Origin of the sequence: Psychrobacter cibarius (assembly GCA_030686115.1) — a bacterium.
Lineage (GTDB): Bacteria > Pseudomonadota > Gammaproteobacteria > Pseudomonadales > Moraxellaceae > Psychrobacter > Psychrobacter cibarius_C.
Genome location: CP131612.1, coordinates 3,343,975 through 3,401,645, shown reverse-complemented (window position 1 = coordinate 3,401,645; position 57,671 = coordinate 3,343,975). Strand labels below are relative to the sequence as shown.

48 protein-coding genes, 1 tRNA gene and 2 pseudogenes (2 of these 51 only partly in view) are annotated in these 57,671 nt (G+C 41.4%); 25 read left to right on the top strand and 26 right to left on the bottom strand.

Annotated features, from left to right (window positions below):
• The 5 genes from Q6344_14480 to Q6344_14460 all read left to right on the top strand — a co-directional run.
• Positions 1-340 carry the 3' portion of a hypothetical protein gene (locus Q6344_14480; GenBank protein WLG13757.1) on the top strand. Its footprint begins 116 nt before the window's first position, so only the last 340 of its 456 coding nucleotides appear in the window; the start codon falls outside the window, past its left edge; its stop codon occupies positions 338-340.
• A 115-nt stretch (positions 341-455) separates the two neighbouring features.
• Positions 456-1,313, top strand: coding sequence for a fatty acid desaturase (locus Q6344_14475; protein ID WLG13756.1), 858 nt, complete (start codon positions 456-458; stop codon positions 1,311-1,313).
• A 131-nt stretch (positions 1,314-1,444) separates the two neighbouring features.
• On the top strand, positions 1,445-1,906 hold the full coding sequence (locus Q6344_14470) for a DUF393 domain-containing protein (protein ID WLG13755.1): 462 nt from the start codon (positions 1,445-1,447) through the stop codon (positions 1,904-1,906).
• 148 nt (positions 1,907-2,054) lie between these two features.
• Positions 2,055-3,137 (top strand): metallophosphoesterase, encoded by a 1,083-nt coding sequence (locus Q6344_14465; protein ID WLG13754.1) that lies wholly within the window; start codon positions 2,055-2,057, stop codon positions 3,135-3,137.
• A gap of 147 nt (positions 3,138-3,284) precedes the next feature.
• The gene (locus tag Q6344_14460) at positions 3,285-4,427 is read left to right on the top strand and encodes a metallophosphoesterase (GenBank protein WLG13753.1); all 1,143 of its coding nucleotides are present in this window, start codon (positions 3,285-3,287) and stop codon (positions 4,425-4,427) included.
• Between the two features lie 109 nt (positions 4,428-4,536).
• Here Q6344_14460 and Q6344_14455 read toward each other — a convergent pair whose 3' ends face one another.
• The gene (locus tag Q6344_14455) at positions 4,537-5,940 is read right to left on the bottom strand and encodes an alpha/beta hydrolase (protein WLG13752.1); all 1,404 of its coding nucleotides are present in this window, start codon (positions 5,938-5,940) and stop codon (positions 4,537-4,539) included.
• A 454-nt stretch (positions 5,941-6,394) separates the two neighbouring features.
• Here Q6344_14455 and grpE point away from each other — a divergent pair, with 454 nt between their 5' ends.
• Together grpE and dnaK are read left to right on the top strand one after the other, a co-directional pair.
• The gene (gene grpE / locus Q6344_14450) at positions 6,395-6,994 is read left to right on the top strand and encodes a nucleotide exchange factor GrpE (GenBank protein WLG13751.1); all 600 of its coding nucleotides are present in this window, start codon (positions 6,395-6,397) and stop codon (positions 6,992-6,994) included.
• 192 nt (positions 6,995-7,186) lie between these two features.
• Positions 7,187-9,130 (top strand): molecular chaperone DnaK, encoded by a 1,944-nt coding sequence (dnaK, locus tag Q6344_14445; GenBank protein ID WLG13750.1) that lies wholly within the window; start codon positions 7,187-7,189, stop codon positions 9,128-9,130.
• A gap of 106 nt (positions 9,131-9,236) precedes the next feature.
• On the opposite strand, the gene Q6344_14440 is transcribed toward dnaK, so the two are convergent.
• Positions 9,237-10,046: a methyltransferase domain-containing protein gene (locus Q6344_14440; protein ID WLG13749.1), complete on the bottom strand. Its 810-nt coding sequence runs from the start codon at positions 10,044-10,046 to the stop codon at positions 9,237-9,239.
• A 74-nt stretch (positions 10,047-10,120) separates the two neighbouring features.
• Positions 10,121-11,353 (bottom strand): 8-amino-7-oxononanoate synthase, encoded by a 1,233-nt coding sequence (locus Q6344_14435; protein WLG13748.1) that lies wholly within the window; start codon positions 11,351-11,353, stop codon positions 10,121-10,123.
• A gap of 307 nt (positions 11,354-11,660) precedes the next feature.
• On the opposite strand from Q6344_14435, the gene Q6344_14430 reads away from it, so the two are divergent.
• From Q6344_14430 to Q6344_14405, 6 genes are all read left to right on the top strand, one after another.
• The gene (locus Q6344_14430; GenBank protein WLG13747.1) at positions 11,661-12,206 is read left to right on the top strand and encodes a porin family protein; all 546 of its coding nucleotides are present in this window, start codon (positions 11,661-11,663) and stop codon (positions 12,204-12,206) included.
• Between the two features lie 111 nt (positions 12,207-12,317).
• Positions 12,318-12,860, top strand: a complete 543-nt coding sequence (locus tag Q6344_14425) for a porin family protein (GenBank protein WLG13746.1) — start codon at positions 12,318-12,320, stop codon at positions 12,858-12,860.
• Between the two features lie 209 nt (positions 12,861-13,069).
• Positions 13,070-13,618, top strand: a complete 549-nt coding sequence (locus Q6344_14420) for a porin family protein (GenBank protein ID WLG13745.1) — start codon at positions 13,070-13,072, stop codon at positions 13,616-13,618.
• 184 nt (positions 13,619-13,802) lie between these two features.
• A complete protein-coding gene (locus Q6344_14415) occupies positions 13,803-14,300 on the top strand; it encodes an NfeD family protein (protein WLG13744.1) in 498 nt (165 codons plus the stop codon).
• Positions 14,301-14,315: 15 nt separating this feature from the next.
• Positions 14,316-15,176, top strand: coding sequence for an SPFH domain-containing protein (locus Q6344_14410; protein WLG13743.1), 861 nt, complete (start codon positions 14,316-14,318; stop codon positions 15,174-15,176).
• A gap of 163 nt (positions 15,177-15,339) precedes the next feature.
• The gene (locus Q6344_14405; protein ID WLG13742.1) at positions 15,340-16,731 is read left to right on the top strand and encodes an esterase-like activity of phytase family protein; all 1,392 of its coding nucleotides are present in this window, start codon (positions 15,340-15,342) and stop codon (positions 16,729-16,731) included.
• A 279-nt stretch (positions 16,732-17,010) separates the two neighbouring features.
• On the opposite strand, the gene hemN is transcribed toward Q6344_14405, so the two are convergent.
• The gene (hemN, locus tag Q6344_14400) at positions 17,011-18,435 is read right to left on the bottom strand and encodes an oxygen-independent coproporphyrinogen III oxidase (GenBank protein WLG15229.1); all 1,425 of its coding nucleotides are present in this window, start codon (positions 18,433-18,435) and stop codon (positions 17,011-17,013) included.
• Positions 18,436-18,958: 523 nt separating this feature from the next.
• Entirely contained in the window at positions 18,959-21,442 is a 2,484-nt protein-coding gene (locus Q6344_14395; protein ID WLG13741.1) for a penicillin acylase family protein, read from the bottom strand.
• 370 nt (positions 21,443-21,812) lie between these two features.
• On the opposite strand from Q6344_14395, the pseudogene Q6344_14390 reads away from it, so the two are divergent.
• From Q6344_14390 to Q6344_14375, 4 genes and pseudogenes are all read left to right on the top strand, one after another.
• Positions 21,813-22,748 (top strand): annotated as a pseudogene (locus Q6344_14390) (magnesium chelatase domain-containing protein).
• A gap of 168 nt (positions 22,749-22,916) precedes the next feature.
• Complete coding sequence (locus Q6344_14385) at positions 22,917-24,683, top strand: hypothetical protein (protein ID WLG13740.1); 1,767 nt, start codon at positions 22,917-22,919, stop codon at positions 24,681-24,683.
• Between the two features lie 57 nt (positions 24,684-24,740).
• Complete coding sequence (locus tag Q6344_14380) at positions 24,741-25,145, top strand: hypothetical protein (protein ID WLG13739.1); 405 nt, start codon at positions 24,741-24,743, stop codon at positions 25,143-25,145.
• Positions 25,146-25,291: 146 nt separating this feature from the next.
• Entirely contained in the window at positions 25,292-26,152 is an 861-nt protein-coding gene (locus tag Q6344_14375; GenBank protein ID WLG13738.1) for a hypothetical protein, read from the top strand.
• 414 nt (positions 26,153-26,566) lie between these two features.
• Here the strand turns inward: Q6344_14375 and Q6344_14370 are convergent, their stop codons facing one another.
• The 8 genes from Q6344_14370 to Q6344_14335 all read right to left on the bottom strand — a co-directional run bounded on the left by Q6344_14370 (position 26,567) and on the right by Q6344_14335 (position 38,037).
• Positions 26,567-27,544 carry an Eco57I restriction-modification methylase domain-containing protein gene (locus Q6344_14370; GenBank protein WLG13737.1) on the bottom strand — a complete coding sequence of 326 codons (978 nt, stop codon included), beginning with the start codon at positions 27,542-27,544 and terminating at the stop codon, positions 26,567-26,569.
• Complete coding sequence (locus Q6344_14365; GenBank protein ID WLG13736.1) at positions 27,544-30,816, bottom strand: DEAD/DEAH box helicase family protein; 3,273 nt, start codon at positions 30,814-30,816, stop codon at positions 27,544-27,546. The genes Q6344_14370 and Q6344_14365 overlap by 1 nt, the downstream gene beginning before the upstream one ends.
• Before the next feature lie 2 nt (positions 30,817-30,818).
• Positions 30,819-31,829, bottom strand: a complete 1,011-nt coding sequence (locus Q6344_14360; GenBank protein ID WLG13735.1) for a restriction endonuclease — start codon at positions 31,827-31,829, stop codon at positions 30,819-30,821.
• A gap of 151 nt (positions 31,830-31,980) precedes the next feature.
• Entirely contained in the window at positions 31,981-33,417 is a 1,437-nt protein-coding gene (locus Q6344_14355) for a hypothetical protein (GenBank protein ID WLG13734.1), read from the bottom strand.
• Positions 33,386-34,558 carry a TniQ family protein gene (locus Q6344_14350; protein ID WLG13733.1) on the bottom strand — a complete coding sequence of 391 codons (1,173 nt, stop codon included), beginning with the start codon at positions 34,556-34,558 and terminating at the stop codon, positions 33,386-33,388. Before Q6344_14350 ends, Q6344_14355 begins: the two co-directional genes overlap by 32 nt.
• Positions 34,522-35,415, bottom strand: coding sequence for a TniB family NTP-binding protein (locus Q6344_14345; GenBank protein WLG13732.1), 894 nt, complete (start codon positions 35,413-35,415; stop codon positions 34,522-34,524). Before Q6344_14345 ends, Q6344_14350 begins: the two co-directional genes overlap by 37 nt.
• Entirely contained in the window at positions 35,415-37,391 is a 1,977-nt protein-coding gene (locus Q6344_14340) for a DDE-type integrase/transposase/recombinase (GenBank protein WLG13731.1), read from the bottom strand. Before Q6344_14340 ends, Q6344_14345 begins: the two co-directional genes overlap by 1 nt.
• Positions 37,384-38,037: a Tn7 transposase TnsA N-terminal domain-containing protein gene (locus Q6344_14335; protein WLG13730.1), complete on the bottom strand. Its 654-nt coding sequence runs from the start codon at positions 38,035-38,037 to the stop codon at positions 37,384-37,386. The genes Q6344_14340 and Q6344_14335 overlap by 8 nt, the downstream gene beginning before the upstream one ends.
• A 139-nt stretch (positions 38,038-38,176) precedes the next feature.
• Here Q6344_14335 and Q6344_14330 point away from each other — a divergent pair.
• A pseudogene (locus Q6344_14330) lies at positions 38,177-38,821 on the top strand (ATP-binding protein).
• 45 nt (positions 38,822-38,866) lie between these two features.
• Here Q6344_14330 and Q6344_14325 read toward each other — a convergent pair.
• Together Q6344_14325 and Q6344_14320 are read right to left on the bottom strand one after the other, a co-directional pair.
• Positions 38,867-39,568 carry a phosphoglycolate phosphatase gene (locus Q6344_14325; protein WLG13729.1) on the bottom strand — a complete coding sequence of 234 codons (702 nt, stop codon included), beginning with the start codon at positions 39,566-39,568 and terminating at the stop codon, positions 38,867-38,869.
• 165 nt (positions 39,569-39,733) lie between these two features.
• Positions 39,734-40,234 carry a DUF4385 domain-containing protein gene (locus Q6344_14320; protein WLG13728.1) on the bottom strand — a complete coding sequence of 167 codons (501 nt, stop codon included), beginning with the start codon at positions 40,232-40,234 and terminating at the stop codon, positions 39,734-39,736.
• Between the two features lie 176 nt (positions 40,235-40,410).
• On the opposite strand from Q6344_14320, the gene Q6344_14315 reads away from it, so the two are divergent.
• Positions 40,411-40,779, top strand: a complete 369-nt coding sequence (locus Q6344_14315; protein WLG13727.1) for a hypothetical protein — start codon at positions 40,411-40,413, stop codon at positions 40,777-40,779.
• 87 nt (positions 40,780-40,866) lie between these two features.
• Here the strand turns inward: Q6344_14315 and Q6344_14310 are convergent.
• Both Q6344_14310 and Q6344_14305 read right to left on the bottom strand, forming a co-directional pair.
• Positions 40,867-40,942 (bottom strand) — tRNA-Phe (locus Q6344_14310).
• Between the two features lie 122 nt (positions 40,943-41,064).
• Positions 41,065-41,487 (bottom strand): hypothetical protein, encoded by a 423-nt coding sequence (locus tag Q6344_14305; protein WLG13726.1) that lies wholly within the window; start codon positions 41,485-41,487, stop codon positions 41,065-41,067.
• A 402-nt stretch (positions 41,488-41,889) separates the two neighbouring features.
• On the opposite strand from Q6344_14305, the gene hisB reads away from it, so the two are divergent.
• The 4 genes from hisB to Q6344_14285 all read left to right on the top strand — a co-directional run bounded on the left by hisB (position 41,890) and on the right by Q6344_14285 (position 44,977).
• Positions 41,890-42,555: an imidazoleglycerol-phosphate dehydratase HisB gene (gene hisB, locus Q6344_14300; GenBank protein WLG13725.1), complete on the top strand. Its 666-nt coding sequence runs from the start codon at positions 41,890-41,892 to the stop codon at positions 42,553-42,555.
• A complete protein-coding gene (gene hisH, locus Q6344_14295; protein WLG13724.1) occupies positions 42,555-43,199 on the top strand; it encodes an imidazole glycerol phosphate synthase subunit HisH in 645 nt (214 codons plus the stop codon). The genes hisB and hisH overlap by 1 nt, the downstream gene beginning before the upstream one ends.
• Before the next feature lie 183 nt (positions 43,200-43,382).
• Positions 43,383-43,757: a hypothetical protein gene (locus Q6344_14290; protein ID WLG13723.1), complete on the top strand. Its 375-nt coding sequence runs from the start codon at positions 43,383-43,385 to the stop codon at positions 43,755-43,757.
• Positions 43,758-43,855: 98 nt separating this feature from the next.
• Positions 43,856-44,977, top strand: coding sequence for a hypothetical protein (locus tag Q6344_14285; GenBank protein ID WLG13722.1), 1,122 nt, complete (start codon positions 43,856-43,858; stop codon positions 44,975-44,977).
• Positions 44,978-45,007: 30 nt separating this feature from the next.
• Here the strand turns inward: Q6344_14285 and Q6344_14280 are convergent, their stop codons facing one another.
• Both Q6344_14280 and Q6344_14275 read right to left on the bottom strand, forming a co-directional pair.
• Positions 45,008-45,415 carry a hypothetical protein gene (locus Q6344_14280; GenBank protein WLG13721.1) on the bottom strand — a complete coding sequence of 136 codons (408 nt, stop codon included), beginning with the start codon at positions 45,413-45,415 and terminating at the stop codon, positions 45,008-45,010.
• A gap of 109 nt (positions 45,416-45,524) precedes the next feature.
• Positions 45,525-46,841, bottom strand: coding sequence for a valine--pyruvate transaminase (locus tag Q6344_14275; protein WLG13720.1), 1,317 nt, complete (start codon positions 46,839-46,841; stop codon positions 45,525-45,527).
• A 256-nt stretch (positions 46,842-47,097) separates the two neighbouring features.
• Here Q6344_14275 and Q6344_14270 point away from each other — a divergent pair, with 256 nt between their 5' ends.
• Both Q6344_14270 and Q6344_14265 read left to right on the top strand, forming a co-directional pair.
• Complete coding sequence (locus tag Q6344_14270; protein WLG13719.1) at positions 47,098-48,690, top strand: RNA-directed DNA polymerase; 1,593 nt, start codon at positions 47,098-47,100, stop codon at positions 48,688-48,690.
• Positions 48,687-49,418 carry a hypothetical protein gene (locus Q6344_14265; GenBank protein WLG13718.1) on the top strand — a complete coding sequence of 244 codons (732 nt, stop codon included), beginning with the start codon at positions 48,687-48,689 and terminating at the stop codon, positions 49,416-49,418. Before Q6344_14270 ends, Q6344_14265 begins: the two co-directional genes overlap by 4 nt.
• Positions 49,419-49,552: 134 nt before the next feature.
• Here the strand turns inward: Q6344_14265 and Q6344_14260 are convergent, their stop codons facing one another.
• The 7 genes from Q6344_14260 to Q6344_14230 all read right to left on the bottom strand — a co-directional run.
• Complete coding sequence (locus tag Q6344_14260) at positions 49,553-52,195, bottom strand: ABC transporter substrate-binding protein (GenBank protein WLG13717.1); 2,643 nt, start codon at positions 52,193-52,195, stop codon at positions 49,553-49,555.
• A 19-nt stretch (positions 52,196-52,214) separates the two neighbouring features.
• Positions 52,215-52,934: an ABC transporter ATP-binding protein gene (locus tag Q6344_14255; protein WLG13716.1), complete on the bottom strand. Its 720-nt coding sequence runs from the start codon at positions 52,932-52,934 to the stop codon at positions 52,215-52,217.
• Between the two features lie 12 nt (positions 52,935-52,946).
• Positions 52,947-53,771 (bottom strand): arylesterase, encoded by an 825-nt coding sequence (locus tag Q6344_14250; GenBank protein WLG13715.1) that lies wholly within the window; start codon positions 53,769-53,771, stop codon positions 52,947-52,949.
• Positions 53,772-53,858: 87 nt separating this feature from the next.
• Complete coding sequence (locus Q6344_14245) at positions 53,859-55,127, bottom strand: MFS transporter (protein WLG13714.1); 1,269 nt, start codon at positions 55,125-55,127, stop codon at positions 53,859-53,861.
• A 433-nt stretch (positions 55,128-55,560) separates the two neighbouring features.
• Entirely contained in the window at positions 55,561-55,806 is a 246-nt protein-coding gene (gene nqrM / locus Q6344_14240) for a (Na+)-NQR maturation NqrM (protein ID WLG13713.1), read from the bottom strand.
• A gap of 153 nt (positions 55,807-55,959) precedes the next feature.
• Positions 55,960-57,090 carry an FAD:protein FMN transferase gene (locus Q6344_14235; protein WLG13712.1) on the bottom strand — a complete coding sequence of 377 codons (1,131 nt, stop codon included), beginning with the start codon at positions 57,088-57,090 and terminating at the stop codon, positions 55,960-55,962.
• A 142-nt stretch (positions 57,091-57,232) separates the two neighbouring features.
• Positions 57,233-57,671, bottom strand: the 3' portion of a protein-coding gene (locus tag Q6344_14230) for an SDR family NAD(P)-dependent oxidoreductase (protein WLG13711.1). It continues 362 nt past the right edge of the window; 439 of the gene's 801 nt are visible here — the last part of the coding sequence; its start codon lies beyond the right edge, outside the window — the gene reads right to left on this strand; its stop codon occupies positions 57,233-57,235.

The following is a 57,671-nucleotide window of genomic DNA, read 5'->3' as shown; positions in this document are numbered from 1 at the left end:
TATGATTGTGATGCTTGTAATTGACGGTAATATTTTTAGGCAAGAGTTAACAGATATTTTCAAAATGCTATTAGCTTCTATTGTAGGCGGATTCTTTTTTGGTTTGCTCCCTACGTTAGTAGCTGGATTAACTATATGTAAGTTGAAGATAGTCTTTGACTCCATACTAAAAATAGTACCGTTATTCTTCATTGGATTCTTTAGTACTTTTATATTTTCAGTTTGGATTATAGCAACAGATGTTTTTTTAGAGAAAATAATATTTGGATTGGTTCTTAGCTTGATAGGTGGAGCCAGCGCTGTGATTACAGGTCTTATCGCATTACCTAAACACAAATAAAATTTAACTTTAAATTTCATTATTGACAGAAATAAAGTAAATTAAAACAGCCGATTAAATTAAGTGGTCGCGCCAGCAAGACAGCTACTGCTTATCACCAAGTAAGGAGAACATCATGCGTCATCCTTCGTTAGACAGTGTTGAATGGCAAGATTTGCGACAGCTTAGTCTTGGCGAGACTGTTTATAATATTTTCTTATCTTTGCCTTTTTTATTATTGTCATGGTGGAGCGCGTGGCAAGGGTGGTGGTTACTTGCACTTGTGGCGACTTTTTTCTTTTTTACCGCCGCGCTTAGACAAGCCCATGATTGTTATCATCGAACGTTAGGAGTAGGGAAGCTTGCCACTGAGCTCATGCTGTTTTTTCTCAGTATCACGATGCTCTGTAGCACGCATGCTATTCGGCACACACATCTCAATCATCATAGAGATCCACTTGGAGACAGCGATGTCGAGGGTAATTGGGCTCGTCTGCCTTGGTATCAGGCGATATTGGGCGGCGGACTTTTCTCGATTGCGATTCAGTGGTTTGGCTTGACGCATGGTAGCCGCCGCAATCGTATGCTCGTTGCCTTTGATATGCTGCTTATTTTCGCAGTGATTGCCGCTGCTTTTATCACGATGCATCCAATATTGATATATCACGTATTGGTGATGATATTGGCCAACACAATGGTGGGCTTCTTTGCGGTATGGAGCGTCCATCATGGTTGCGATGAGGTGGTATATGCCCGTAGTGAGCGCCATCCATTGATTAATCTGTTGACTTTCAACTTGCTGTATCACATCGAGCACCATCTGTTTCCAGCAGTACCAACCAATCATCTACCAATATTGGCGAAGCGCTTAGATGTTGCCGCACCGCAATGGACGCAGCAGCCAGTCATCCCTCTTTTAGCCGCAGCCAATCAGCACCAACAATCTAGCGTGACTCAAAAATCCAGTCCCCATTCGCATCACTTTGATATTTAGCTATAGTCGGTTCAATATAATTTGGATACAAGGAAGGCGAGAGAAGGTACTACAAATAGTAGACTAAGCGAGCCTGACACCGTATCTGATTCATATAGGATTGACTATATCACTCATAAAGGAGTCGTAAGATGATTATCCAAAACCATATCAACAGCTATAGAGAGCAAGCGAATTTATCCATTACCATATACTACGATGATGCGTGCGTGATATGCAGCACCGAGGCGCATAATATGAAAAAACGTCAACCGGAAAAGATACACTTAGTTCCTGTAGACGAGGGGGTTGATGAGTTGGTAGTCGCAGGATTTAGCCGTAAGGATGCGATGACTTATATGTGTATGCAAGACAGCTACGGCAATTGGTATACGCACATGGATGCCGTACGACTGCTCTACAGAACGGGCGGCGTGAAATGGTCAACGTTGTTATTTTTGCCAGTGGTCAAGCAACTTGGCGACTTCGCTTATCCGTATGTCGCGCGCAATCGATATAGAATCCCGAATTGGGTGACCAAGTTGCTCTATGGCAAAGCGCTGATGCAGGTTTGTGACAATGGCGTCTGTAAAATAGCACCAGATAAACGTTAAAGTACGTTTATTGGCAACCATTTAGTTTTGTGGCAACAACACTCTAGACATAAAACATATGAAGTTTTCGTGGAAAAAAGGAGGCTATATCCAGAGCATCAAATTTTTCACGTAAGATAGCTTTATCTTTATCTAAGCAGACTTGATTATGTGGTTCTTCATTGTTTTCACTCAGTTGCTAGCTGTTATGACCAGCGTGCTTCTCTGCTGGTTTGTAAAGCCAAAAACGACTGCTGCAAAAGCTGTACTGATAGCTGCTGTCTTTATTATTAATAATAGTGCTCTCATTTATGGTTTGACTGAGTTTTGGGGTGAGCGCTTTCACGTCTATTTGGTTGTCAGTATTTTACAAGGTTTTATGCTTTATGCCGCTTTACTAACGGCTGTGCTTGCAGGGGTTTATGCTGTAATTCTTAAACAAAAGCTACGACCAAGAGCCATCCGTACGCTTGCAATGCTGGTTTATGTTGGTATTGTTAGTTTAGCTATATTCAATGCTTACTCACCTGAAGTACATCGATTGACGGTCACGACTGCCAAACCTCTGGATAAGCCAATGAAAATAGCACTCGTTTCTGATACGCATTTAGGTAGATGGTTTGGCAATCGGCAGATAAAGAAAATGGTGAGTCTCATCGATGCGCAACATCCCGATGTCGTGGTTATCGCTGGTGACATTATGAATGACAATACCATTGCTTACGATAATACGAATATGCATGAGCAGCTATCAAAGCTAAAGGCACCGCTTGGCGTCTATGCGACTTTAGGCAATCACGATTATTTCGGCTATGACCAGCAGATCACACAGGCGGTGGAAGAGGCTGGCATCAAAGCGCTTGATAATGAGAGTGTGCTATTAGATGATTCAGTATGGCTGGTGGGGCGTTCTGATGACATCGATCGTACCAGACTGTCAGCAGATGAGTTATTGACACAAGTAGACACAGACAAACCGGTGATATTTTTGGAACATCGTCCTAGCGCGATGGATGAGGTCAGCGCCCTGCCAGTCGATTTGCATCTGGCTGGGCATACCCATGGTGGGCAGATATTTCCACTAACGCTATTGATGGATTGGTTGACACCACTAAACTATGGCAGCAAAAAAATAGCCGATACGCAGTTTTTGGTGACCTCTGGTTATGGCATCGGTCCCGTACCATTTAGACTGGGTACGCGTTCTGAGATTTGGATAATCACGTTGCAGTCTGGTGTATTAGCCATTTAAATAAACAGTGTTACCCTAATGATAAAGCCTCTACTATATCTAAATGGTAGAGGCTTTTATTTGCTGTTAGGCTGGCTGATAGCTACTTTTCTCGTATTGTCAGCTAAAAACATACTGCATCGACGACATCATAATCAAGGATTTTTCATGCGCTACGCATTTTTCATCACCATTTTTGTGCTATTACAGCTCTTTAGTGTCGGTGCAGCTCTAAGCGTGCAATGGTGGTTACAGCCTTGGCAGACAGCAGGTTTGCAAACTTCGGTATGGGTTATTGTATTCGTTATTACCAACGGTTTGCTTCTACTCAGTGTCAATAGAGCATTTAAAAATAGCTATCGCTGGATCAGTGGTTGGATGTTAGTTATGCATTTCATGCTATTGACGGCTTTAGTTACCAGCCTATTTTATGGTGGCTATTGGTTAATCACATCGCTAACTGGTGATGCGCTCGCTACACCGGCTACTGTCGATTTTGGGTTGCGCATATTGGCATTGGCAATATTTATCGGGTTGTTTTTCTATGCCCTATACAGTGCTTATGCGCCTGTGGTACGTGAGTTATCTGTTAATATTGATAAACCTTTGGCTAAGCCTTTACGTATTGTGGTCGCTAGCGATTTGCATATCGGGAGACTGTTTGGCAGTGGTGCAATAGATAGACTGCATCATCTTATGGTAAAAAATACAGCCGATATATTGCTAATGCCGGGCGATATCATGGATGATAATACGCAAGCATTTACTGATTATAATATGGCGAAAAACTTTGCGGAGTTATGCAAAAGCTTGCCGTATGGTGTTTATGCGACATTGGGCAATCATGATTTATACGGGCATGAGCAGCCGATTGTCCAAGCGTTGCGTGCTGCTGGCGTGCAGTTGTTAAATGATGAAGTAATCGGCATCGAGCATGAAGGTCAACCAGTCTGGCTGATAGGGCGTTTTGATAACCATAAAAGACAGCGGGTAGCCACAACCGATCTACTGGCTCAAGTTGATACTACACAGCCAGTGATACTGCTAGATCATAGACCAAGTGATATTGCTGAGCACAGCCAAATGCCGATTGATTTACAGCTCTCAGGGCATACCCATAACGGTCAAATATTCCCCGCCAACTTTATTGTCAGTGCCATCAACCGCTTGGGTTATGGCTATGAAGCCATTGGCAAAGGACACTTTGTGGTGTCATCTGGTTACGGCTTTTGGGGCATTCCATTTCGCTTGGGTTCGCGCTCAGAGATTTGGCTGATCACTTTGAATGGTCAGGTTGGAGATAACGTTTAAGCAAGTCATATTTAAGAAAACAATGCTTAAAAAAGTAACGTTTAAATAGTGGCAGTGCCATTCTATTTTATAAGTAAACAGGCACTCTCTTGTACAACTGTATTGATAACTATGCCGCTAATTGTGACTGGGTATTGATAACGTCACGCACAAAACTCGCAAACCCTTTAATAATATCGCCTGTTTCTTGTCCGATACCTTGATGAATACTCATAAAATGAATAAAACCATGCGGCGCACCTAGAATGGTATGAGTCTCGACTGCTACACCATGCACCTTTAATTGCTTTGCATAAGCAAATGCTTCATCACGTAATACGTCTAATTCTGCGGCGACAATATAAGTCGGGCATACTTTACTATTATCACCAAGCATCGGACAGTTAAGGATATGCTGGCGTGGCAAGGGGCTGTTATCTAAACAAGCAGCATCAAATACAGCCACATCGGCATGATCCAATAATAATCCCTCGCCATATAACTCCCAACTTGGATAATCCGTTTCGATATCCGTCACAGGATACAAAGGCATTTGTGCAAGCGGCTTTGGTAAGCGCTCTAATAAATCGAACATTTTTTGACCTGCAATGCCCAGATCTGACCATGCGACTTGCGAGGGCGCAGTAAGTTGTTGGGCAATTAAGGTGGACAATCCGCCGCCAGCACTATCGCCTGCTAGCACGATTCGCGAGGGTAAAGCACCTAAGGTATGGCAATGCTCAGCCAGCCAAGCGTAGGCAGTGATACAGTCTTTTAATGCGGCTGGTGCTGGATGCTCAGGTGCTAAGCGATAATCAACACTGACTATCAGCCAGCCCGTTTGCTCACAAACCGCGTGGCAAAACTCATGATGGGTGCTGACATCACCAATACAAAATCCACCCCCATGAAAATATAACAACACTGTTTCATCAGAATTATGAGTATCCGCTTTTTTGAACCCTAAGCCATGAGAGCTCGCGTCTGATTGATAACAGCGAATGGTCATATCGCCATCATCAGCGTTGGCAATCACTTTGTCTTCCCAATGCACAAGCTTCTGATTTTTTTTCGTAAATCGCTTCATGTTGCCGATGATATTGTCACTTGCTTGCTGCCATACCTGCGGTGCTTGCATCGCCACGGCGTCAGCGGCGAACCTTTCGCGCAGCTCATGCATTGGTGTCAGCTCAAGAGGCGTTTTAAGCTTACTATTCACCGCGAGAATCAAACGCAGGTGAGCATCGGCGTGCAGATATTGTTTTGAGCTAGGTCCTTTCAAATAACCAACCAAGCTCTCTAATAGTGGCGTTGGCAGATAGCCGACTCCTTTCATGGCATAGTGCAAGGTATGCGGCTGGCAAGTCGTCAACGGGTTATAGCTAAGCACTTTTTGTTTGACGGTCAAACGATTCTCTTGAGTGCCATTTTCTTCTCTTATACCATTATCTATACGATCTGTTGATGCGAGCTTTATCGTCATCAGCGCTTTATTTAATAGCGCATTGATTGATAACACGGTTGATTTAGACATAACACTTCTCGTTGATGATTGTCAGTATGCGTTGTCATATATGAGTGTTCACTTTGACATGAGCTATACTATTTGTAGCAATAATAGAGTAATCAAAAATAAAGTTGAGTATTGTTTGGTAATGGCTTATGTACCAACGGTAAGTTTTTTGGAATAAGTACTGCTTTCTTGTAGCTTGTGTTAACGAACATGGATAGCCATTTACCACCTATGAAATTCTGTTTTGAGCACTTTAATCCAGATTTAGGCAATATTTGTTGTAAATTAGAAAAATTCCCTTGGCTTAGGCTTGAAATTTACCTTCATCACCTTTATCAAACAGCTAGTAGAAGGTACTCATAACAACAATGTGTAAGACGGGTTAATTATTTAATAAGAGCACAGTATCCCTAGCAAATAGTGAGCTTGTTGCCTCTTATATAAATTGTCATTATTAAAATTCTAAGGAGCTATCATGAGCGAGCAAAATACCAACCACGAATCGCCTGAGCAAAATGTGGCGCATGACAATATTGAACACAGTGACAGTATTTTAGAAGAAACTATGAAAGAGTTTGATCCAAAGCATAACTCAGGTGAAGAGATGACCATCGAAAATGAAATCGATCTCGACACCTTTAAAGCGCGTATCGCTGAGCTAGAAGGTGAAGTGAAGCAAGCTAAAGAAGTCACCGCCCGTGCCAATGCTGAAGCTTACAATGCACAAAAACGCATGGAGCAAGAGGCGGATAAGAGCAAGCGTTTTGCCTTGCAGAAATTTGCCAAAGAGCTATTAGAAGTGGTCGATAACTTAGAACGCGCCATCGAAAGCGCCCATGCCGATGACCCTGTTACAGAAGGGGTGAGACTGACGCACAAAGCGTTATTGGACGTATTAAATAAGAACGGCGTCGAAATGGTTGACCCACAAGGCGAGAAATTCAACGCGGATCTTCATGAAGCTGTTGGTATCGATGAAGAAGCCGAGGCTGATACTGTCGGTACTGTATTACAAAAAGGTTATAGCTTGAACGGTCGTTTATTACGCCCAGCCATGGTACGTGTTGGACAGTAGTACTAAAAATTGGATTTTTAGTGTGCTAAACCCTACTATTATTAAGGGTTTTCACAAAAAGTCACACGAAAGACAAATTTTGCATGATGATTGACTTGAAAAAATCCATAAGTAAACCGATATATATAGCAACAAGAGATCAACCACGGTCTGAATAGATAAATACTTAAAACAAATTAGGAGCAAATAATTATGGGTAAAGTAATTGGTATTGATTTAGGTACGACTAACTCGTGTGTCGCAGTGATGGAAGGTGACAAAGTCAAAGTCATCGAAAATGCTGAAGGTACTCGTACAACGCCATCTATCGTTGCTTATAAAAACGATGAAATTTTGGTGGGTCAGTCAGCCAAACGTCAAGCGGTCACCAATCCAAACAACACGTTGTTTGCGATTAAGCGTTTGATTGGTCGTCGTTTTGATGACAAAGTCGTGCAAAAAGACATCGGCATGGTACCTTACAAAATCGCCAAAGCGGATAACGGTGATGCATGGGTAGAAATTAACGGTAAAAAATTAGCACCACCACAGGTTTCTGCTGAAATCTTGAAAAAAATGAAAAAAACAGCAGAAGACTATCTTGGTGAAACTGTTACTGAAGCGGTTGTAACCGTACCAGCTTATTTTAATGACTCACAACGTCAAGCAACAAAAGACGCGGGTAAAATTGCAGGTCTTGATGTAAAACGTATCATCAACGAACCAACAGCTGCGGCTCTTGCGTACGGTATGGACAAGAAGCAAGGCGATAGCACGGTTGCTGTTTATGACTTGGGTGGTGGTACTTTTGACGTATCAATCATCGAAATCGCTGACGTTGATGGCGAGCAGCAGTTTGAAGTTTTAGCAACCAATGGTGATACATTCCTTGGTGGTGAAGACTTTGACTCAGCATTGATTGATTATTTGGTTGATGAGTTCAAAAAAGACCAAGATGTCAATTTGAAAGGTGACTCATTGGCGATGCAGCGTCTAAAAGAAGCGGCAGAAAAAGCGAAAATTGAGTTATCAAGTGCCCAAAGTACTGAAGTGAACTTGCCTTATATTACTGCAGACAGCAATGGTCCTAAGCATTTGGTGGTCACTATCAGTCGCTCAAAACTTGAGAGCTTAACTGAAGAGTTGGTACAACGTACCATGGGTCCTTGTAAGATTGCCCTTGAAGATGCTGGCATAAAAATTGGTGACATCGATGATGTTATCTTAGTTGGTGGTCAGACTCGTATGCCACTGGTACAGCAAAAAGTACAAGAGTTCTTCGGTCAGGAGCCACGTAAAGATGTGAACCCTGATGAAGCAGTAGCGGCAGGGGCTGCGATTCAAGGCGCGGTATTGTCTGGTGAAAAAACAGACGTATTGCTACTTGATGTGACGCCACTAACGCTTGGTATCGAAACGATGGGTGGTGTCATGACACCAGTTATTGAGAAAAACACCATGATTCCTACTAAGAAATCACAGGTATTCTCAACGGCTGAAGACAACCAACCAGCTGTGACCATCCAGGTTTATCAAGGTGAGCGCAAAATCGCTAACCAAAATAAACAGCTTGGTCGTTTTGATTTGACGGATATTCCACCAGCACCACGTGGTCTACCGCAAATTGAAGTTACTTTTGACATCAATGCTGACGGTATCATGAATATCTCAGCAACTGACAAAGGTACGGGTAAAGCGCAAAGCATCCAGATCAAAGCAGATTCTGGCTTGACGGATGAAGAAATCGAGCAAATGGTTCGTGATGCAGAAGCCAATGCTGCAGAAGACGAAAAATTCGCTAACTTAGCGCAAGTTCGTAACGAAGCAGATGGTCGTATTCATGCGGTACAAAAAGCGTTGAAAGACGCTGAAGACAAAGTAACTGCTGAAGAAAAATCAACAGTAGAAGCTGCTATCTCTGAGCTTGAAGCGGTAATGAAAGAAGATGATCATGATGACATCAAAGCCAAGCTTGAAGCATTAGACAATGCCTTCTTGCCAGTTAGTCAGAAGATTTATGCTGACGCAGGCGCAGGTAGCGAGGGCATGGATCCAAGCCAGTTCCAACAAGGCGCGGACAATGCAGCAGATAGCAACCAAGCTGATGATGACGTCGTTGATGCTGAGTTTACTGAAGTAGACGAAGACAAAAAATAATTGTGATTTAGTAACTAAACGCAGTTAAAAAAAAACGCATCCTTCGGGATGCGTTTTTTTATGGCTGTTATTTATAAGAAATATCCTACCACTCTATATCTTGTCTTTATGATTTAAAGGCACTCACTATCAGTACTTCATAAGTCAAATGAACGATAGGCTGACCGTCGTCATCTTGCGCCGAAAAATGTTGCCAATAATCAGACTCAAACTGTTGCAAGCGTGCCTTGGTCCACATAAAGGGCTGGGTGCTGTTGGCTTTTACTTGCGTCTGATTGGTCGATACGCCGGTCAACTTCATATGTTTTAAGATAGCGTAGGGACTGGCAAACGGTAACTCGAAACGCTGAGTGGACAGTTCAATTTTCTCAAAACCCGCACTAATCAGTGCCAATCGCCACTCAATGATATCTGGATAATAGAGTCCTTGACCGGTCAAACTTTTAATTTGCAAAAAGTTATTTGGCGTAAAAGTGTTAAACAGCAGTTGACCTCCAGCTCGCAAACGGCGTGCTGATTGTGCAACAAAGTTTAAGGGGTCATCAAACCACTGCACTGCATTGGCACTGATTATTAAGCTATGTTCACCCTCAAAGTTCATCGTTTCAGCATCGCCAATTGCTATGTCAGCATTGGGCATTATGGACTGTAAAGTAGCCGATTGTTCAGCGCATAATTCATTGATTAGCCAATATTGACTTTGAATGTGTGCTGCGAGTAGGCGGGTCATTTGACCAGTTCCTGCACCGACTTCAAGCACACTGTCGTGTTCAGTGTGGGTGAGTTTGTCTATTAAATATTGACAGACTTGCTGCTGAACATTGGCATGCTGATCATAGTCGCTGGCATTGGCAAAATGACGAGCGATGGTTTGTTTTCTGGTGCTAAAGTTATCAGGCGTGGCGAGTGTTTTCATACGGTTTATTATATCCAAGTGAGCCAATTATCAATCGATAGCAGGACTGACATCGCTGATTTATAACAACAGACTTATAATTGTTGTATCAATTGTTCGCAGTCTTCATCTGTCAGCTTGGCATTCATGACCAAACGGATGCGAGCGGTGTTTGCAGGCACAGTGGGTGGCCTGATAGGCAGGGCGTAAAAACCTGCTGCTTGCAATTGTTGTGCTTTGGCAAGCGTGCTGGCATTGTCGCCCAAGATGTAAGGCACAATCGGTGATTCATAGTGTGGATGCTGGGTGTTTTGAGACACACGGTATCTTGGGTCGATGGCTTGACTAAGCTTGGTAGACAACCGTGCTAAATGCGCCCGTTGATTATTGAGCATTGGCATTTTTGCTAAAATAAATCGCGTCCATGCGTGATTGATAGGGGGTAATGCAGTACTAAAAATTAGTGGACGCATGCGGTTAATTAGCCATTGCTTGACGACATCATCGCACATGATATAAGCACCCACCGAGGCAAACGCTTTACCGAAAGTACCGACCAAATAGTCAATATCAGCCAATGTCTGCGTTTCTTCCGCTAGTCCCAAGCCTGTATCCCCTAATACACCGATGGCATGAGCCTCATCGACATACAGTTCGATACGAGCATCGCTAGCTTTTAATTGTACCAGTTGACATAAATCCGCACGATCACCATCCATACTAAAGATGCTCTCAGTGACAATAATGATGCGCTCAATGTCTGGCGCTGCTTGCTCAATAAACGTCGCTAAATGTTCATAATCATTGTGACGATAACGACGATAGCTGACCAGTTTGCTTTGGCTCAAACGTAACCCATCGATAATGCTGGCATGTACCAGCTTGTCAGCTAAGATCAGTGTTTTGACTGGCAAGGCTGTGAGGGCTGGCAATATACCAAGATTGGCATGATAGCCGCTATTCAATACCAACACCGATTTTGAGGCAGAGATGTCACGTTTGCCGACAGCGGTTTGATACCATTCCTGCAACTCAGACTCTAGCGCTTGTAGTTGTGCATCATTTCCAGTGAGCAAGCGTGAGGACGTCGCACTCATTTTAGGCATTTGTGCGACTGATAGCGGTGTTAGTTGACTGAGAAATTCGTTTTGTAATTCGGTGTCGCCGCCTAAGCCCAGATAATCGTTACTGGCGATATTGAGTAAGGTTTGACCTTCGCTAATAACGTATCGCCCATGATGTTGGAGATTGGGTAATTGACGATATTGTTGGGTGGCTTTGAGTGCTGTAAGCGCTTCTTGCAGGTGGCTAGTTATACGTCTGGTCATTATTTTTACCTTAAAATATTCGGTATCTCTTATTGTTTTATGCTTATTTCTGCTAGAAAGGCGATGAAATGAGTAGGGATTATTGCATAAACTCAGTGGTTGTAACAAAAGATTTCATATCTTTGCCTTTGTAACCCAAGCACTGATAAATACTTGCAAATCTTAACTCTCATACCATCAAACACTGACAGACGACTTGAAATAGTTTGTTACTATATACCCATCGTTAGCAAACAAGGCGATAGGGCTATAAAAGCCAATATAAATAGATAACTTGTTTGTCCAAATTGATTTTAAGGAGCTAATAATGAAAACGCTACAAAAAACGCTACTTGCACTAGCAGCTGGTTCTTTGTTAACTGTTGGCGCACAGGCCGCTACTTCTTATAGCAACGGTTACACTGGTCAGCCGTATGTCGGCGTAAAAGTCGGTCAGTTTGATCTAGATATCGACAATGCAGATGATCCAACTGCTTATGGTGTCTACGGTGGTTATAACTTCGATCAAAACTTTGGTGTCGAAGCAGAGTATGTAGGTTCAGATGATGCTGATTACAAAAATGGTGATCTTGATGCCAAAACTTATGGCGCATATGGTACGGCACGCTACCAGTTCCCAAATACTGGCTTATACGCTAAAGGTAAGCTAGGGGTTGCTAAAACTGAAGTAGAAGGTGATTACACCGTTGGTCCAGTTAAAGTTTCGAAATCTAGCAGCGACACAGGTCTTGCTGGTGGTGTAGGTCTTGGTTACTCAGTGAATCCTAACTTTGGTGTCGAAGCTGAATACTCAATGATGGACAGTGATGTCGATGCCAAACTACTTACTGTTGGCGCTCAGTTGAAGTTCTAAAGCCAAAACGATTTATCAGCTAAACGAGTGAGAGAAGATGGCAATAATAATTTTTTCTCATCCAGATACTTTACAGACAAATAATTAAAAATATAACCCTAGGGGAATACTATGAAAACTTTACAAAAAACGTTACTTGCATTAGCAGCTGGTTCTTTATTAAGCATGGGTGCACAAGCTGCCGTATCTTATGGCAACGGTTACACTGGTCAGCCATACGTTGGTGTAAAAGTCGGTCAGTTTGACCTAGATGTAAACGGTGCTGACAAGCCAACTGCTTATGGTGTCTATGGTGGTTACAACTTTGATCCTAACTTTGGTATCGAAGCAGAATATGTAGGTTCAGGCGATGCCGATTATTATAACGGTGATATCGATGCCAAGAGCTATGGCGCGTATGGTACTTATCGTTATCAGTTCCCAAATACTGCGCTATATGCCAAAGGTAAGCTAGGTGTTGCTAAGACTGAAATCGAAGGTAACTATATCGTTGAAGACTCTAATAGAAAAACCATTTCTAACGATGATACCAGCCTTGCAGGTGGTGTAGGCCTTGGTTATTCGGTTAACCCAAACTTCAGTGTTGAAGCTGAATATGACATGTTAGGTAGCGACGCAGATCTTATGACTGTTGGTGCTCAGCTAAAATTCTAAGTTTTTGATTAGCAGTATGATAACTAAAAAACGCACCCTATGAGGTGCGTTTTTTTGTACGATAAAAAGCACTGTAAGCGTCATTAAAAAAGAGTGCATTCGAAATAAGGTTCTGTTAATATCTCGAATTCGACAATAGTTCAGCTAACTTATATGCTCTGTTATTTTCATTCAGATGGTATTTTTAGTTTTATTTAACAGGAAGATATATGAATACTTTACAAAAAGCTTTAATCGCCCTATCAGTTGGCTCTTTATTGAGTGTCAGCGCGCAAGCGGCAGTTAACTATGCAGGTCAGCCGTATGTTGGCGTAAAAGCTGGTAAGTTCATGGTAGATGCTGATGATCTAGATGATCCTACTGCTTATGGTATTTATGCTGGTTATAACTTTGATCCTAACTTTGGTGCTGAAGTTGAATATGTAGGCTCTAGTGACACTGATGTTGATACAGGTACCAGACTTCTTAAAGGTGAATATGACCTTAAAACTTATGGTGCTTACGGTACTTACCGTTATCAATTCCCTAATACTGGTTTATATGCCAAAGGTAAGTTAGGGTTTGCTAAAGCTGAGATTGATGCGTCTTTAAGTGACGTACTTGGAAACACTATTAGTGAAAGCGATAGCGATAGTGGTGTTGCTGGTGGTATTGGTTTGGGTTATAACTTTAACCCTAGCATGAGCGTTGAAGCTGAATATGATTATGTCGCTGAAGATATTACTCTATTAACTTTAGGTGCTCACATTAAGTTTTAATAAGTTGATTAAAGAAAAAAGAAACGATCGCTTTGGCGGTCGTTTTTTTATGCTCTAAGTTTTAATATGTGTTTCTTACATTTTTCGAAGTATACACATCATATATTGATGATTTTTAAGAAATTACTAACACCAAAAATGTGCTACATTAAAAGTTAGAATGATAAAGATAGGGAATGTAGTGATGATGGAGATGCTTTGGATGATTGAACCTTGGCACTGGTTAGTCTTAGGTTTCATATTGCTGATCATTGAGATGTTTGTGCCGACATTCGCCAGCCTTTGGTTTGGTGCCGCTGCCATCATCGTTGCCGCGCTTTCGTGGCTATTGCCTATTTCTGTCTCTGTGCAAATTATTATTTGGTTGGTGCTTTCTGCCATATTCTTGCTGGCATGGTTCAAGTTTATTAAACCCTTATCAGTAGATCGCACCAAAGCAGGCTTGGGTGGTAGTGTTATCGTTGGTGAAACTGGCATGATTATCGTCCAGCCACAGCCAGATAGAGCGGGCACCGTCAGATTCAGTGTTCCTATTGTTGGGGCAGCGGAGTGGATGTGCCGCACTACGGGTGAGCCGGTGGCGGTCGGCGATCGAGTGGTGGTGACCGATATTGTCGGTAATGAGCTGATTGTGAGCAGTATGAAATCGCAGGCAGCGATTAATAAAGACATGCAATTATAATAATAAGGATGAATTATGGAAAGCTTTAGCATTGTCATGGTGGTTTTGGTTGCACTGGTTGTCTTTACGGTTTTCAAAGGCGTTCGAATCGTGCCACAAGGCTATAAGTGGGTGGTGCAGCGATTGGGCAAATATAGCCAAACACTAGAGCCAGGTCTCAACCTTATTATTCCTTTCGTTGATGATGTCGCTTATAAAGTGACGACCAAAGACATTGTTCTTGATATTCCCTCACAAGAGGTCATTACGCGAGACAACGTTGTTATCATTGCCAACGCCGTGGCGTATATCAATATCGTGCGCCCAGATAAGGCCGTTTATGGCATTGAAGATTATGAATATGGTATTCGTAATTTGGTGCAGACGTCACTACGTTCAATTATCGGTGAGATGGATCTTGATAGTGCATTATCTAGCCGTGATGAAATCAAAATGAAGCTAAAGCATGCGATATCAGAAGATATTGCGGACTGGGGTATCACCCTAAAGACAGTAGAAATTCAAGATATTAATCCATCGCAAACGATGCAAGCATCAATGGAAGAGCAGGCAGCGGCAGAGCGTCTGCGCCGTGCGACAGTGACTCGTGCTGATGGTCAAAAGCAAGCGGCTATCTTAGAGGCAGATGGACGTTTAGAGGCGTCACGTCGTGATGCCGAAGCACAAGTGGTATTGGCGAGAGGTTCTGAAGAGTCTATTCGCCTGATTACTAATGCAATGGGCGAGGAAGAGATGCCTATTGTCTACTTACTTGGTGAGCAATATATTAAGGCGATTCGTGAGCTGGCAGAGTCTGACAATGCAAAAATGGTGGTATTACCTGCTGATATCTTAAGTACCATCAAGGGTATGGTGGGTGATAAGCTTAAGGTTTAATCGGTCATGTATAGCCATGTGCTATAGCATTAACTCTTAAAATGGTCAGTGAGCTTATTAGGCGCTGGCTATTTTTTCGACTGTCAATTGTGCTGAACGCTATATCTAATAAATTACTCATATGGTTCGTTTAACAAGAATAAAATATATATCAGGGATAAAAATGACTATACAAAATATTAATACAGAAATCATTCAAATAAAAGACTTTATCCAAAGCACGGCACTACCTTATACCGTGCTCGATGGTACGCATATCAATGCTGCGTATCCTGAGAGGAAGCTTGAGATTAGAGGGGGTGGTTTTGGCTCAGATGCAGCGGCTCATCCAACCCATGCCAATCAATTTTATGTGCTCACCGATCGCGGTCCCAATGCCGATTTCGAAGGTAGTGCAGGCACGGGTAAACAGTTTTTAGTACCTGACTATACACCGCGCATCGGATTGTTTGAGCTACAAGCAACTGGGCAGATTATTAAGATCAAAGAGATACTACTAAAAGACGCAAATGGCAATCCTATCTCTGGGCTACCGAATCCACAAGCACTCGGCGGAACTAATGAAGTCCCTTACGATGTCGACGGCCAGCCGATGACCATGAATCCCAACCTACCTTTTGATGCAGTGACCAATCCTATCAAAAACGATATCAATGGTTTAGATCCTGAAGGTCTTGCTGCGCTCACAGATGGTAGTTTTTGGATCAGTGATGAGTATGGTCCTCATTTGGTTCATTATAATGCGCAGGGGGTGGAGATTGAGCGTATCAATGCCTTTGCGAGCGATGAGCGCAATAATGTAATTGTTAATGGTCAGCCGATTTTACTACCAGCAGAATTTACCAAACGTCGTGCAAATCGTGGTATGGAGGCATTAACGATTACTCCAGATCAGAGCACACTGGTGGGTATTATGGAGTCTTCTATGGACAACCCTGATCAGTCAGGTCGTGTCGCCAGTTTGACGCGCATCGTCACTATCAATCTATACTCTGGTCAAATAGCACAGTATTTGTATCGTCTCGATCATGCTCACCATGTGACTTCGGGTATCGTTGCGATTAACAATCACGAGTTTTATTTGATTGAACATGATCGCAAGTTTCCGCTACAAGACCAGTCTGCGCAAAAGCTCATTTATAAAATTGACCTCTCGCAGGCGACTGGTATTGAGAATATTTTAAATACAGATAATATCAAGCAAGATCATGTATTGGGTTTAACGATCAATGGACAAACACTTGAGCAGCTTATTGCAGCCGATGAAAAAAATTGGCAATTGCTGAAGGAATTGGCAATCAAACCAGTCAAGAAAACCTTGGTGGTCGACGTTCTCGCGACTGTAGAGTATCCGCATGATAAGTTAGAAGGTTTGTGGTTGCGTCAAGATGGCTCATTGGGTTTGCTGAATGACGATGACTTTGCGATGACGGATTCAATGATTGCCAGCGCTAAAAGCACAATTGAGCAGAAATATTTGGACAGTGAAAAAACAATAGAAGATGCAAATAGGCTATATATGGTGATGCCTTCTGAATGTGGTGATGGCTACTGAGTAGGCTAGGGCATGTCCTCAATTCAATTGATCATATCTAAATGGGCTAAAAATAGCTAAATTTTGCCAAACATCGTTAAATAGCTGGCTAATATCCCGATATTATCTGCGCTATTTTCCTCGTTTGACTGCAATTTATCTCATTTTTATCACCATTTTTGAAATGAGGACACGCCCTAGAGGTATTTTTCGTCAATCATCAGCTTTATTAAACACCATAAAAAAAGACCTCAAGTGAGGTCTTTTTTATGACTGCTTTTAATTTATGGAACAACTCAATCAAATAACTTTTGAGAAACGATTTTTATGTTTTTTCTCAAGATATTCATCAAATACCATGGCGACATTACGACCTAATAGTCGACCTTTTGGTAGCACACGAATACCAGCCGCGTCCATATCGATGAGCTTGTCTTCTTGCATGGCGCCAAGCTGTTGAATCTCATTGATAAAGTAAGTGATGGCATCGATACCAAATTTTTGATTGATGTCTTTAAAATCGATATAGTCGTGACAGAGTAGATTCATAATCACATATTCACGCAAGCGATCTTTGATGGATGTTTTGATGACTTTTACCGCAGGCATGGCAGCCGAGTTACTTTGTGCAGCATCGATGCTCGCTTGATAAACTGACAGATCTGTATCATTTTGCAAAATATAGCGGGTATTGGCATTGGCAATTTGACTGATAGAGGAGACGCCGAAGCCCAATAAATCACAATCGCCCATGATGGTATAACCTTGAAAGTTACGATGCAGTTTGCCCTCACGCTGCGCCACGGCTAATTCATCATCAGGCTTGGCGAAGTGATCAATACCGATATATTGATAGCCAGCTTCGGTCAGCGTATTGATGGTATTGCCAAGCATCGTAAGCTTGGCTGCTGGGTCTGGCAAATCGGCTTCTTTAATCTGGCGCTGGGCTTTAAAACGTTCTGGCAAGTGTGCGTAATTAAATACTGACAAGCGATCCGGCGACATCTCGATGATACGGCGTACCGTTTTATCCAAGGTTGCGGGTGTTTGATGCGGCAAACCATAAATTAGGTCGATATTGATAGAGTGAAAACCTAGATCACGCGCCTCATTTAACACATTTTCAATGAGCTCTGCTGAATGTACACGGTTGACGGCGATTTGTACCGTTTCATCGAGGTCTTGTACGCCTAAACTGACACGGTTAAAGCCAAGGTTGCGTAATACTTTCAATGTCTCGCCACTCAGCTCGCGTGGGTCAATTTCAATAGAGTAATCGCCTTTGTCTTCAGGTAAGAATTCAAACTGAGTTTGTAAAAACTGCCACAGTTGAACCATTTCTTCATCACGCAAAAATGTTGGCGTACCCCCACCCAAATGCAGCTGTTTAACGAGGGGTTTGCTACTACCTTCTGGGACAGGTAGAAGGCGGCGTTTGTGCTTAATCTCAGCGATTAAATACTGCAAATAATCGCCTGAGTCGCTATTTTTCTTGGTGATAATTTTATTGCAAGCGCAGTAATAGCAGAGGTGACGACAGAATGGAATATGAAAATATAAAGACAGTGGTGCACGAGCTTCACGGTTCTGAAGAATCTTTGCCTCAAGACCATCAGAGATGGGTGAGAACTCTAAAGCGGTCGGATAGGAGGTATAACGTGGTCCTGAACGATTGTATTTATTAATAATAGCTTCATCAAAGGCAGGTAGCTGCTTACTCATCATACTGCCACGCGTACTGGCATAAGGACTTTCTGATTGCATAACAGGGCGTGTCGTGGTCGGTTGCTCTCCTGCACGATTGTAAGGTTGCTGAGTATTTGATTCTGAATATTCTGTCATGCGGTACTCCTCGTTTTGACCTTGAGTATTACTGTTCTTACATCTCTAACGACCAAATATCTGAAAGCCAGTAAGTGTTTGATAGATGGTTAATAACCATAATAAGTCTGTTATCAATAATAATTTTCACAGCGCTATATGCTGCTAAATTGATAGCCATCAATAAGCACTAGTATAACAAATCCTTGTTTGCAGTGGGGTGGTCGGCGAGTTTTCTTACATGCAAACTGTCTATGATAAGTCCATTTGATTTTGGCAATTATACTCATACCCCTCTTGCGGTTAGCTGGCTAAGTGCTGGCATCATGATGAATCGACGATATTCAAACAGGCTGCTTCCATAAAGTAAAAAAGACCTCAGCATATATCTGAGGTCTTTTTATCACTAATTTAAGTTACGTCAAACTTATTCTTTTAGCTGGATTTTATTGCCAACGGCTTGCTTGCTAACGTCATTAGCATTGAAGGGTAAACGAATCCATTCTTTAGCTGAGTAGCGACGACTCTGGTCACGATGGAACGGTCGAGTAGTATCAGAAGCTTGCGAGTAACCTAGTAATGCTTCTGCTACAGGGCCGCTTTTATCAAAGGTAACGGTTTGCATATATGTTGGACCAAAATTAATGAGGTAGTTTGCGCCATCATTAGCGCTTGTGCCTCTCGTTTCTGCAACATTGAATACACCTTCACGACCAAAGCCACCATGCATAGCAATACGCTCGCCGTTTTTACCAGCATCAACGATATACTGCAAATCAGATAAAGACGCATCAAGAGCAATGTTTTTATCTTGGAAGAACTTAATGGAATCTCCTAAAGCAGTACGTGTATCCGCACTAATAATTAAACCACGAGGCGTATTGACTGGGTCTTTTGCATCAAATTTAACACTGAATATCGTATCCGTCGTTTCATTGAAATCCACATTACGCCAAAACTCTCTAAAGACATGAGCGCCTTTGCTCTCTAAATTATTACGACGATCCCAATTACCCAAGATATTACAAGCATTAGTTGCATCAATAGTAGAGCCGCCTGTCAAAGGCATGCTAGCATTCGCTCGACAATCTGCTAATACGTCGTCAAGTACCAACTCAGCGACATAGCTGCGGTTACCATAGACGACCTCTTGCATATTGTTTAAATTGAACTTAGTACCGCCCAAGTTATCTTTATTACTGAATCGATCTTGTATTTGAACCAGTCCCATACGTGAGCGCATAAGCAATGGAACACCAGCTGCTGGAGTAGCACCTAAGAAGGGGGCTAAACGACGACGTAGGAGCGGTGAAAATCCAGTCAGTGGTTGCTCTAAATTGCTTAACCAATAGCTATCATTCGAGTTAGCAACATAATCATCGCGGATCAAGAAAGGTAAGTTTGAGCGCCCAAAGATACCTGCTTGCGGTGAGTCTGTATCAACTCCCCATTCACAGGCAGCGTTACTACCATTCAGTGCTGGCAAGTCAGCGGCAATTAAAGCACCAAGGAAGGGGCCAGATGCAGCACTACTACAAGCTTCAAGCTTAGCTTTGGTCACATTTGGTACGGTTGAGATGTCAGCATAGAGTGCCTTACCATTACGGTCGGTAGCAATAGTATTAACAAACCCAAGACCAAGGACGCTTTGCATTCTATCGACTAAGTCCTCAACGCTCGTAGCCTTATTCATACTACGCCACTGATTGAGTGCTCTTGGGTTTTCAGAGGCGGCGTCACGGATAGTATAAGCTAGATTATTAGCGCCCCATGCTGGTAATTGACCATTGAGCAAGTTGACAGCTAACATCGGTCCATATTGTGAGACATAAATATTGTGAACCTGCGTCTGATTATTTGGTAGCTGAATAGTGACAGGAACGGTCTCGATATCGCGCTGCTCAGTCACACCAGCGCTATTAGTATAATTGTATTTGAGAGGATCTCCGTCAACTAGGCTAAGCTGATAAAGCGTAAAACGTTTGGCAGTGGATACGGTATGGCTCCAAGCCACGTCTTTATTAAAACCAATGTTAGGGAAAGGCTGACCTTGTTGAGCCGCACCCATCACATCCAGCTCACCTGGCATCGTTAAGTGAAATTGATAGAAGCGTTGGACGCCATCCCATGGCTCATGCGGATTGCCATACATGACCCCGCTATTAGTACCGGTCACCTCCTTACCAAAGGCATAGGCATTACTACCGCCACTCATCGCATTAATCGTATCCATATTGAATGCAGGTGCTGACTCTACGACAGGATTTGCGACTGGAACACTACGCATTCTTGAGCTACCCTGAACGCCAGCAATAGAGGGCGGTGCCGCTGCTACAATGGGACCGACAAAATTAGATAAGCCACCACGTAGATTGGCTTTACCGTAGACCGTCAATAAATCATCGAGAGTAATCTCGCGTACCCATTCAGCATTGGCACAAGCAGGATCGATATTAGCCACGCCTTTGTCACGTAGATAACGGCTATAGCCTGCTGCATAACCTGTCACAGCATCAATGACTTCAGGGTCTTGAGCTGCTAAAAATTCAGCTTTTCGCTTGTCAGTGTTGTACCATGTATAAAAAGCATCGCTAGCCAAATTACCGTCAGCGCCTAGATACAGCATACTCTGACCGCTAGCGACTACAACTTCACGCGCTAGTGAGCAGAAGTTATCTTCTGCGAATGCATAACCGACGCCATAACCAAGGCCTTTGTAATCCTTTGCGGTGATGTGCGGTATACCGAACTCAGTGCGCTGAATATCGGCTTCATAATTAGTGGAAGGGGATATGACATCATCGTCATTGAAACTATTGTCGCTGTCTGAGCAGCCGAACAGTCCTAAAGAGACTGCTACTGTCAGTAGCGTGAGTGTGGGCACACGCCGATTATGCATCTTTATGCTCATAAGCTTATCCATCCATGGTAGTGGGTATTATATAAAGTAGGTGTTATATAAATCTGCAGCAAAAAGCCGCCAGCAAACTTTATATGATCAATAAAATCCTTTTATTGCCAATACTCTTGCTAATCTTTAATACTTTGTAGCACGATTAAAATTATCCAATACGTTAATAACGTGGTTAACAGGGGTGAGAACCTTTGGATAATCTTTGGGGCAGCATAGCCGAATAAGACTGAGCGAAAGAGCATCCGTTTATCATATAACAACTGTTGATAACTATGCTAGTAAATAAAATGAGACAAGAAAACACGACATTTGCGCACTGATACATAATGCTCTATTATCAATTATTCCCTATATTAGGAAAATGCTGATGTCGTTTGCCCAAGTCTATACTCGTTCAGTCGTCGGACTGCATGCGCCCAAGGTCATTATTGAAGTGCATCTGTCACAAGGGTTGCCAGCATTGACCATCGTCGGTTTGCCGGAGGCGGCGGTACGTGAGAGTAAAGACCGTGTACGCTCTGCGATTCTGAACTCTGGCTTTCAATTTCCTAATCGTCGTCTCACTATCAATTTAGCCCCCGCTGATTTGCCTAAAGATGGCGCGCGTCTTGATTTACCGATTGCCATCGGAATCTTGGCAGCCAGTGATCAATTGGATCCAGAAGTATTATCAGGGTTTGAGTTTATCGGTGAGTTAGCGCTCAATGGGAATTTACGGCAAGTGACAGGCAGCTTAGCGGTGGCACGAGCGATCAAAGCTGAGGCGCTGGCGTCCAAAGTATTGCAGGTGGCAAATATTACTGAACAGGAGCTGAGCGAACCGCAGCCAAAACCACAAACACCGCAGCTTATCGTACCGATTGATAATGGTGCTGAGGCCAGCCGTGTGGATGGCGTGACGATACTAGCCGCGCAAAGCTTAAAGACAGTTTGTGACCACTTACAGTCGTTAGCCAATCCAAGCGCAGCCTATGACTCTTTGGACGTTGTACAACCCAGTCCAGCACAGCAGCATGTTGGCTATCAAGTGGATTTGGCTGATGTCAAAGGACAGCATCATGCACGGCGCGCGCTAGAGATTGCCGCTGCTGGTGGTCATTCGCTGTTATTTACAGGGCCACCCGGCTCAGGCAAGACGTTAATGGCGTCAAGGCTGCCGACCATATTGCCGGATTTAAGTGATGAAGATGCATTAGAAGTTGCCAGTACTTATTCAGTGGCAGACAGCGATTACGATTATGGGACAAGACCGTTTAGGCAGGTTCATCACACTATATCAGCCGTGGCTTTGGTGGGTGGTGGCTGTCGCTTTACCCAATTAATGTCATTCCTACCCAATTCCTGTCAAACTGCTAATTAAATGATTTATTATCTCGCCTTAGCCGACGCGCTAAAGGCGACTTTTAGCGATCTATTTTATTGATTGTGACGTATTGAACGACAATTTCTATTTATAAAGTGATTTACTATTATGGTATTCCCTCCATTTAAAGACAATAAAATAGAGCCTTATAAGGCCAGCATAAACCTTAAAGGTTACTTTGAGAGCAATCCAAGATTAAGATCATATCAACGATATACAGTCGTCTGGTACTCTAATTTAGCTAGGAATTTTGCAGACAACTCGGAATTACTAATAAGAGTCGTGTTATTCAATATAGATGATGCAAATCCTTATTTTCAACCAGAGTTAGAAGTTCCTTTTGGCGCTATATCAAAGATGCCAATAGGATCGATATGGAAAAATGGGATATGTGACTCTAAATTTGTACTTGATGAATTTGAGATTAATCTAGGTGATAGTGCTGAATACGATCATAGTGAAGGCAAAAGAGTTGAGCTAAACGAGCACCTTAATGATGTTTACCCTGTCTACAAAATGCTAGAAAACGAGCATTCTATTGTCAGAGTAAGTAATGTAGGAGCAAATCAAGACACCATTCTTATTCACCCTGTATTGTTCTTTATTGCCCATTTTGGCTATTCAATGGAGATTAAGAGAGTTTTAATGACACTCAATTGGGGGCTGGAAAATAATATTCATTACTCTCACGGAGAGGATTTTATCAGTAGGTGTCTATTAAACTACTGTGACGCAAGCTACCAACAAATCCCTAATTTGGTGTATTTACCTAAGAAATTCGTAATAAGAGATAGTGTCTTACTACATTTCATAAAAACGAGTGATCATACTAGAAATATAGTAAGAGATTTTAATCAATATATACGAACCCAATTGCGTACACATCCTTATAAAATTAACTTAAAAGTAAAGCCTTGGCATGATGATGATATTCAGGTGCTATTTGAGGGAACTCGATTAGATGACAGTACAATACTATGCACTAGCATTAAAGGTATATCGGAACCAGATTTTATTGACTGTGATGAAATTAATGTTGTCGCTAGCCCTAGTTTTAAGAACCCAGTTGAAGGTATTGATGAAGGAAAAGACATATTTTTCTACCCAGTAAAAAAGAGAGAACAAACAGAGGATATAGCGCTTAATCCCGATCATCCTGCTAACAACATGGAAACAGCAACCGTTAGACAGGCAATGAAAATATTGGGAAAAAAGATAGCAATGAAAATTCATCAACAAAAAATAGAAGCGGAACAAGCTGGTACAAAATACCCTCTTTACGGTGCAGAACCGTCTAGCTATGCATCTGGCAATGTTTCCAATAGTAGAGGCGATATTGGATATGCAGCCTTTTGCTTTGAGGATGTTGAGCCTGAAAAAACAAAAGGTTCGAGGATTCAGAAATTATGGGGACATGCTAAGGCATTAAGCGGTTCTAATGAGCCTGAGAGGGCGAAATGGTTCACCTATCGACTTGGATTTAACAGTAGTGACGATTATCAGCTTATGTCCTTAACGAGTATAAGCAAAGGTTTATCTCCCTACCCACAAGAGCTTATTGTAATTAGAGTAGTCGTTGATAAGAACGTATATTACATATTAGATAGTCATGAAAAAGTCGGCACTGACTCTGGAATGAGTGGAGTTATTATAATTGTAGCTGACGAAAAGCAGTTTTTAGACGCAGAAAACGATGAAGGCTTGCTTGCGATCATTGTATCTATTAATAACTACCCATCAGGCTCTTTACCCAAAGAGTTTATAGATGCTTTTGAAGGTCGATTAAGTACATTCAAACATACTACTGCTATTAATGATGACAACAACTGGATATTAACTGGGGTAAATAAGATTAATGACGCATTACATAACTAGACTTTTAGCAAGTGTGGATAGCTAGTTTATTTCTCTTAAATTGTGAGGTCAATAGCAATGAATAAATTAATGCTAAGTCTAAGCTTGTTACTAATTGTGGCATGTAGTCCTGTGGCGCAAGAACATGACGATCTATACGGTTCTGGTTTTATTAACGTGAATGAGATGCAGTGGTCGCTTGAACACTCATCGCCATATCCGTTTACCGTAGCTTACGGAGAAATATCATGCGGTTTCCATCCAGCTTTCGGTCGTGAGGTGTATTTTGCGCCAGAGGGTTTCACCGATGAGTCTTATATTGGCACACCACTTAATAAAGCAGCAGCTAACGCTCTAAAATATGATGATATGCACTCGAACGTACCATATAGCATTAACACAGGAGCAGACCTAAGTGTGGCTGTAAATATAGGTCTAAAGGTGTGTGATGAGCAGCAAGAGTCTCTAAAGAACAATGTTTAACATTATGAATCAACAAACGATCAAATTAAGCGATAAATAGCCAACCCGAAAATGGCATCTTTAATCTTATTAGCTAGCATACGTTGAACGTAGCTATGCTATAAATTGAAGTCGATATTTGCCATAAAAATAAAATTGGACTGAAAATGAAATTAAAAGCTGATTTTTTCGGTGACTGGATTAACATTTTAAAGAACACTCTAAGTAATGAGTGGGGTTGTAATATTGCATCAGTGCCAGATAGCAAAATACCAGTACTATATTTTAATACAGAAAGTAGACGACCAGCGAAAAAGATACGTGAAGTGATTTTAGCTGACACTTTTGTTTGTCCAAAAGAGCTAGAGGAAGGGTTCAACAGACTTATAAGCAGGGTTGAAAGCGGTAAAGACTTGACTATGAATCTAAGCAAAAAAATATTTTCTCCCAATAAAACAGATCCTATGTTGAATGACTGGGGTGTCCATCACTTTCATTTGAATGAAAACGATGATGGTAGTTTTGAAAAAGGATCTGAGTTTCTTGTTTTTGCTTGGCTTTTTAATGATAAGTTTTACGTTATCGGAATATTCGCTCATAAAACTTGGGAAAATAAAGAAGTGGTTGAAATCATGCATAGAAACTGGTCTAAGGAGCTAGAAGGATATAAAGTGCTTGATGATCTTGGATCTGACAATCTAACAGAACAACAAAGAAAACGTTTGCGAGAAGCTGGCGTAAATGTGATCAGTTCTATTGAAGGAGGACCATCATACTTTCCAATTGGGGGTGGTTTTGCAGGTCAGGGTTTTAATGTACAGTCAGTCATACAGGTGGATAAACAAAAAATCATCCTCAGAGATCTCCAGAATATAATTGCTAGTAAATTAGAGGGTTATCTCGGCCTTTTTGTAAAGCGTGGATATAAAGGAGAGCCTGAAATTGAAGCTGTTCTAAGTATGGATGGTGCTGATTATATTGTTACATTCCCCAAATACGATTTCTCAGAAACTTATGAACTAAGATAAAGCAGTCAGCTTATATCCTAAAAATATTTTTATCTATTGGGAAAAGCATTAGATTTTTACTAATGCCTATCCCATAAAGTCGCTCAATGGAATACAAATAAACTAATTGATGTTGTAAATCGAAATTAACGTGAATATTACTATATTTTTAAATCGCTAGATCTTGCCATATGCGGCATTCATTCGATATGCTTTGACATCCCCTGCAATAACTAGGTTGATCGCTTTCTCAATTTCAGTGAGAGGAGCATTGAATCATTCATATGATTGCTCAAACTTTATGGGTTACTAATCGTACAGTTGATCCAATGCAAGAGTGGTAAAAGGCAGCCGAGTGCAGGTGCATCTATCATACCTTAAGCGCATTTAGCGCTTTTATAAATGACAACTACCTTGAAAAACTTCAATGTTGACTTAATCACTTATAGCTTTAACTCTTTTATCAATATATTCCCAATCGCTTGGACTTAAATCCCACATTTTTCTCAAAGTATCATCATTAATGGGTTTACAGAAATCAGATAAATTAGGTACAAATCTAAAATTCTTTTTATTAACATCCTGAGACATTAAAGTTAATAAAATTAGAAGTCTAACAGTTTTAGTAAAGAGATAATTTCTAAAATTCTCTGCTTCTTCTCTGGAATCAAATGATGCTGCAACTATATATGATTCCGTGCATATTTCTCCAGGTTTAGCTATCAATACGTTTTTTTCATGGTAGATTTTTATAGGCTTGGTAAAATCCGTTTGACCCGCAATTGGAGCTTTAGGTATTAGAATTTTCCATTTATTAATTATTTCGTTTTTATCTTTTATGTCATTAGGGTCTGCATAACTGAGTCCAATCTTTTGCTTAAACCAACATGGAATCCCTTTATCTTTTGGTGAATAATTAGTTGGTATATCAAAAGGTCTAATGGAACCAACAACATCTATTAAACTACCATAGTTTTTATAATCACTACTTTTTAGAATTTTTCTCAAAATATTTAGTGCTTGATTATCCCTAACAAATATATCAAATTCATCTAAATCCCTATAATTTACTTCATTGTCTCTGCTACTAACAACTTTACATTGTCCATTATAATTTTTGTCCCAAAGAAAATAACAAACTCCTCCTGCTATATCTACACCTGGAAAAATTTTTGATGCCGACTCAAAATCGTATAACTCTTTAAACCTTTTGTCTTTCAGAACATTTTTTCTAAAAGAGTCTAAGCCAAACCCACCTGAATACCATCTTGCAGGCATGATCATAACCAAATAATTCGGTTGTAAGTTTATTGCAGCTTCCACAAACTTTTGATAAACAGGGGTAGCTTGTCTTCCCGAACCATTAGTATCAATTTGGTAAGGTGGGTTACCAACAACTACATCAAATTCCATTACTTATTCTCCACAGGCTCGCTAGTACCAAATAGTTTATCGCATTTTTCTTCAAAACTCATTTCAGTCTCACCTTTAACATAAGGTGTAGTGTCCAAGTAAACAATATGTGATTTATCAATAGTGTCAGCTCTTTCATCAAAACCAAAAATGAAGTTACGAGCAATATTGAAAATGATTTCACTAGGAGCAAAGCCATAAACTTGATTCTCTAAAATATGCTTTAGCCTTTTATTGGGATCGGGTATTTCACCCTCTAACCCAAGATATAGTCGTTTTACAATCTCAGTAATAAATAAGCCAGACTTCATGTATAAATCAGCAAATGTCTTCTTAGAATCAGTGAATATATCTGGATTTTCTTGCTCAAGTTTATCCACCATCATTTTTACCACTTTTTTAGGGGTGAATATCTGATTAGTTTTCTGCGGTGGAATGTAGTCAAAGATGTCTTCTTCCTGACTTTCATCGAAGTAGTTTGCAAGCTCTTTACGCTTTTTGAGAAACTCAAAAACCGATTCGTTGAATACAGTTTCATCAAAGAAATCATGAGTATCACGCAGCGTTCTAAACTGATCTAACGTAATGCCAGTCACTTGCTTGAAAACAGTGTCGCTTACAAACTCATCAAAGTTACCAAGCAATGTGTCAGCATCGCCATACGCCATTAAAAATGAAGGTATGGTACGGGCAAACCCACGCAAACGAGCGCGAACATCATTCTCAACAACGTTTTTCTTTTTATCCTCGGCTTTTTGTAAAATAGCCTCATTAGATGATTTTACTAGCTCCTGTGTCTTAGCTGCAATTTTAGCTTCTACTTCTTTTTGATAACCCTCTTGGATCTGTTTTTGCTTGAGTTCATAAGCAGCTTTAGTTTTAGACATTTCGACTTCGTTAAGATGAGCTTGTGTCATCTCTTTTTTATACTCAACTTCTGCCTCTTTTTGTTTGATATCAGTCTGCCTTTGTGAGATTTCAATTTCACGAGCTACTGCTTTAGCAGCGTTTTTCACAATATTTTCGGCAAAACTTTGAGTGACATCATAATCTTTAGCGGTATTCTTAACTCCCTGTTCGACATTTTTTATAAAACTTTCTTCAATTGCCTTTGCATGTTTATCTTGGGGCAGCTCACCAAAAGTTTCTACTGTTTTTTGGATGTTAGCATACGTCTTTTCGCCAAATCGCGCTTCGGTTTCCGATATCACAATATCGTCATCAACTTGAGCCTCGCCTTTGTTGTCAACCTTAACATCTTGCGTATCAATAGGGGTTTGAGTTTTTTGCGGAACTGTTTTGCCAACCTCTACTGGATTAAGATTTTCGAGAATTTCTCGAACTTCTTGTGACGCAAAAATACCTGATACATTCTTAAACAGTAGGTTTGACATAAAGCCACGGCGTACTACCTCTTGGGCTTTAATAGCTTTTGGTATGGTCAACACTTGAGTAGCATCAAGCTCAACCATTTTACCATCGTTATCTTCTGCGATAACTGGGAAGAAGTTTAGAAGATGCTTAATGTTTTCTTTGCGATCATCGCCTGTACCGCCACCGTTTACTGTTCTTCGAGATAAGTCATTAGCAAATTCTTCATAGATGGTTAACGTGCGTTCAGGTGCAAAATCAAAAACATAAGCGTTTTCTTTTTGATATACCTGACCATCGATTTGATACTCCCAAGGGTTTTGTGCTCGGAAGGCAGCTTGCATATAAAGACTAGGCGACTTGATGTTTGATAACATTAATACCGCTGTCCACTCAGGAATAGTAATGCCAGTGGTTAGCTGACCCACAGATAAAGTGATGGTCTTATCATGTGTTTTAACAGCCTCTTTGACTCGAACAAGTGATTTATCATTATTGATCACATCACTGTCATGACTTTGACCATCACCTGCGGCAAGTACAATCTCATAGCCCTTAAAGACAGGATGTTCTTTTAACAGCTTTTGTAAGGCTTTGGCGCTGGCAACACGGTTTAATAGCCAAAAGGTGTGTTTAAGCTCATCCTGCAAGGCTTTGGTTGAAAACGGGTACTTCTCATTGCGAGATAATGAATCTAACCATTTTTTTACGTATTCCTCATGAACAAACTTGCCATTGTCTTTTGTTTCGAAAAACTCATTAAGATCGAAAGCATAATCAATGCTGTCTCCTTCTATTTTTGCTCCCTTGTTCACCTCATCGGTGATGGCTTGGCTCATTTGATAAGAAAACAGATTTAAGCGAGGCAGTTTTTCATAGGGATTGTGTTCATCTGGATTATCCCAATTGGCTTTAGCCTGTTGCTCGTCTGCATAACTCCAATTGTAAATCTCATCTTCACTAAATGTACCAGTGGCCACAGCCTTAAAAGGTGTACCAGATAAATGTAGAGTAAAATCACGTTTAATATTTTCAAATGCCAAATCAGTTTTAAGGGTGTCCACCCCTTCATGAGCTTCATCAATAACCAACATATTCCATGACAGATCTTTGACCCAGCTAAGTTTATCGTAACTACCCCCAAAACTGACTGCACCCTTTAAGTCTTGCAGAGATATAAAGGTGATCATGCTTTTCTTGCCCGTAGCTGTCTGCGATAAAAACTCCTCTCTTTTCATGACAGGACGTTCACTTAACGAGTCGCTGGTAGAGACAAATGCAAAGTCAGTTTGCCACGCAATGAACTTCTCGAAATCATCAAACCAAGAGTTAGCAATACTTGGTCTGTTTGTCACAATAAGTACTTTGGTTGCATTGAGCTTACGAGCTAAGTCATAGGTTGTTAGCGTCTTCCCAAATCTTGGTTTAGCATTCCATAGAAACTCACCTTTGGGATAAGATTTTATATAATTCAGGGTTTGTGTCACAGCGGCAGCTTGCTCATCTCTAAGCTGATACTGAGCCTTTTCTTTAGCTTGATCATAAGGGTTTTCTAAAAAGCTTTTATAATCAGTATAAGATCTTTGTTCCAGGTCATGCTCATAGAAAAACCATTCAGATTTATCTAAACGTTTTATTTTTTTATGCTTTACTAGATAATTATGAAAATTTTTATCTGTGAACCAATCATCTGATTCAAGGAACTTAGCAGGTTCACACCATAGCTTTTCGTAGTCGAGTCGAGCTGTGTAGGTCTGTTCTTTAATGCGATCGTCAGCATTTTTACGCTCTGTATAACCTATTTTTACCCAGCCATTCTTCGTTGGAACCTCTGGTAAGATGTAAGCATATATTTGTGGATAAATAATTTTCGTGGTTTTTATTTTTGGGGAATTACTCATTATTACCTTAATCCTTTGTCAAAGAGTTCCATCTTATTTTTGTCCCAATTCATTATTCTGACACGTTTGCCCGCTTTTCTAAGGCTTTTGCCATCAGAGATATTATCATCGAAAAGTTTCAGCTGGCTTTTAACAGGTCTTTTTCGTATGTCGGATAATGGAATGATATATTTTAAGCCATCCATCTGAAACAGATTGTAGCTAATAATATTGGCTATAATCGCAAAGTGTTCATGCGTTGGTTTGTCTTGCCATTTAGCTACATGATAATCGTAGTAAGTATAGAGTAGATTTTCTCGTGCTAATAGCAGTGAATCCCCGTTCCATTCAAAACCATAACTGGCTTTATAGGCTTTCTCTACCAATTGTTGCCATTCAGATTTTTCATCCACCTCAGCATTAATACGAGATAATTTACGATCAACAAAGCCTACACGCTCTGATAAGGGTACTATATTGCCTGTCTCCATGTCATAGCGAGTTGCCATATATGGCGCTTCACCACAGGTAATCTCTAGCCACTTGCGGTTTATATAGGTTTGTAAATCATCCTCACAGTAACTAGCATCAATCACATCATTTTGTTTTTTGATGATCCATGTAGGGGTGAACACCTCAGCCTTGGATTTGGTGCGCTCTTTTTGCACGTATTCGGATTTTAAAGCACGAGGTATGATGATGTGCCCCATGTGACCTGTTATCAATTTAGGTTTGACTTGATGCGAGACTCCATAGTATCTACCATATTGTATATAGTTCTCGTTTGCCCAAATGATATTCCTTGTCTTTTTTGATGTTGACGTAGTACGGTCAATCAATAATATATCAAGTATGGCTGGCATCTGTTCACGAATATCATTTTCAGAGATGTCAGCAGAACTAAATTGTACTTTAGATTCTTTATTCTGATACATGTCTTTAGCTTTAGGACTGTAAAGGTTTTGACCAAAAAGACCAGCGCCTTTTAAATGTGTCATGTGTCTTTTATACTCATTGTTAATACTTAGATTCATAATGTTTTGCTAATCCGTTTCAATATACTACTTTTGGGTGCAAAGTATCTTAACCAGCTATGGTATTTTTGTCGCTTCAATGATGACAATCTTAATTCAGTTCCCAAAGATGGCGTTGTAGATCGTCAACATAAGGCTTCAAAATATCAGGCTAAACTTCATTTAAGCTATCTAAACAGGGTATGACGTATTCTTGCTTATTATATTTAACTATTGCTTTATCTTGGTTTTGCTCGATATCTAGAGTTGCTAAAGTCTTCCTAATAATTTTAAGTTCATGAAAATACTCTAAGCTAATAATAATCCATCTTTCATAGTCCTTTTTTGTAGGATTGGGGAGACGGCTGATAGCAATTAAGTCTCTCTCCAAGATTTTACGCCTATCTTTCCTAAGAGTCTCTGGGTCAGGCTGATTGCATTGAATATTAGTTCCGTACTTTCGATTAAGATGAGATACAAAGCCAGTTATGGCACTGATTTGTCCTCGCTTAAGCCTCAAATAGGCGTTTAATTGCTCCTGTGAGGGCTTTCCCCATCTATCAATACCAAGTTCCACATAAATACCTACGGCAGGTTGTAAAGCCAATCTGATGGATTTTAGAGAGGTTTTCTTAAGAGCTAACTTTTCGTTAAGAAATGCATAGTAAGACTCTATTGTTTTGGGTAAGACTTCAAACTTATTCAGCAAATTTGCAATTCGCTCTTTTTCGGCAATTTCATGCTTAACTTCTAAGTCAACAACTACTTGCTCCGTGTCTATCAACCATCTTAAAACAGTTAAATGGTGACGTAGACCCTCAGGCTTAAACTCCTGTACAAGGGATGAATACGTGGGTATTTCAGACCATATATCATCGCAAGTTTTAAAGAAGGCGGTAAACTTTAAGTGTTCAAGAGTAACGTTCTTGTTGTCAGTGCGATCAATGAACCACTTGATGAACGCCTCATACGATATTTTTATTTTATCTGACTTAAATAAATAGAGATTGGTAGCAACCTCACGCTGTAACCTATGACCCCAATAGCAACTTTCACACTCTTTCCCTTGTCCTGCTGGCATATTCTCACCACAGCAAGGACAGTTTATTTTACCTAATTCATGGCATTTCTGGCATAAAACACCTGTAGGCGTATCTATTACTTTTCTAAATCGCCTACAAGCAGAACAGGTCTTTCTTGTTTCTCTTTGATAGCAGGATACGCAAACTTCATTGTCGTGAGGAAGTTCAGCATAGCGAGAAACCCCTATCTTATCCTTTCCACATTCTTGGCATGTTTTCTTTTTCTTGAAGTAGCCTTGATAGCAAATTTGGCATACTCGTCCATACTCTGTATTAGCACCATTGACGGAGGCGTCTTTACCGCACCGTTTGCATGGTTGACCACTAATACACTTACGGCATATTGGCTCATGTTCTTTTTTATGCAATCTACTAAGTGTACTGCATCGGCTGCAAGGTTGCTTGATGAACCATATCTTATAGCAGTTTGCACAGTAACCTTCACCCTTGTATCGTCTTTTAATATCGACTGGATGATTGCCGCACCAATCACATTTATTCTTTGTAGCTGAATCGGTCTTGGTCATAAAGCTCTCTCATTTCAGTCTTTCTTTTGAGTCTTTCCCATAGTTTCATTACTGATTCAGGCGCTCTTGGCGTATTTAAGTTCTGACTATTTTGACGCTTTTGGTTTTTGATAATGGGGAGCTGCATATAGATAGACTTAAAAGGTTCTGGGATAAGCGTTTTTCTATTCCAATTAAAGCTATTCTGAGTTATGGATATTTCCTCGCACTTTTTAATCCAAGTGTTTATATCAGTATCATTTAATTGAGCAGCATACCCTAGCAGTTCAATACGCTCATTAATAGGAAGTTGGTTCAGTCTAAGTCCCGTTTTAGGAGGAGTCATGGTGTTTACATTAATGCTAAAGCTCTTTAGTAGTTTGCCAAACATATAGTCGGGTTTGCTTGCACCGCGCCTTACTATATTGACGTAGAACGCCATAAGCTCAAACCACTCTTGCATCGAAACTTTTTCACCAAACGAATAACCAAATTCATCGACATATACCTTACTGGCTATTCTTTGAAATTTGTAAGAATAGTCATCTAGCAAGTAAGCAGGATTATTATCGGCTGCCTTAGACAATTTATGCTTACAGCTATGGCAGTGATTGATATATCTCATATTTGCTTCAAGCAATTGAGGCTGGTACGGCTGATGACATTGTGTGCAAGTACTTTGCAGCTTTATTTGATGCTGAACACAATACAAAGACCATGTGAAACGCCAAGATAATTTCAATCTCGCATCACTATCTGACTGCATGCAAAGTGGGCAGTATTGATACCCTAATAGTGCTCTACGATTGCGCTTGGTCAGTGGTTGAGTCCACGGTATATTGATTTGTTTATAGTTATCAGATAATCCCATTTTTTTAGCAAAACTCACCAGCGTATTTGCGTTAAAGGCTCGGTAATGCATACCAGCCAAAACAGCCATGTCTTTATGGATTTGCACATCAATATGATTAAAACCCTTGTCTACATCATAAGTCCACAGCCGATAGTCAGGCCAATAAAATTGAGTGAAAGTTAAAATGTCGCAGCCTTGATTTAAGGCTGCTCTAATTAGCCATGAGCTAATACTTTCATCGTAATATAGTGGTGTCTTGATGGTTAATGGTTTTATTCTATTACTCTGTAGGCTCTCTTGTTTTTGCATATTCTTTTCTTTAATGAGTCCTCAGTAATTTCCTCAACCCCTGTTTCTATGGCCTCTATAGCGCATTCAGAGATTAATCTCCTAACATTACCAATTTTGCCTTCACTAATGCTATGTATAAGGCGAGTCTTATCAGGATCAAAAAGTCTTGACGGTTTTCTTAAAGGCATAATTAGCTCAAAGCTTCCCACAAGCCGTCTAAACTCCTCACTATTGCGCCAGTTTTCAAGCTCAATAACATCAAAGCGGCTGATATGCTGCGGATCAGTATGAAGCACTCTTATGGCATCATTTGTACCTGCTACAACAATGGGTAACTTAAGCTCATTACAAAGATACTTAATGACGTTCATTATCTGTCTTTGCTGCCTTGCTGTTCCTGTCAGTAAAGAATGAATTTCATCTATTATTAATACCTGTACGTTACAGCACTTAAAGGCATGGACAACTTGATAACGAAGTTTGGCTGTCGAATCGGTAGAGCGGTAAGGTAATGCCAGTTTTTCAAGCAAACTAATATAAAGCTCTTTCTCACTAGGTACTGGCGGAGCTTGGATTAAAACTACAGGCACCACTGATTCTTTAAAGTCGTTAATGTATTCCTCGCCAAACTTCTCGTAAAATCTATTGATCAGCGTCGTTTTACCATTATTAGAGTCCCCAATAATCATAATATTAGGCATGCGGTGCTGCTTTGATTTTTTCAGCAGGTTTTGCATAATTTTGAGCGTTCTGTTTGCCTTCTCGTAACCAATCCAACGAGGCTCATCAATAAAGGCGATTCTATCGCTGTTTGATAGCGGTACGATATGCTGAAACCTATCAAGAACATGGACGTATGGCTTGTCACTACTCATTATTCTATGTCCTCAAAAAAGTACACTCCATAGTCTGCATCAGGACCAGCTTGGGGGTCTGTACTGGCAGTATCAGTTATCTGGACTGTATCAGGTAATGTAGAGTCAACTTTATCTTTTTTAGCGTCTATAACCTCATAACGTTTTTGAGATTTTTCATGGCTTTTACGTCTTTGTTTCCTTCTGCGCTGAGTTTTGGTGGTTGATTCTGCATTTTCGGCTAGCGTCTGCATGTCATCCCATGCTTTGTAGATTAGATGCTCATTGCTCGTACCATTTTCTAACTTAACCTGCCGTCTGATTTGTTGATATTCCCATAGACTCATTGACGGTAAGGTTTGGTTGGCAAAAGGAATGATAAAATACTGTTTTAACTCAGGGTCGTAAAACCATATTTTGCTAATATCTCTAGGGTCGCGTCTGAATATAAACTGACTTTTTACATTCTTACTATCAGAAGTGTTTATGTAGTTATTTAAGCAAGGGTCATAGTAGTGTAAGCCGTCAATACGAACGCCTGAGCTTTGTATTGTGCGCTCAAAACTGGGCATGAAATCAAGTTTAAGAGTTGTCTCATCTACAGGTAGTGAAGGTATACCTATACCATCACTAAACGAGTCACCAAATATGCCAATTTCCCACTGTCTAGCAGGTGTTCTCTCTATCCCTGAATGAATACTTAAATGATAAACCTTAGTAATATAAGTTAAAAACCACTTTTCAAACTCACCAAGAGTAAGAGATGCATTTTTTTCGGCGTCATATTCATCCTTTTGCTTTATGTTAGAAAAAGTTGTTCCTGGTAATTCATGAACCTTTTTCATTAAGTTGCCAATCATGCGCTCCACATGACCGCCATACTCAGGTCGGGCTAAAGGTCGAAACTCAATATTGATACCGTGCAGCGCACAAGACTTTCTCAGATCATCTGAGCGAAAATCCGACCCATTGTCTACATGAATTTTTCTAGGATAGCCAAACACTTTCCATTCAGCATCTGTTATACCGTTTTGAATGAGTAGGTCGTCCTTTGATAAAATGCTGCGTGAAAGGCACATGCCTACAGAGGTTACTGATGGGGCGTCTAATGAGATATAGTAGCCAGTGATCATTCGGCTATATATGTCAATTGCGACAGTTACCCACGGTCTGCCAATCGGTTTTCTATGCTTGTCGTCAACGAGAATGATATCGGCAGGGGTATGGTCAATTTGAACAACATCTAAAGGGTTAAAAACCTCTGGAAAGTGTCCAGTTTTAGGAGTGAATTTATTCTTAGCTCTTTCTCTTTGACCACGCCTTTTCATCACGGTTGGTTCAGATACTTGGTCTATACGGTATCTAATGGCTTTGGCGCTAGGTTTACTGCAACCTTGCTCGTGACATAGCTTATGAACTCGTCTTACCGTTGCCTCTACGGTGGGGCGTTGTGGCGTTAAGAAAAAGTCATTAATGACTTGTTTGATAAGCGTATCGGTTGCATGATCTAGTCTTATTTTATCTTTGTTCCAACCTCGTTTCTTTTCTAACAAAGATGCGATAGAACCAGTCGATCGATAAGCATCCACCCATCGCCTTAGCGTTCTACTTGAAACCTTACATTCCTCTGCTCTTATGTCTAGCTCTTTAGAGGCCAAGCCGCCATTATCCCTCGATAATAAGGGTTTAATTGCAAGGTACTTGCTTTGGGCTTTTTCCCAGTCGGCATCACTAATGTATTCGGCATCCACGTTAATAATGGTGCCCTGTGGGTTTGTAGAGTTCTCTAAATCATGAATGCTAATTAATTCATTTTTGAGAGTGGATAAGTTCTTGAACAGCGCCTGATTCATATCAATGAGTTCAATCATCTTATACTGTACGTCTTTAGTTTTATGGCTGTAGATATTGCCACTCGCAAGCTGTAGAGCGCCTCTTTTTAACTTAATCCCTGATATTTCTACATCCTCATCTGTGTCATGCATATCCTTATACATACCAAACCTCCGTCTTTTCATTAATCTCATCCCAAAGATGAAAACCTAGTCTTTTATTTGCCATAAGATGATAAATGATGCGTCTGCCCTGAGGACGGTATATATCACCCATAAAGAACCTTTCTAGTAGATACTCAATGGTAGTTGTACCCATCATTTCTACTTGCTCTAAAATGGTTTCAATATCATCTCTTGAACAGTTCAGTCTCTCATAGCGCATGATATGATCTACATTAGCTAACCCTTGGTGCCGAATCCTTGATTCATCGTATATTTTGAAACGATAGTCATGCTCTTTGCAGTACTCTCTTGCAGCCTTCCATTTATCTGACCAGTCACGCCAATGCCTTGTCCATTCATCTCTAGGTTTTACCTCTACAATTAGAGATTTAGTATCAGGATTGTATCGATCCCCATCGTTATCTATCTGAACAAAATAGTCAGGAGTATAGTTATAAGTCCTTCCATTCTTTTCAAAAGGAATAGTTATAGGCTGGGCTACGACTTCAATGACGTTGCTACGAAAAGTCTGGAAAACAACAAAATCTCTTTCTAATGTAGATTCATAAGGTATTGATATACCTTGATGACAGTAATACCCAGACATACTTCTACGAGTAGGCTTAATAACCCTGACTTGTTCCATAAAATGTGACACCTATTGGGTATAAGAAATATAATATTGTCTCTTATTGGGTTTTATTATGACATCTATTGGGTAGTTTTACACTCTGAATCGCTTATTGTAAGTCAATATTTTGACATCTATTTAGCATAGTGACAGTGGCTCACGACCAAAACCGGGTGAAATTACCCTTGCCAATAAGGGCGTATTATTCCTTGACGAATTGCCAGAGTTTGATCGGAGTGTGCTTGAGGTATTACGTCAGCCATTAGAAGCCAAGCAAATCACCATTAGCCGTGCCAACTCGCAGATGACTTTTCCAGCAAATTTCCAATTGGTCGCTGCCATGAATCCATGTCCATGCGGCTATGATGGCGATACCTCAGGGCGTTGTCGCTGCCGACCTGAACAGATTAAACGTTATCAAGATAAACTATCAGGTCCACTGCTTGATCGCATTGATTTGCATATCACTGTACCTGCGCTGCCAATTGCCGATTTGCAAAATGCTCAAGCTGGCGAAACCTCCGAACAAGTGCGCGTTCGAGTCATTGCCGCACATAAACATCAGATGCAGCGGCAACAAAAGGTCAATAATGAGCTTAGCCCTAGCGAGATTGATAAATATATCCAACTAGGAGAGGGTGAACAGCAACTATTACAGCTCGCTCAGCAGCGTCTGAATTTATCGGCACGCGGTTATCATCGAGTATTGAGAGTGGCGCGTACCATTGCTGATTTGGATGACAGTATCGATATTACAAGCGCTCATGTGTCTGAGGCGCTGAGCTATCGGAGCAAATAATGATTTCAAAGAATGGCTTAAATGAATCATTCTAACGTTCAAATTTTAGCTGTCTATCTTATAATTTTTGAAAATATATTTTATTAATGCCGCAAAATCATCAAAGGCTTCGGTAGGGTTTAGCTCACGGATATCTTGTCCGTAGTTGTAGCCATAAGACAGCCCGAAAGTATCCATATTGGCGTTTTGTCCGGCTAAGATATCGTTTCTAGAATCGCCAATCATCACAGCTTGTTCTGGAGTGACGTTCAACGCTTTACAGACATGCAGTAGCGGTGCTGGATCAGGCTTTTTAGTTGAGAGACTATCACCGCCTAATACTTCACTGAATAAGTCCTGCCAGCCAAAGAATTGCAATATTTTCGGTACAAAACGAATCGGTTTATTGGTCACTAAGGCCAGCGTAAATCCTGCTGCTTTTAGCTTTTTTAGTCCGCTATCGACATCTGGGTAAGCAACGGTTTTGCTACCACTGAGATTTTTGTAAGCCTCAAAAAACAGGTGCTCTGCGTGATTGGCTTCCTCGACCGTCAACTCGCCTTCTAACACGTCTACCTTACCTACTAGTGCGCGCTCTACCAGCAATCTTGAGCCGTTACCTATCCAGTTTCGTATGGCCTCGATAGGGTAAGTCTCTTTGCCCAGAGTGGTCAACATCGCATTGGTCGCATCAGCCAAATCTGGCACACTATCAATGAGCGTGCCATCAAAATCAAAAATCAAAATTTGCTTAATACCTACAGTCATTATTACTTACCCACGCTATCAATTTTATACTTTTTTGGAGTATTAGCTCCAAGCCCTCATTACCTTAGCACAGCAAGTTATGAATTCAATTATTTAACAGCCTGTCATTATAAATGTTTCTATCTTTTCAGGCTGAGGGTAATGTTTTATTGATATGTTTTATGCTTATTCAACCTCTTTATAACGTTCGCGATGTTCCTTTTTCATTCTTAGATAATCTTCGTTCTCACGACACTCGTCCCATTTTTGTTTAAATATGCGCGCTGACTCTGCTTTGATTGGGTCTTCGATTTGTCGTGGCAACTCTTCGCGACCATGTGCGCCGCTCTGACCTTTTTTATCATCGGGAACAGCACCTTTATACTTTTTGCCGCCTTTGTGATTGGCGTAACGACGGGCGCGGGTATAGCCCATTTGAATAAATTTGCGCGCCATATCTGCACCGACAAAGTCATCGGCCGCCAGATAATCTAAAAACAGCTGATAAATTGTCTCGCTGCTCTCAAGCGCAATATTAGGGGTCGCAAAGCGCCAGTGTGGCAGGATTTCAGACTTATACGGCTCTACCAATAATACGCCTTGCTCGCCGCGACCGACCCGATACAGCTCGGGCTGCGCGCGCAAATCTAGGTTTTTATAATCCAAATCGTAATCGAACGCTCTCATCGCTTTTCCCTATTCGTCATCTGTCATATTTATCATTATCAATACTATCGAGTATACTGAGCGCCGCTGTCTAAAAAACAGCACAAAAATGTTATGCAACCGTGACAGTAAGCGTTTAGCATGAGAAGCATGGCGAATAGAATCAATCATTTAGCAGGTCTGAGTAGGTTAAAGTTATGACAGTTAATAAAAACATCCTTAATAGAATCAGTCTAGCTGGCTCGACTGTTACGATGTCTTTAAAAAGTATATTTATGATATCGGTGATGGTACTCATCAGCGTATTAAGCACAAATGTTGCCCATAGCGCATGGTTTGAGCAGTTGATTCCGCAAGGAGAAACTTATACGGTACGTGAGATAGATCGTGATTTGGCGTTCGTGATTGATGGTTTCATTTATGATGCGCGCACGTCTTGTTTTTTAGCAGTGGGCGATCGGGTGATATTTTTTGAAGGGCGTCATGGTATCGATTACCGCGCGACGGTTTATGACTTAGACTCGCGTGAACGTTGCGAGGTGTTATTAAGAAGACGTTTGTCATAAGCTATTAGGCTTATTTCAGAACGGAATACAGGCATAAAAAAAGCCCCGAACATTGCTGTTCGGGGCTTTTTAGAATTCTTAAACGAATGGTGGCTCGAGGCAGGTTCGAACTGCCGACACACGGATTTTCAATCCGTTGCTCTACCGACTGAGCTATCGAGCCGTCTTCGTTGAGGCGCTATTAAACTAAATATAGGCGTTGCTGTCAAGTAGTTTTTGCATAATAGAAGATAAAAGACGATAAATAATCAAATATTGGCAAAATTAACTGTTTCTGCTCTCGATTTAGTCTTTAACACGCAGTAAATCATACTCGCTCATAATACGATGGATATCCGCATCGGCAGGGACAAACTCACGCACACCTTTTTTTATCTCAGCATCATAGACCAGTTTGATAAACTTAGCATCGATCGCGCGACCGCGATTTTGTGGATGTACCGTTAAATATTGCAAACGCTTGGCGTCGGTTTGCCCATCATCAAAACAGGCAACCGCAGCGATAGGCTTGTCATTGAACATACCAACATATAGGATCTGTCCACGTTTGAAGCCTTGCTCAACGATATTTAATACCTCGAGACCATCAGGCTGCGCGTCATCGCTATCGTACAATGCCTGCAAGCGCTCTGCTAGCTCATTATCACGAGCAGGTTTTTTGATAAGTGGTGTATCCAAGCTATTAATGGCGATCGCTTCTAAAGGCATAGCAGTTCCTATAAACAGAGAGTCTCTATCGTATAAAGTAGCAGTATGACACAGCACAAAGCTATAACACGGCAAAAAGTCATAGAAAGTAGGCTGTAGAATATGATATCTAAAAGTCAGTGCAAATCATGATTAATAATACTGAACACACTATTTTAGCAGAATGAGGTAATTTTGTGCGTGGTTTACCGCTTGGCCGTGGCAGTAAATGTTAGGGTTTGCTATGATGAGGCTAGATGATATTTAGTACGTACAAACCCTAATACCTTGATATCTTTTGTATATATCATTTTCTAATACATTTTTTACTAGCGCTGACCCAGACACTAGTAAAATATTTAAACATGTTTTGCCTTATTTATTGACCGCTTTTCACTGATAAAAAACTGATAGAGAGTAGCCATGACAGCCAATGCAATGACGACTGCTGATACACCTGAGCAAAATGCACCAAAAAACCTAAATCTACATGGTCGCCCTGAACGTATTGCGACCGTTGAGCGCATTACTGCTGAGACCCAAGTGACTTGTACCGTCAATCTTGATGGTACGGGTCAAGGGGTTGTAGATACTGGCGTACCTTTTTTGGATCATATGATTGACCAAATCAAGCGTCACGGTTTGTTTGACTTAGAGATTAAATGCAACGGTGATACCTTTATCGATGACCATCATAGCGTTGAAGACACTGGTATTACCCTTGGACAAGCATTTAACAAAGCATTGGGCGATAAAAAGGGCATTCGTCGTTATGGGCACTTTTATGCGCCGCTAGATGAGGCATTGACCCGCGCTGTCGTCGATCTATCAGGACGTCCGGGTTTACACATGGACATTCCATTTACCCGTTCGCATGTCGGTAATTTCGATGTTGACCTGTTTAGTGAATTCTTTTATGGTTTCGTCAATCATTCTTGGATGACGGTGCATTTAGACAATCTAAAAGGCAAAAATAGCCATCATCAAATTGAATCTACCTTTAAAGCGTTTGCTCGTGCGCTACGTATGGCGTGCGAATATGATGAGCGTGCACTCAATACTCTGCCATCGACTAAAGAGGCGTTTTAATGGCTAAAGTAACCAAAGTAGCGCTATTGGATTACGGCATGGGCAATTTGCACTCTGCTAGCAAAGCACTATCGGTAGTTGGGGCGGATGTCTCTATTACCAATGATCCTAAAGTCGTCGCGGCAGCAGACAAGATCGTCTTCCCCGGTGTTGGTGCGATGCGTGACTGTATCGCTGGCATGCATGAAGCAGGGATTGATGACGTCATACGCCATGCGGTGTTTAATAAGCCTGTTATGGCCATCTGTGTGGGCATGCAGGCATTGTTTGAGCAGTCCGCTGAAAATGGTGGTACAGACTGCTTGGGTATCTTAAACGGCACTGTAGAAGCGTTCAACCCTACGTGGAAAGACAAGCAGGGCGCTACCATCAAAGTGCCACACATGGGCTGGAACACCATTAGCGGTATGGATTTTGACCATCCGCTGTGGCATGGTATTCAAAACAACGCGCATTTTTACTTTGTGCATAGCTATTATTGCGAGCCTACTAACAGCTCACAAGTGGCAGCGATATGTGACTATGGTCAACCGTTTTGTGCCAGTGTCATCCAAGACAATTTATTTGCCACCCAGTTTCACCCAGAAAAAAGTCATACTGCTGGCTTGCAGTTGTTGAAGAATTTCGTCGAGTGGAATGTGTAAGTAGGCGATAAATGTGAAGTGAATATTTAATTTAGCAGAAGGTAGATTATCCATTATATAATCTGCCTTTTTTATGCTCAGCCATCACTTTGTAGCTGCCACTCTTTAGCTATTATAGTTTAGCCATCATGGTTTAGTGATACTCTCAGTCGTTTTCTACTTGCTTATATTTGGAATACTCTAGTGGATTTTACCGCTTTTAAAATCAATGTTATTGAAGTATCTGGCCTTGCCAAAGACGCCTTACATATCTATGTCGGCGTCGGCATCTATCTTTTGTGTCTGCTTGTGCTGCGTCCTATCATTAAAAACCAAAGCATCAGATCATTCATGGCTCTAGTCGTCGTGACGGGCATTGCTTTATTGGGCGAGTATTTAGATAATCGAAATACGATTGAAGCATCAGGCATGGCTGGCTTAAGCCACGAACAGCTGGTCGCAAGCCTCCGCGATTTGATCAATACGTGCCTGCTGCCTTACGTGCTCTATGCGCTGAATAAGTGGACGAAGATATTCAGTTCATTCAATCCGTCTACTAAACTTTTAAAGCAGCGCTAATATTCCGAAGTAATTTTATTTCAGATATCAAAAAAGTAAACTTAAGTAGGATTTTATGGTGTAAAGTTCACAATATAAAATATATAGCAGACCATATTATGTCTTCATTTAAAATACCTACTTACATTTTTTCTTCTATCGTTCTATGCCTAACGACGTTTAGCTATCATTCAGCAGTGGCAAGTCAAAACGTCATCATTGATCTAAACAAACCCATATCGGCAGCACTTTTGGCACAGTACAATCGTGATGGTATCGAGATTGACTACGATGATACGACTGTATTGAAGCAAGTCTACGTGACGGCAAAAGATGGGACAATCGCACGTCAGTTACCAAGCGGCGCTGCTCGAAAGGTGAAAAGCTATGCATTTGGTGAGAAATTAGAAGTCATTGAAGATAGAAAGGACTGGTATGCGGTGCAAGACAGAATTCGTAGAGAGTATGACGAGGACAATGATGGCATTGTAGAGACAGACGTTGTTAAATGGGAAAAGGTCTTTGTGAGAAAAGAGCAAACGGGTTCTACTATACCTGCCTCGCTAACGTCCAAAGATTTAAACATACTAGCGTATCTATCCGTCGGCGAAGATTACGAGTCTTTTGAAAATGGCAAAGTACTTAACGACTACCTGAAAATAGAGCTGATTGATAAGGCTTTTTTTGAGAAAAAACGTCCACTTGCCGTTGATTTTTTATCAAAAGATGAAAGTATTAAAAAGAGAAATGGGGTGATATCTATTCCAACTGCTGGCAAGGTAGTAACGTTCACTGATAAGAATGTAGATAATGATGGGTATCAGATTTTTGAGTACGTAGGTCAGATTGCCCCGTTAAATCAGTATTTGGTCAGTGGAGGTTACTGGGAAAGCGGTGACTATAAGATGATTGATAAAAATTCGGGTGAGACGACGCAGACGTTTATAGATTATCCTCGTATCTCGCCCAATAAAAAATATATCATCTCAGCCTATACCAACCCATATGAGCAATACACCGATCTAGAGCTGTATAGAATTAAGGGAACAGACATCATCCCGATCATGGGTGCAGGCTTTATGCATTGGATGCCTATGGAGGAGCCAAAAGACATATTTTGGGCAAGAGACGGCTATTTATATTTAGCGGTTACTCATAGCGCCGCCTTCTGGAAAGAAAACGGCAACTTTAATGATCTTAATGATACTTTTCAATATATTAGAATAAAGGTAGATTTATAATTGTTAGGCTAAATACTAGCGAGTAGCATTTTAAATGCGCTCAAAGTTTTTTTCAGTAAACTCAAAACAGAAGTATCCACTATCCTCATCACGATAAGCGGAGATATCTCCCTCTATACAGAATTCGTTAGAATCTTTAGAAAAAATTAGTTTTTTATAATTAACTAAGTATCCAAAAGGATAAGCTATTTGAGTTTCTGGGTTTATAACAACTAAATAACCAAAGTTATCTTCCGGAAACACTAAAACTTTATCTTTATCAAAATTGACAGTCTTATCAGTATTTTTATAGGATATTTGATTATATTCGTCGCAAAAGTCTTCTACACCATAGTCATAGTTGCATTCCTCATTGCCATGAATCAAAACTTTATAGTTGGCGTCATCGGAATGTACAGCGCTACAACCAGACATTAGAAGTAAGACTATAGCTGACATAAGTCTCATTTAATTATTCCTAAAATAATGTGATGGCTGTAACTGGCGTAGAGACTTTCGAATACTTTTACACTAGATCTAACTATAATTCTCAGCTCACTTGCAAAGCCTATCTTTGATCATACAACTCACGCACCACTTCACCAATCACTCTAATGCCATCAGTCAGTGTCTGCTCGTCAGCGGCGATACTCATACGAATACATTCATGTGCATGCTGATAATCGCTGACATCGACACCAGGGAAGAAATACTGACTTGGTACAATGAGCGTGCCTTTTTCTTTTAAAATCTCGTACAGCTCAACGGTGGTAATCGGCAAGTCTTTAAACCATAACCATAAGAATATCGCACCTTCAGGCTTATGAATGACCAATGGATAATCACCCAAGGCTTCTTTTAACAGCTTAACGGCAAGGGTCGCCTGCTTTTGATAAAACGGCTTGATGTCGTTATCTGATAACTGTTTGATACGATCATTTTCGACCAATGGCGTGGCAATCGCTGCACCAAAGCGTGTCGGCGCCAGATTGACCACGGCATTCATCGCGCTAACCGCTTCGATTACTTTGGCGTCGGCCACAATAATACCCGTACGCATACCAGGCAGACCAATCTTCGACAGACTAAAGCATAGAATCGTATTGTTATCCCAGTTCAGGTGCGCGTCAGAGTAGATGATATTCGGGAAGGGCATACCATAGGCATTATCAATGATGAGAGGTATGTCATAGCGCTTGGCAATCTCAGCCAAATGCGCCATTTCGTCATCGGTGAGCACGTTGCCAGTCGGGTTGGTCGGGCGTGAGCAGCAAATCGCGCCGATACGACCTTCTTTTAGCGCTGGCAAGTTTTCTAACGCGTCAAAATCCACACGATATTTAAAGAAGCCTTCCTCACCATCATGCGTCACTTCATCGATATGCGGTAATACGGCGGTGAAATGCTGACCTTCTACATGCACATCACTATAGCCGATATACTCAGGGGTCAATGGCAGTAGAATGGACTTGTCGACAGATTCGTTCTTCTCATCTGTGAACGCACCGCCAAACAGATTAAACAGATAGAAAAACGCATTCTGTGAGCCATTGGTCAGGGCGATGTTTTCTGAGGTGAGGTTCCAATCATAATGACGGTTAAAGAAGCCAACCAACGCATCGATAAAGGCGGCATCACCTTGCGGATTAGAGTAGTTCGCCATACTGATAATCGCGCTACTATTGGGCACGCCTGTATCATTATCAACACCTAGCGCCTTATAGGTCTCCAAGAATAATTCATTAACGGCATCAATTTTGGCAGGGTTACCACCGCCCAGCATGTTGACTGGCTGATCGCTTTTTAGCGCGTCGCCCAGATCATCCATTAATTGTGAGATACCAGTTGGCTGGGTAAATTTTTGACCGAACTTTGAGAATTTCATAAGGCTACCATGCTGTTTGGGAGGGTGTTATAAGTGGGTATTTAACCGATAAAGTTGGGCTAGTATAGCAAATGAGAAGTATAAAATAAGCAAAGTGCGGGGCAGATATGAGTTTATATATATAAGGACAGGCAAGCTTAGGCTTATTATATTTTCATAAAAAGTGCAGGCATCTTGTGCTTGCTTATACTTGATATACTCGAATAAGATGTATGAAGATATTTATTTTCAACAACATTGGCTAATAAGGCTCTAAATGAAAGAGTATTTCGAAAAAGCTGTCAAAAACATTGCCAAATACGGTGATACAGATATATTTCCTTTTCCGTTCGAAAGATATATGTTCGAAGAAAAGCATGAAAGTACTGTTAAATTGTTAGAGGCAATACACTGTAATTTTGATAGCGGCTTGTCAAGCGAGCCTCCTTCAACTATCGAAGAAATGGTTCCTGTAGGATATTTTGGTTTTCGTAAAGCAACAATGATAGAGCCTTTTTGGAATGCTTACTTCTTAGGGCTTGTGATCAGTCTAGCTGAAAGTATCGAGTTAAAAAGAATTGATGAGACTGAGAATACAGTTTTTTCATATAGATATGAGTGGAATGAGGAGAAAAGCTCTCTTTTTAAAAATATTACATGGTTAGATTATAAAAAACAGTGCGTGGAAAATTCTATGAACTGTAAATATGTAGTACAAACCGATATTGCAGATTTTTATCCTCGAATTAATCATCACAAGTTAGAAAATGAACTAAAACGTATAGATAATGAATCAAGTGATACAGCAAATAGAATAATGAAAGTACTATCAAGTCTTACTAAGACAATATCTTATGGTCTCCCTGTTGGTGGTCCCGCTTCTAGAATCCTAGCTGAGCTAGCATTGAGACACGTTGATGAACATCTTATAAGCAATAATATAAAGTTTTGTCGATATGTTGATGACTATACAATTTTTTGTGATTCTGAGTCTGAAGCATATAAACAAATTTTATTTTTAACACAGAAGCTTGCAAATGATCAGTTGAGTTTACAGAAGACTAAAACGAAGATAATGCCTTCAGATGAATTTTTAGATATTCATAAATCTCTTAGTCCGTCAGCTCAAGATGATTCAACTGATGAACAAAAACTACTGAATATTTCAATTAGATTTGACCCCTACTCAAATACATCTCAAGAAGATTATGAGTCTACAAAAAGTGCTATTTCAGAAATAGATATTATTGGTATTTTGTCTAAAGAGATCAATAAAACAAGAGTTGATCAAATTGTTACCAAACAAGCGATTGGTGCAATTAAAGTTTTAGATACTGCAAAACAGTTAGAAGCAGTTAAGGTTCTTCTTGATGAAAAAAATCTGGTTACTTTAACACCAGTATTTACAACTATACTTCGTGCCTTTAGAGGTATCTATGATAATTTACCGGAGGAAGGGCAGCAGAAGATAGATGACACATTGTTAAATCTTTTCGATAATGACCATTATCTGATAAGGGTTAATTTAAATATAAGTTATATGATACAGTTGTTATCGATAAATAAGTCACAGAAAAAAATTAGGTTCTTTACTAGAAAGTTTGAATCAAGCAAAGATCAATTTATAAAAAGACAGATAATTATAGCGATGTCTAACTGGAATTGTGACTATTGGCTATCTGATAGAAAAAGCGATTTCAATAGTAGTTCGGTATGGGAAAGAAGAGCTATTATTTATTCATCATATTATCTAAATGATGAAGGTAATCACTGGAGAAGAAGTAATAGAAAAAGCTTTACAAGCCAAGAAAATCTTTTAAAAGATTGGTTTTCAGAAAGAAAACAGTCACAAAAAAAGGTTTTATCATGATTAGCGAAAGGACTATATCTGAAAAATTTACTTCTATATGGAAGCTGAGCTTTCCATTTTTAAACTCAAACTTTATGCGGGTTTTTAATGAAAGTCAGGTTTATAAGTTTGAGCAGTCAGAAGTTGATATGCCAAATGATGTTAGATACGATCTAGTAGCTGAAAGTGCCTTTAATATTGTAGCGAAAGCTTATAATAATTGTTCGGTTGATGATATTGTCTCTGATATTGAGATGCTAAATAGTATTGTGAAACAGACTGCCGAATCTATATGGTTATTTACTAAATATAATAAAGACGAGCTAATTTTAAACGAAAGTGAAATAGAACAAGTTATTCAGCTATCCAATAATTTTTTAGGTTTTATAGCTAGTCACAACGCAACTACTGTTAACTTTAAACCTTCTTTAAAAGGTTTTGGTTTTATTCCAGATTTGGAAGGAGATGTATCAATTGATGATATATTATATGAAGTTAAAACAGTGAAGCGTAACTTTAAAACCAGTGATTTGAAGCAGTTAAGTATATATTTAGCTTTACGACAAGTTGATGATAATCACAAAAGCTGGGAGTATGCAGGTTTATATAATCCAAGGACAGGAGCATATAGTAAATTTAAAGTAAGTTCTTTCATTTCTAGTGTAACGGGAGGCAAAACACCTAACGAAGCTTTCAGTGATTTTCTAGATACCTTAATTAGAGATATGCAAGTTGATAGTAAGTTTTAATAACTCTTATTTGAGTTAAGTGTCTGCTAGAAGAGTGTTTTAATTCTAATAATAGCAAATAAGAAAATCCCTGTTAGGGGATTTTCTTTGCGGAGCAAAAATGGAGCACAGACTTTTAAAGTTAACTATACAACTTAAACCATCGCTCGAACCCGCGCCATAATCCCACGTCCAATCACCAGTTTCACATAAATAATGGCAATGGCAAACAGCAAGACAACTAACGCTGCACCGCCAATAGCTAGACTCGTCCAAGGCACACTAAACTGTAGATTAAACCATTGCGTGATAGCAGCCCATGCACCAACGCTGGCGATGACAACGGCAAAGGTCGCCGCGCTAATACCAAGCACACCCAGCTCTAAAATATTGAGCATATACAGGTCGCGCTTTTGCATACCGAGCAGTCTAAATGATGCGCTGTCCTTCATACGATCTTGCGAAGTAGACAGCAGCGAGCTGATCAGCACCATGACCCCAGTGAGTAGGGCAAGCAAAGTGAACACATAGACCAAGCGGCTCATTTGTACTACCAACTCTTGGATTTGCTTGGCGATAGCCGTCCCATCAATCGTAGTGACAGCAGGGAACTCGCGTACCAGTTTGCCTTGTAGTTCTGGAATGTCATTCTCTGAAACGTGCGCAGTAGCAAACTGAATCTGCGGGGCAGCAGACAGTACAGACGGCTCAAATAAGAAGTAAAAATACGGGCTTGGGCCACGCTCATAGCGCGTGCGAATACTGGTGATCTGCCCGATAATTTCGATACCTTGAATGTTAAAGCGCACCTGATCGCCCATACCGACATTGAGCATACCTGCAGCAGTGTCCAAGATAGACAAGGGTTTGATTTGCTCATTTGTCGCATCGATAGGCGTATACAGTGCATCATCCGTGAGTGAGTCAACGATGTATTCAGTATCCATGACCGTATCTGCGTAGCTCAAATTAAAGACACGCGTGGGATCATCAAACCCATCAGCAGGCTCGATATCTTTTGCCAGTACGTCATTGGCCGTCTCCACACGGGCACGAATGACGGGATAATAAGTGACGGGCGCCTCAATGATCGCATCAATATCGTCATGTTGATCGCTCTGCACATCCAGCAAGAATAAGTTAGGCGCATCTTCAGGATAGGCATTGATAAACTGCGCATTGATACTGTGATTGAGTGTGGTGATGAGCGTCAGCACCGCCACCGATAGCGATAAGGTGACAAAGAATAATGCTGATTGGTTGCCTTTACGCGCAAGGTTATGAATGGCGATACGCTGCATCCAACTAACTTTGGTATTGCTTGCCAACTTGTTAAGCAGCCAGATCCACCCACGCGCCAATAGCCAAAATATCGCTACAAAGCCAATCAAGCCACCCAATAACTGCGCCCCTAATGACAGCGAGCCCACTTCATAAGCAAAGAACGCATACAGCCCTGCCAGCACCAAGCCATACCACAGTAGCGGCACGCGTCGGTACCAAGGTAAATTTTGCGTTTGCGTGCTTGCCCCTTGATTGAGTAGGGTAGCGGGTTTAGTCGTGTTAAGTGCGCTTAGACCACGCTGCGCAATCAGCAACGTCAGGACTAGAGCAATCACAATGGTCTTGATCGCACTGATTGGATTGATGGCGAGACCAACATCGGCAGGCAAGATAGCCACCAGATACGGCTGACCAATTTTAAGCAAACCTAGACTCAGTATAATCGCGGCGACACAAGCAATGGCAGTGGTGACGATAAGCAGTTGATAGTAGCTGCGCTTGAGTGAGCCAAGCGGTTCACCTAATGCCAAACGAATGGCATTATTAGACTGCTGCTTAGTGACAAACGCGCTAATGACGCCATACATGGCGACCGTAGAAAGTAGTAATACCGCGATGACCAGTAACTTTAAAAACATCAATACATTGTCAGAGATACGCGAGACCGAAGTATCTGCGGACTCTGCGTCAGAGAGCTCGATATCAGGGTAATTGGTCAGGATATCTGTAAGCGCATCACGCTGCGTGGTTATCAACTCTGGATCGCCTGCCATCTCGATACGATAGTTTATTCGGCTACGTTGACCCAATAGATTGGTCGCTGCGAGTGAGTCTTGATGCATTAAGACACGCCCACCAAACCCAAAGGTGGTCAGCGGGCGATCAGGTTCTTTGGTCAGTACATCACTTATTGTGAACTGCGCATCACCAATGGTAATGCGGTCACCGACATTGGCCTGTAGACTACTGAGCACTTCTGGCGCGACGATGACACTGTCAGAGGTTAGCTGCTCCCACAGCGGCTGTCCTGAGGCAAGCTCCGCTGTACCGTATAAGGGATAAGACGGCGAGACCGCTTTAATGCTGGCAAGCAAGGTTTGCTCATCATTGACCAGCATGGCGCTAAACTGATAGTCATACACCGTCTGCGTATCGGGGATTGTTTCTACCTGCGTCAATACTTCGCTTGGCCAGTCTTGCTTACTGTTTAGGATTAGATCCCCACCAACGAGCGCGCGCTGATTGTCATTGATATAGCGATCGACAGATTGCTGCACCGAGTCGAGGGTCAAATAAGTGGCAAGCGATAGGGTTAATGTCAGCAGAAACAACACGGGATATACCCAACGCTGCCACCAGCTACGACTGAGTGCTTGGGAACCCAGTGTTTGAAAACCTAAGGTACTAAATAGTTGATTAAGGATACCGCTAGGATAGCTTGACGCTTGACGCATACAGGTATCAGTCTTTTTTGTATCAGCTGGTGGTTTATTGTCTGTGGGCTTACGATTCATTAAGATACAATCCAGTTATTCATGTAGGTACAATTCGACCATTATGCATGGTGATGACACGATCTGCCATCTCGGCAAGTGCAGGGTCATGGGTCACAACGACCAATGCCGAACCGACTTTTTGTCTTAAATCTAACAATAGCTGCATGACTTGATCGGCATTTTGCTCATCTAAGTTGCCCGTTGGCTCATCCGCAAACACAATCTTTGGATGCGACACCAGCGCTCGTGCCACAGCCGTACGCTGCTGCTCACCGCCCGATAGTTGATTGGGTAAGCTATGACGGCGATGACCCAAATCAACGGCATCAATAAGCTCGTCTACTCGTGCTGGGTTTGGTCGTCTGGCAATATCAAGTGGAAAGGCAATGTTTTCAGCGACTGTCAAGGTTGGCAGTAGATGAAATGACTGAAAAACAAAACCCATATCCTGCTGACGAATGACGGCTAGCGCATCTTCGTCAAGGCTACTAAGCATTTGACCCGCCAGTGACACTGTACCGCTATCAGGATAATCTAATGCTGCGAGCAACCCTAATAAGGTAGATTTGCCTGAGCCTGATTTGCCCATAATGACCACAAACTCGCCAGCGTTGACATAGATATCTACGTCTTTAATGATTGATAGGGTTTGCTCGCCGACTTGCACCGTTTTGTTTAATTGTGAGGCGGTCAGTAGAGTTTCCGTTTTAACGCTTACTTGTGGCGTTGAAACGGCAATCGAAGGTGATGATGTCATTACAGTGTCTCGTTAAGTAGTCTCATTTATCGTATTTTTTGTCGTATCGTCTTGAGCATTTTCAGTTGCATTGTCTGCATCGGCTATTTTTAGCGCTTCTAGTTTAGGCGCTAGAATAGGCAGGATATTGTCATTAACGATAATTGCGTAGCCCTCTTTGGTCGGATGAATGGCATCCGCTTGGTTGAGTTTAGGGTCACCGCCCACACCATCCAAGAAGAACGGAATAAGCGTCACGTTCATGTCTTTCGCCACTCTTGGATATATCGCGGCAAATGATTTTACATAATCAGAGCCAAGGTTGTCATAGATCTGCATGCCGCCCAAAATGACGATACTGCCATTATCCTGTAGACGTTTGACCGCGGTACGAATATTGGCTTCAACTGTCGATACATCGATACCGCGTATGGCATCGTTAGCACCAATGGTCAAAATCGTCACATCAGGCTTAGTCTGCAACACCCAGTCTAAGCGATTGACCAATCCCGTGCTGGTTTCACCGCTCAATCCTGAATTGACCACTTTGGCATTGTCGTAACCCATTGCTTGCAGACGATCTTCTAACTGAGCAGGATAGTTATCATCTTTGTCCACCCCAAGACCTTCTGTCAGGGAGTCGCCCAATGCCAAGATCGTTAATGGCGCTTGCTGTGCAGTGGATGTTGCCGGTTGCTCAGATTTTGTCGTTTGAGGTTCGGCAGTTTGAGTGCTATTTTGCATGCCGTTATCGGTGGTAGGTTCAGATGGTTTTTGGCAACCACCGAGCGCCATTACGGTTGTTAAAACAGCCAATGTTGGTAAGTGTCGAGCGAAACGAATGGATAAATTTATCATGATTATTCTGTCCTATAAGCAATCAAACCAGTGTAGCAAAATAAGACAGACACCAATATTATCCTAAGGTTACTGTAGTTTTTGATATTAAAGCTTTTTGCCATCGACCATCACTGGACGACTCACTACCCAAGCAATGACGACGTTGATAACCATCAAAATGAGCATAATGAATAGCGGTAAATCCCAGCTGCCAGTCGCTTCATGTAGCCAACCTGTCCCTAAGGGACCAAAAAATGCAATCAAATAACCGACGAATTGCGCCATACCCGACAGCTCACTAGATTGGTTGGTCGTATAAGTACGTAAGGAGAACAGCATCATACTCAAGGTAAAAATAGCGGAGCAGCCAATGCCCATCAGACCTGACCACAACCACGCGAGGTCGGTAGATAAATAATTAATTCCTAAAATACCAATAACATTCAGCACCGCTGCAAACACCGCCAGCGCCTGAATAGGGCGGCCGCGATTGATCAGCCACGTCAGGCTCAAAATAGAGACTGGCGCCATAAACTGAAACACTGAAGCCATTTGTCCTGCTTGCACTGCAGATAGCCCTTTGCTGACCCAAATGGATGGCAAAAAACTGGCAACGGTATAAAATAACAGTGATTGCAGCCCCATAAATACCGCAATTTGCCAAGCAAAAGGCGTACGCCACATGGAGATGTCAGAAGATCCAGAGGTAGGTGGCACAATGGCTTGATGACTAGAGGAACCAAGCCGCAACCGTAAAAATATCCAAATAACGATCGCAAAAATACCCAATAGCGACCACCCACCCAGTGCCCATTGCCAGCCCACTTGCTCAGATAATGGCAGTACAACTCCGGCGACGATGCCTGCCGTAACCGTCATCGTTAGACTAAATAGCCCTGTTATGAGTGGAATATGCTGGGGCGTACGCTGTTTAATAACAGGGGCAGCTAAGGTATTCGCAAAACCGATAGCCAAGGTCAACAATAACGTACCAATCAAAAACCCAGACCAAGTGGGAATAACGGTACGAATCATCATACCAATCGTTAATAACGCAATCATCGCAATGAGCGTATTCTCAAGCCCAAAACGCTTACCAATGGCTGGCGCGATCAGTGCGCCCACTGCAAAAGTCAGCATGGGCACTGCTCCTAGCCAACCAATCTGCGTCTCAGAGATATTGAGGGCATCTTGTACGACAGGGGCAATAGAGCCGAGAGCAACAATAGGCGCACGCATATTGGTGGCGAGCAAAATCATGGCACATAAGATGAGCCAAAAAGTGAAGCGTGAGGAGGGCAGCTCAAACGGTGATGGCGTATCTGAATGAGACTGTAATGGCACATCAGGTGGCAAATCAGTAGAGGTAGACATAGCAGCACGACTATTAGAATAAGAAAAAGGACACGTCATTAAACAGCGCCGAAGCATCGTCGCTTGTAAATAACACCAAAGAAAACGCACCTAGACGGTGACTAAAATCATTAATTAGAATCGTAAATTAGAACTAGAGATTACTTGCAGAATACAAGATATATGAGTAATCATTTTGAAAGCGCGCTTATCTTCAATCGCCTATCAACTGGATACGGTATTAGATTTATTCAGTCTACTATTATTAACAGGCCTTGCACGTGCCGTATTTATATCCAAAATATCTTGAAGCGATGCTAACTAGATACGTCGCGGCTGGCACAACTAAAAATAGCGCCAGTCCCTTGCAAAGGACTAGACGCTATTATAAGAACAGATGTTAGGTAAATACTACCAGCGTATGGTAACAAACGCGGTATTTATAAAATTTAGTTTATACAGGTTTGCCTAGCTGAGCGGCTTTAAGGGCGTTTTCTTGCTGTTCTGCCACGATTGAATCACACTTATTGGGATCATTTCCACAAAACGAGCAATTTTCATCACCCATTAGTTTAGCAACGCCGCCACAAGATCCTCTAAGCGGCTTCTTTTTGACCATATAACCGATACCCATAAAGATAAAGAACAGGACGAATACGGTAAAGGTAATGGCAAGCATGGGAAGCAATTGACTAAGCATAGAGGAAACCTCGATTTTTAAAAATAGTGTGGCTATTTACTAGGGTAATACCTTAATAGTATAGCAAAACCAGTATAGCAAATTTTTGTATGGCTCGTTGATGGTTATCGAGCCGTTTACAGTATTGCGACTAAGTTCTATTGCCACCAAGTTCTAAGGCTGTTTGTCAGCACGTAATGCTTGCATCGCTGGTGTTTGTACCACTTGCCACTGGTCAGTATTCTTATCAGAATCCGTCGCCTTTGCCTCATCAGCTAAGACAACAAACAAGGCAGCTATATCTTGTGCTTTGGCTGTTGCAAGGGCTTTTTTATAAGGCATTGCAGTGAGGGCGGTTGCCCACGCATCTGCTAGTGCGACTGAGTCTGCTGCAACGGTTACCGATGGTGCGCCGCCCGCGATAGGCTTGCCAGTGGTTGGATCAATCGTATGACTGTAGCGCTGACCGTCGAATATGACGGAATTACGATAGTTGCCAGAAGTTGCCAAATACATCTGATTATCGGTATTGATGGGTTGACGAATCGCTGATATTGTTTGACGCTCGCTGACCGTACTGTCCTCAATAGGCGCATCAATCGCAATTTGCCACGGCTGCTGTTGGTTATTGACCCCAGAGGTTGCAATTTCACCCCCTATCTCTACCATGTAGTTGCGAATTTGATAGTCATCTCTGAGCACATCGGCGATTACATCGACGCCATAACCTTTAGCAACTGCTGAGAAATCAAGCCCGACCCCGTCTTTGGTTTTATAAATGCTCTGCTCTTTTTGTACAATGCTCTCAAAATCTACCAAGGCTTTTGCTTGAGCAATCTCAAGTGCTGTCGGTGGACTTTGCAAGCGCTCAACGGTCATGGTGCTACCAAAGCCCCAAGTCTCTACCAATGGCATGACGGTAGGATCAAAGGCGCCACCAGATTGCTGATAGACGATTCGTGACACATCAAGCACGTGAGCAAAATCTGCATCGATAGTGAGAGGGATGTCTTTACTTAACTGGTTGAACTTAGAGATAGTAGAGTCTGCTTGATAGGTAGACATACTGTCATTGATTTGCTGCAAGCGCTTATCAATCGACGCTTGGATGGCAGCTTCATCTGCATCCGCAGGTAGCTGATAACTGATATGGTAGCTCGTTCCCATGGTCTCACCGCTGAGATAATCATAATCTGGCGTTTGCTGGCAAGCACTAAGACTGAATACAGCACTGATAGCCATAACGGGCAATAAGGTGGTTTTCATCGATTTGTTAGACAATGAGAGTGGGGCTAATTTTTGCATTATTGGTTTTCTCATATTAATCATAATGGCTTTTATGGCAAAAGGGTGAGTGGCACGTTCTATTAGCGTGGCCCATTTTACACCCCTTGTCACCCATAACGCCAATCATCGACTTAAGACCTAGTGGCTTAAACGACTAGATTTATTTTACTTTTGATTCACGGATGAGCTTATATAGTTTTGGCGGCGATAGGCGATTGACCGTGGTCGCCAGCTTTTCTTTATTACCTGCCACGATGATATATTCTTCACCCTTAATCAGGGCTTTTATGACCTGTTTAGCAAAGGTAGCTGCGGTTAATCCTTTATTGGTCGCCTCGTCCATCGTTCCTTGCGCGCTACCGTCACCAGTCAAGGCATTAATAGAAATACTGGTTTGAATAAATCCAGGGAATACCGTTGCCACCTCTATGCCTTGCTCGTACAGTTCCGCACGCAGACTGTTTGCCCACATATGAAGTGCGGCTTTGGCTGCTCCATAAGCGCCGCGATATTGTGTGCCTAATAAACCTGCAACACTGGATACCATGACAATTTTGCCGCCACCTTGCGCGATCATATTGGGCAATACCAGTCTAGTA

Coding starts and splice junctions, on each gene's coding strand:
- Q6344_14255 (WLG13716.1), bottom strand. CDS start 52,934: ATGACATCATCACCTTCGATTGCCGTTTCAACGCCACAAGTAAGCGTT.
- Q6344_14470 (WLG13755.1), top strand. CDS start 1,445: ATGATTATCCAAAACCATATCAACAGCTATAGAGAGCAAGCGAATTTA.
- Q6344_14305 (WLG13726.1), bottom strand. CDS start 41,487: ATGCCTTTAGAAGCGATCGCCATTAATAGCTTGGATACACCACTTATC.
- Q6344_14345 (WLG13732.1), bottom strand. CDS start 35,415: ATGAGTAGTGACAAGCCATACGTCCATGTTCTTGATAGGTTTCAGCAT.
- Q6344_14260 (WLG13717.1), bottom strand. CDS start 52,195: ATGAATCGTAAGCCCACAGACAATAAACCACCAGCTGATACAAAAAAG.
- Q6344_14360 (WLG13735.1), bottom strand. CDS start 31,829: ATGAATCTAAGTATTAACAATGAGTATAAAAGACACATGACACATTTA.
- Q6344_14265 (WLG13718.1), top strand. CDS start 48,687: ATGATTAGCGAAAGGACTATATCTGAAAAATTTACTTCTATATGGAAG.
- Q6344_14280 (WLG13721.1), bottom strand. CDS start 45,415: ATGTCAGCTATAGTCTTACTTCTAATGTCTGGTTGTAGCGCTGTACAT.
- hemN (WLG15229.1), bottom strand. CDS start 18,435: ATGATGAGTAAGCAGCTACCTGCCTTTGATGAAGCTATTATTAATAAA.
- Q6344_14315 (WLG13727.1), top strand. CDS start 40,411: ATGACAGTTAATAAAAACATCCTTAATAGAATCAGTCTAGCTGGCTCG.
- grpE (WLG13751.1), top strand. CDS start 6,395: ATGAGCGAGCAAAATACCAACCACGAATCGCCTGAGCAAAATGTGGCG.
- Q6344_14340 (WLG13731.1), bottom strand. CDS start 37,391: ATGTATAAGGATATGCATGACACAGATGAGGATGTAGAAATATCAGGG.
- hisB (WLG13725.1), top strand. CDS start 41,890: ATGACAGCCAATGCAATGACGACTGCTGATACACCTGAGCAAAATGCA.
- Q6344_14440 (WLG13749.1), bottom strand. CDS start 10,046: ATGAAAACACTCGCCACGCCTGATAACTTTAGCACCAGAAAACAAACC.
- Q6344_14430 (WLG13747.1), top strand. CDS start 11,661: ATGAAAACGCTACAAAAAACGCTACTTGCACTAGCAGCTGGTTCTTTG.
- Q6344_14245 (WLG13714.1), bottom strand. CDS start 55,127: ATGTCTACCTCTACTGATTTGCCACCTGATGTGCCATTACAGTCTCAT.
- Q6344_14455 (WLG13752.1), bottom strand. CDS start 5,940: ATGTCTAAATCAACCGTGTTATCAATCAATGCGCTATTAAATAAAGCG.
- Q6344_14235 (WLG13712.1), bottom strand. CDS start 57,090: ATGCAAAAATTAGCCCCACTCTCATTGTCTAACAAATCGATGAAAACC.
- hisH (WLG13724.1), top strand. CDS start 42,555: ATGGCTAAAGTAACCAAAGTAGCGCTATTGGATTACGGCATGGGCAAT.
- Q6344_14375 (WLG13738.1), top strand. CDS start 25,292: ATGAAATTAAAAGCTGATTTTTTCGGTGACTGGATTAACATTTTAAAG.
- Q6344_14415 (WLG13744.1), top strand. CDS start 13,803: ATGATGGAGATGCTTTGGATGATTGAACCTTGGCACTGGTTAGTCTTA.
- Q6344_14385 (WLG13740.1), top strand. CDS start 22,917: ATGGTATTCCCTCCATTTAAAGACAATAAAATAGAGCCTTATAAGGCC.
- Q6344_14285 (WLG13722.1), top strand. CDS start 43,856: ATGTCTTCATTTAAAATACCTACTTACATTTTTTCTTCTATCGTTCTA.
- Q6344_14460 (WLG13753.1), top strand. CDS start 3,285: ATGCGCTACGCATTTTTCATCACCATTTTTGTGCTATTACAGCTCTTT.
- Q6344_14405 (WLG13742.1), top strand. CDS start 15,340: ATGACTATACAAAATATTAATACAGAAATCATTCAAATAAAAGACTTT.
- nqrM (WLG13713.1), bottom strand. CDS start 55,806: ATGCTTAGTCAATTGCTTCCCATGCTTGCCATTACCTTTACCGTATTC.
- Q6344_14475 (WLG13756.1), top strand. CDS start 456: ATGCGTCATCCTTCGTTAGACAGTGTTGAATGGCAAGATTTGCGACAG.
- dnaK (WLG13750.1), top strand. CDS start 7,187: ATGGGTAAAGTAATTGGTATTGATTTAGGTACGACTAACTCGTGTGTC.
- Q6344_14420 (WLG13745.1), top strand. CDS start 13,070: ATGAATACTTTACAAAAAGCTTTAATCGCCCTATCAGTTGGCTCTTTA.
- Q6344_14350 (WLG13733.1), bottom strand. CDS start 34,558: ATGCAAAAACAAGAGAGCCTACAGAGTAATAGAATAAAACCATTAACC.
- Q6344_14465 (WLG13754.1), top strand. CDS start 2,055: ATGTGGTTCTTCATTGTTTTCACTCAGTTGCTAGCTGTTATGACCAGC.
- Q6344_14335 (WLG13730.1), bottom strand. CDS start 38,037: ATGGAACAAGTCAGGGTTATTAAGCCTACTCGTAGAAGTATGTCTGGG.
- Q6344_14395 (WLG13741.1), bottom strand. CDS start 21,442: ATGAGCATAAAGATGCATAATCGGCGTGTGCCCACACTCACGCTACTG.
- Q6344_14275 (WLG13720.1), bottom strand. CDS start 46,841: ATGAAATTCTCAAAGTTCGGTCAAAAATTTACCCAGCCAACTGGTATC.
- Q6344_14325 (WLG13729.1), bottom strand. CDS start 39,568: ATGACTGTAGGTATTAAGCAAATTTTGATTTTTGATTTTGATGGCACG.
- Q6344_14425 (WLG13746.1), top strand. CDS start 12,318: ATGAAAACTTTACAAAAAACGTTACTTGCATTAGCAGCTGGTTCTTTA.
- Q6344_14270 (WLG13719.1), top strand. CDS start 47,098: ATGAAAGAGTATTTCGAAAAAGCTGTCAAAAACATTGCCAAATACGGT.
- Q6344_14410 (WLG13743.1), top strand. CDS start 14,316: ATGGAAAGCTTTAGCATTGTCATGGTGGTTTTGGTTGCACTGGTTGTC.
- Q6344_14250 (WLG13715.1), bottom strand. CDS start 53,771: ATGATAAATTTATCCATTCGTTTCGCTCGACACTTACCAACATTGGCT.
- Q6344_14380 (WLG13739.1), top strand. CDS start 24,741: ATGAATAAATTAATGCTAAGTCTAAGCTTGTTACTAATTGTGGCATGT.
- Q6344_14320 (WLG13728.1), bottom strand. CDS start 40,234: ATGAGAGCGTTCGATTACGATTTGGATTATAAAAACCTAGATTTGCGC.
- Q6344_14355 (WLG13734.1), bottom strand. CDS start 33,417: ATGACCAAGACCGATTCAGCTACAAAGAATAAATGTGATTGGTGCGGC.
- Q6344_14435 (WLG13748.1), bottom strand. CDS start 11,353: ATGACCAGACGTATAACTAGCCACCTGCAAGAAGCGCTTACAGCACTC.
- Q6344_14370 (WLG13737.1), bottom strand. CDS start 27,544: ATGGAATTTGATGTAGTTGTTGGTAACCCACCTTACCAAATTGATACT.
- Q6344_14365 (WLG13736.1), bottom strand. CDS start 30,816: ATGAGTAATTCCCCAAAAATAAAAACCACGAAAATTATTTATCCACAA.